Origin of the sequence: Duffyella sp. Ts4, assembly GCF_051851875.1 — a bacterium.
GTDB lineage: Bacteria > Pseudomonadota > Gammaproteobacteria > Enterobacterales > Enterobacteriaceae > Duffyella > Duffyella gerundensis.
Window position 1 is genome coordinate 1 of sequence record NZ_JBLYPN010000020.1, and the last position, 53,354, is coordinate 53,354.

Genomic DNA, 53,354 nt, shown 5'->3' on the forward strand with positions numbered 1-53,354 from the left:
TTGGGTTTTGGGTTTTGGGTTTTGGGTTTTGGGTTTTGGGTTTTATTTAGAATTTCATCTTTATCTTTTGATTTTGACCTGGGTTTTGACCTTTAGAGGCATCACCACCGCCGAGGAAAAAGTGTTTTCCAGGATGAGCCGCAGGGATGCGGCGAGAAGGCGCGTTGAGCCGGACAAAAACGCCGGGAGCGTTTTTGAACAGCGCTTGCGCTGCCCCGAAGGGGTGAGCCTCAGGATGAGGCGAATACTCCGAATCGCGCCTGGTCCGTCAGGAAAACGCTTTTGCCGAGGGCACCCGCGCAGCGGGCGGTTGTGTTTGCCGGATAGCGCGGGTGCAGGGCCGGGGCGACTGCCGGCCCTGCTCGGGCTGCCTTCAGGCAGAACGAAATCGCCTTTGACCTTGACCTGGCCCTTCTCCGGCAGGCTTTAGCCTGTACGAAATGGCCCTTGACCTGGCCCTGATCGGGCAGGCTTTAGCCTGGACGAAATGGCCTTTGACCTCAAGACCTTGACCTTAAAAGGCCGCTGGCCTTAGCCCTGACAGGCTTCCCCCTCCCCTCCGGGCAACAACCCAATAAACTCATTAAGATTGATTGAGCGAGGACCCCGGCGCCAGACCAGCCAGGTATCGAGATAACGGTAATTTTCTGCCAGCGGCCAGGCGCTGACGGTGCCACTGCCGGGCATGCTTTCCAGCATCGAACGCGGCATCAGCGCTATGCCGCTGCCCGCGGTAACACAGGCGAGCATGCCGTGATAACTCTCTACCGGGTAGATTTTTCCGGGCATGGCGTTGCCGTCGCGAAACCAGCTTTCAAAATGGCGTCGATAAGAACAGTTATCGCGGAAGGCAAACAGGTTTTCGCCGTTAACATCTTCTGCGCAGGCGATCGCCGGGTGCTGCTGCGTCGCCACCAGCACCATCTCTTCGCGAAACACCGGCACGCCTTCCAGTACCGGATGCAAAATCGGGCCGTCGACAAATGCCGCTTCCAGGCTGCCCTCCAGCACCCGATCCAGCATATCGCCCGAAGGCCCGGTGCTTAATGCCAGTTCTACCTGCGGATAATGGTGGTGATAACGCGCCAGCAGCGGCGGAATACGTACCGCAGCGGTGCTCTCCAGCGAACCAAGCGCAAACAGCCCGGCGGGCCGATCGCCGCTGACCGCCAGTCTGGCTTCGTCCACCAGGTCCAGAATGCGGTTGTTGTAATCGAGAAAATGACGGCCCGCAGGCGACAGCCGCAACCGCTGATTTTCGCGGATAAACAGCGCAACGCCCAGCTCCGCTTCAAGCTGCTTAATACGCGTGGTGACGTTTGAGGGCACCCGATGTACGGCTTCTGCCGCCGCGCTGATACTGCCGGTGGCGGCAACCGCACGAAACATTTCCAGTTGGGAGAGCTGCATACCTTTCTCGTTATCAGAAAAACTTTCTCATTATTATTCAATTTAACTGAGGAGTGCAATCGCCTATTGTTTACCCAACGCAACGTCACTGAGAGGCACGCATGCACAATTCAATCACTACCCTAAATCCCGCAACCGGCGAGACGCTGGCGGTTTATCCTTTTGCCAGCGCCAGCGAGCTTGAAGCGGCATTGGCGCAAAGCAGCAGCGCGTTTTCGCTGTGGAAAAACGTGCCGATCGCCGATCGTGCCAGCTATCTGGTTCGCTTTGCGCAGGTGCTGCGCCAGTATCGCGATGTGTTAGCCGATGCCATCACGCAAGAGATGGGCAAGCCAGTGACGCAGGCGCGGGCAGAAGTGGAAAAATCAGCGGCGCTCTGTGACTGGTACGCCAGCGAAGGCCCAGCCATGCTGGCTGTGGAACCGACGCAGGTCGACAATGGTCACGCTGAAATAGCTTATCGTCCGCTGGGCACCATTCTGGCAGTGATGCCGTGGAACTTCCCGGTCTGGCAGGTATTGCGTGGCGCGGTGCCAGCCATGTTGGCAGGCAACACCTTTCTGCTGAAACCGGCCCCCAACGTGGCGGGCTCGACTCAACTGCTGTTGCAGGCGGCGGCCGAAGCGGGTTTACCAGCGGGCGTGTTCAGCGTGATCAACGCCACCAATGATGGCGTTTCTGCCGCCATTAAAGACGATCGGATTGCCGCCGTCACTCTGACCGGCAGCGTGCGCGCTGGCGCCGCGATTGCATCTCAGGCCGGTGCCGCACTGAAAAAATCGGTGATGGAGCTGGGCGGCGCAGATGCCTTTATCGTGCTGAAAGATGCCAACCTTGATGAAGCGGTGCGCGCAGCGCTATTGGGCCGCTTTCAGAATGGCGGCCAGGTGTGCGCTGCCGCGAAGCGGCTGATTGTTGAAGAGGCGATTTTGCCCGCCTTCACCGAGAAGTTTGTGGCGATGGCGCGCGAAATGAAAATCGGTGATCCCACTGATGAAGCGACTTACATCGGCCCAATGGCGCGTTACGATCTGCGCGACGAGCTGGATGCGCAGGTGCAGGCCACGCTGTCAGAAGGTGCCACATTGCTGATGGGCGGTGAGAAAATTGCCGGTGCCGGCAACTACTATGCGCCAACCGTGCTGTCCAACGTGACGCCTGAGATGACCGCCTTCCGCGAAGAGCTGTTTGGTCCGGTCGCCAGCATTATCGCCGCACGGGATGCCGATCATGCAGTAACGCTGGCTAACGACAGCGATTTTGGCCTGAGCGCCACGATCTATACCGCCGATACCGCATTGGCCGAAGCGATGACGGTGCAGCTGGAGTGCGGCGGCGTGTTTATTAACGGCATCAGCGCCTCCGATCCACGCGTTGCCTTTGGTGGCGTGAAGAAAAGCGGTTATGGCCGCGAGCTGTCCCACTTCGGCCTGCGTGAATTCTGTAACGCGCAAACCGTGTGGCGTAACCGTAAAGGCTAAGTTAGCGCTTGCTGGCGCTGACAACCGCATCATGCAAGTTCAGGCGCTGCCAGAAACTCTGTTCGGCATCGCCTGACAGCGGATAGCCCGCCACCAACGCACTGCTGACCATCAACTGACGGCGCTGTGCTGCATTTAACTGCGGTAACGGCGCCTCCAGCAGCACTTCTGCCCCCGCGGGGACCTGTACGCTGGACTGCTGCGTCCGCTGACGTGGCAGGCCATACGTCATCGTAAAGCGATAAAACTGCCGCATCTGCGGCGCGGCATAGGGATCGGCATCGCCCGTTGTACGAGCGCACGCCGCCAGTGACATGCCGCACTCTTTCTCCAGCGCCCCGCGTAACTCCTGCTTTGCCTGCTCAAACAACGTCCGATATGCCGCATCATTCATAAAATGTGCCACGTTGCGTTCCGCCGCCATGCGCGAACCGATCACATCCAGGGGATAATGCACGCCGAGCACGATGCGTGAATAGCCGTAGCGCGCGCCGCGATCCAGCAGCGGCACAAAGCGTTCGGGAAGCATCTCCGCCATCAACAGCGCATCGGTGTAACCGGTGTTGGTATGGCCGCTGGGAAACGAGCCGCCATCGGCGCGATAAGGCTGATTATCTTTGACCACCGCGTCATCCGGCACGTTGTGAATGCTATTGCCCGCCACTAAGAAAGGACGCGGATAGTTGAAGTGTTTTTTCGCCGCGCTGGTACTGACCTCGCTGGCTTTAATCAGCGCCGCGGCCTTGCTCAGCTCGCCTTTGTTATAGGCGGTCAGAAACGCCTTACCGAGATCCGGTCCCATTGCATCGGCCAGAAAATAGAGAAAGTTCTGCCCTTCGGCATCTATCAATGCACCGTGCCGCTGGCCGCCGGTAGCATGGAGATTGATGCTTTCTACCGTATCCAGATTGGCCGTCATGACCGCTTTCGGTTGCGCGCTGAATTGGCTGAGCAGCGCAATGCCCGCCTGCTGATTCTCTTTTTTATGGAAGTCATAGCCGCTGGACTGCAGCCAGGCTGTATCGGCCTGCACGCTGCTCTGCCTGGCCGTTTCAAGCTCACTGCGTTGCAGGCTGCTGGCGTTGCCCCGCAGCGCCGCAATCAGCTGCTGCTGGATCACCGCTTCGCGGGCGGCAAAGTTGGGGTTCAAATCGGCGGTGGTATTCACCGCCGTAGCGTGAATCTGCGACCACTGGGGTTCAGCGGCGTCTGCCAGCGTGTTGGCGAACAGACTAAGGGCAATAACCGAAAGCGTCAGGCGCATGGGGATTCTCATAAAAGAACGGAGTGTGCGCATCACGCTAGAAGATGAAGATGACATTTTTGTGGCAAGACATATCAGGATACAGTTTGCGCGCTTTTTTAACCTTTACCGACAGTGCGATACGCCGCGCAGTAATTGCTGTTGGCTTTCGCCAATTAAGACAACTGACAGTATGCTTAGCCTATCGGCCAGGCTGTGGTGAGAGAGGGAGAAGGATCTGATACCGGGAAAATTAGCCTCACCGCAACGGGCGATGCCACTTTTTCTGCTGCTGGTCAGCATCAGCGTGGTGCTGATCAGTGGTGGCGCCTTATGGCAATCCTGGCAGCATGAGCTGCAGGAGAACGAGCGTCTGGTAAAAAATCAGTCGCTGGCACTTTCACGTCAGGCGCAGGACACATTTCTGCAGGTGCAGATTACGCTACAGGAGATCGCCCGCAACGCCGATGATATTTTTTCCTCACCGGGTCATTACGCCGGTACTCAGGGGCTGCTGGCGCGGCAGAAGGCGCTGTTGCCACAGCTGAACGGCCTGTTTGTGTTTGACGCCAATGGCATCTCAGTAGCCAATTCAGCCCCCGGCCCGCTTCCTGCCTACAGCAACGGCGATCGCGACTATTTCAGCTGGCATCGCCGCCATGATAATCAGCAGATTCACATTGGTCATGTCATTCGTAGCCGTTCGAATAACGAGCCGGTGATTCCGGTATCACTGCGGCTGGATGACGCCGAAGGGCATTTTCGTGGCGTGGCGCTCGGCACCTTACGAGTCGATTATTTTCGCCAATATTATGATTACTTTGAAATTGGCAAGCATGATGTGCTGGGATTAACCCATCGCGACGCCACCATGTTGTACGTGCGGCCTTTTGCCGATCGGCTGACTAATCACAGTATGGCGCACACGCCTCTGTATCAAAAACTGCTTAAGGTGAGCCCGACCGGCAGCGGCACCTGGCGCTCGCCGATCGACGGTATTACCCGCATTTTTGGTTACGCCATGGTGCCGCACTATCCGCTGGTTGCGGCGGTAGGCATCGATCGCGATGCGCTGCGCAAAGCCTGGCTGCGCACCAATCTGGGCATTATCTGTCTGAACCTGTTAATGCTGATGCTGGTGATGCTGTTTGGCCTGCTGCTGCTGCGACAGCTGCGGCTGATGCTGGAAAATCAGGCCGAGCTGCTGCGCGCACGCGATGAGCTGACCCATGCCAACCATCGCCTGCAGGATCTCGCCCTGATTGACAGCCTGACCGGGCTGGCCAACCGACGACAGTTCGATATTTACCTTGAGCAGTGCATCGAACGTGCCGCGACAACCGGCGTGCCGATGTCATTGATCATGTGCGATATCGACTACTTTAAGCGCTATAACGATACGCACGGCCATGTCGCAGGTGATGCCTGCCTGCGCCGGGTTGCCGACCTCTTAAAATCGCTGGCGCAGCGCAATGGCGATGTGGTTGCCCGTTACGGCGGCGAAGAGTTCGCTTTTGTACTGCCCGCCACCGATGCGCCCGCCGCACTGGCGCTGGCGCAGCGCATCCTTAACACCGTGCGCGCCGCCGCGCTGCCACACGTCAGCACCACACTGCCGGAGAAGATCGTCACGCTGAGCATTGGCATTACCACCTTTAGCGCTGATAGCAGCGCTGACAGTCTGGTGCATGACGCAGACCATGCGCTTTATACCGCCAAGCGCAACGGGCGCAATCAAATCGTCGCCCATTCACCCGCCGTCATCGCTCAGCGATAAACCGTTACGCTTATTCCTTGATCAATCAGCATTTATTACGTCCGGTGAGTGCCTAAAATATTTTTGTAAAGATATGAGCGGCATCTCAGTTATCGCCTAGATTGTATGCTGCATGCGTTGTGCGTGAAAATCAGAGGAATTGCAGTGTCTGAAATAAATAACAACAATCCAGCTTCTCAACCGACGTCGGCGACGCAGTCTGTCGAGCCGCTGGTGAAAGTGATTGCGGTCGTTGCCACCTTAGGCGGACTGCTGTTTGGGTACGATACCGGCGTCATCGCTGGCGCGCTGCTGTTCATGAAGCATGATTTGCATCTCACGCCAGCCACCACCGGCATGGTTACCAGCTTTCTTATTCTCGGTTCAGCTTTTGGCGCCATCAGTGCCGGACGCATGGCCGATCGTCTGGGACGCCGTAAGATCATTTTGATCATGGCGGTGGTGTTTTTAACCGGCTCGCTTGGCTGCGCACTGGCGCCCAACGTTGAACTGATGATTACCTTTCGCTTTATTCTCGGTCTCGCGGTGGGCGGCGCAGCGGCAATTGTGCCGGTCTATATCGCTGAAATCGTTCCGGCCAACCGCCGCTGGCAGTTTGTTACGCTGCAGGAGATGATGATCGTTTCTGGTCAGCTGATCGCCTACGTCAGCAACGCGACGATCAATGAAATTTGGGGTGGCGAAGAGACCTGGCGCTGGATGCTGGGCGTGGCCTGTGTGCCCGCCGTGGTGCTGTGGGTTGGCATGCTGTTCTTACCCGATACGCCGCGCTGGTATGCGATGCATGGCCGTTTCAAAGAAGCACGCGACGTGCTGAAACGCACCCGCGACTCACGTTATGTCGAGCGTGAATTCAATAATATCCGCAGCGCGGTGAAACCAAAGCAGGAAAAGAGTGCACAGCGTAATCGCACCATTTCCGTGTGGATGAAACGGCTGGTGGCGTTGGGCATCGGCATTGCCATGATCCAGCAGCTCTCTGGCGTTAACACCATTATGTTCTATGCGCCAACCATGCTGCAGGCAGCCGGGATGGGTACCAATGCGTCGCTGATTGCCACTATCGCTAACGGCGTTATTTCCGTGCTGATGACCTTTGTCGGCATTATGCTGCTCAGCCGTTTTGGCCGTCGTCCGCTGCTGCTGGTCGGGCAAATTGGCTGTACCTGTACGCTGGTGGCGATTGGTCTGATAACGCTGCTGATGCCTGAGACGGTAAACGGCGACCCTAATATGATCCGCTGCTGGCTGGTGCTGGCGGGCATGCTGGTGTTCCTGAGCTTCCAGCAGGCGGCGCTGTCGCCGGTCACCTGGCTGCTGCTGTCGGAAATTTTCCCGCTGAGTATTCGTGGTCGTGCAACCGGGCTGTCGGTGTTTGCGATGCAAATTACCAACTTCACTATCGCCCTGCTGTTCCCAACCATGCTGGATCACTTTGGCCTGCCGGCCTGCTTCCTGACCTTTGCCGCTGTGGGCATCGCCGGGGGGATTTTTGTGATTCTCTGTGCGCCGGAAACCAAAGGCAAAAGCCTGGAGCAGTTGGAGAAGCATTTCCGCGAGGAACTGCAACCTTCAGCGCGCGTCTAGCGGTACACCTTTAGTTCGCCTGGTGAATAACCTGACGGCAGAGCTTCGGCTCTGCCGTTATCGTTTTCACCGCAGTTAAACGCCCTGCCACCCGCGTTTGCAATAATGATATTTTTTGTCCCGCTCGCGCCTGCTGGTATTGAGTCATCATGGCGCTTTTCTGGTTCGACAGCCCACCAGCTGCACACCTGAAGAAGAGATGTGAAGCAGAATGCTGAATGCCCAGGAATGTCTGCCCGACCGCAGCCCGGCATTCAGGCAGGCTTCTTCGCTGGCCCTGCGGTTATGGTTACACTTACTAACACTAATCAAATGCTTACCAAAATATTGCTCTCGCTGCATTTCCTGCGCTGGCCTATCCTTTATCCAGCTTATCTGTAACAACCCTGGCAAAAGATTAACTTTATCGTGAGCAAAAATATGGTGGTAAACAGCGTCGTCTATCGCGCCGGAAAACGGGGCGAAGAGATAAAAATCGAGGATATCAGCGAGGCGATCCATGAACCGGACAATTATGTCTGGCTGGGATTGTATGAGCCTGATGAGCCCTTTATGCAGAAAATTCAGCAGGAGTTTGGGCTGCACGATCTGGCGATTGAAGATGCGCTGACCGCCCACCAGCGGCCCAAAATTGAACAATATGGTGACTCGGTTTTTATTGTGCTGAAGACCGCGCAAAAAAACGATCGCGACGAGATTCATTTTGGCGAAACGCATATTTTTGCCGGTAAAAACTTTCTGATTACCGTGCGTCACGGCGCTTCAGAAACCTATGCGCCGGTGCGCAAACGCGCTGAAGAAAATCAGGCGATGATGGCAAAAGGACCGGCTTACGCCATGTACTGCATCATCGATTTTATCGTCGATCACTATCTTGAAGTCACCGCATCACTCAGCGATCGCATCAATGAAATGGAAACCACCATGTTCAGCAGTGAGTTCGATCGCAGTGCGGTGCAGAACGTCTATATGCTGCGTCGTCATTTGCTGGCGCTGCGCAATGCTGCGCAGCCGGTCGACGATATCTGCCAACAGCTGATTCGGCTGCATGAAGAGCTGGTGCCCAAACCGCTGCGTGCCTATCTGCGTGACGTCCAGGACCATGCGCGCCATGCGGTCACCGATGCGGAAGATATGCGTGAAATTCTCACCAGCGCCATGCAGGTGAATCTCGCGCTGGTCTCCGTCCAGCAAAACGAAGTGGTTAAAAAAATCTCCGGCTGGGGCGGTATTTTAGTGGTGCCCACCGTGGTCTTCAGCATGTACGGCATGAACTTTGATCATATGCCGGAGCTGCATCTGCTGTATGGCTATCCGGCGGTGGTCATCTTTACCCTGCTGGCCTGTTTCTGCCTTTACCGCGGCCTGAAACGCTCCGGCTGGCTGTAAAACTCATCCGCTGCCTCTCTCTTCAGCGATGTCATCCTTATCTGGATGACATCGTCATTGTATCGGCGCTGAACGCTGATGCGCACTGCTTGCCGTCCGGTGCTCTCTCTGCTTGCTGCGGATAATACCCGCCGTTTTTTCCGCAACACCCCTTTATCCCCGTTTTCCTGCCGATTCTTTCAACCTTTCGAGACAGGCCTCATTTTCGCGCTGCAACGAATGAATATGCTTATTTTCAGGTGACGCCGGTGCGCTTAACGTATTACCGTGAGCAGCAATGAAAGCGTGAATGCGTTTCGCCGCCCTTTACAATAAGCGCTAACAGGATTGTTTACCGTGTGCCTGCCTGCCGCGTCGTGCAGCCAGCACGCCTTTTGCCGCAGCCTCAGCGTTTGTTACGCAGGCGCGGACGGCCTGCCTTAAATGGAGTTAACCATGCTTTTTTCTGTTCGTTCTGTTCGGTCTCTGGTTATTGCTACGTTGCTGCTGCCTTTTTTCGCGTCAGCGCACAATTTTGTTGTCGGTGAGCGCGTCGCGCCCATGGGCATTGCCGATCGGGGTGAACTGCTGGAGCAGCAGGGCAAGCTGAGTTATCAACGCTGGAATAGCGCTCAACTGACGGGAAAAGTGCGCGTGGTGCTCTATCTGGCTGGCAGAATGTCAGCGAAAGATGAGAACAACGCGGTGATTGAGGCGATTTCTGCGGCGAAGCTGCCACGCGATCGCTATCAAACCACCACCATCATTAACACCGATGATGCCATTCCGGGCAGCGCCATTTTTGTGCGTAACAGCATCGAAAGCAGTAAGAAGACCTCGCCGTGGGCCCAGTTTGTGGTCGACAGCCTTGGTGCAGGTCAGCGCGCGTGGCAATTAAAGCCTGGCGGTTCAACCGTGTTTGTGTTGGATAAAACCGGCGCCGTTCGGTTTGCTCAGGAAGGTGCGTTGAGCCCACAGCAGGTGCAGGAAGTCACGGCGCTGCTGCATCAGCTGGTCTCATAGCTGGTTGCTTAAGCACCGCAACCTGTGCTACCACATGAACCCTGGACCTAAACCGTCCGCGTTGCACCGCGAGTAGAGCTAAATTTCAGCGCGTTTCATCGGGCAGCAAAGGCAAATTTTTGATAATAATCTAACCTTATCAAAGATGAAGTTTGGCTTGCCCGAGTACAACAATCCCTTGTTTCTTCTGCCAAACCTGGCGGTTAAGGCATTACGTCAGCCTGTCGACACGGGCGAGGTTTGGTACCAAATGCAGCTACTGGCTTCGGTGATAGTCAATTAATTACGCCTTAACGGCAAACCCGGGACAGCAACCATGACAGCCTATGCCGAAAAATTGTTAAGCCAGGAAAGCGAACTGCGGGCATTGCGCGAGGCGATACAGGTTCGTCTCGACGAACTGCTGCCCGCCGGCGGCGAACGCGATATGGTGCGCGCCGCGATGCGCGAAGGCGCACTGGCGCCGGGCAAGCGCATTCGCCCTTTGCTGTTGATTCTGGCGGCACGCGATTTAGGCTGCGAAACGCCTCATCAGGGCCTGCTCGATCTCGCCTGCGCCATTGAGATGATTCACGCCGCCTCACTGATACTCGACGATATTCCCTGCATGGATGATGCCCTGCTGCGTCGCGGTCGGCCCACCATTCACCGCCAGTTTGGCGAGAATGTCGCTATCCTCGCCGCCGTTGCGCTGCTCAGCCATGCGTTTGGCGTGGTGGCCGCGGCAGAAGGCTTATCGAGCCAGTGCCGTAATCAGGCGGTGGCTGAACTTTCCGGTGCCGTCGGCCTGCAGGGCCTGGTGCAGGGTCAGTTTCTGGATCTGAACGAAGGCAGCAATGCGCGCAGCCCGGAAGCGATCGCTACCGCTAACGATCTCAAAACCAGCGTGCTGTTTGGCGCGACCTTACAGATGGCCGCCATTGCGGCCGAGGCACCGCTGACGGTACGTCAGACGTTGCGCTGTTTCGCTGAGGATTTAGGCCAGGCGTTTCAGCTGCTCGACGACCTGGCCGATTGCCAAAGCGGAACGGGCAAAGATCTCAACAAAGACCACGGCAAATCAACGCTGGTCGCGATGCTGGGCGCCGAAGCGGTGCATCAACGTCTGCACGAACACCTGCGCAATGCCGATGAACATTTTGCCTATGCCTGCCGTGACGGCGTGGCAACGCGACAATTTATGCATGCCTGGTTTAATCAGCAACTGGCATCATTTCGTTGATTCTTCTCTCATCGACTGACCAAAAAAGCCTTTTGTTCGACAGGGTTTACCTAACGGAGAATGAATGAAGGACCCGGATCTGCTGCAACGCAAAAACGATCACCTCGATATCGTCCTTAACCCCAATCGCGCTGTGAAACAGACCACAACCGGGTTTGAACGCTGGCGTTTCGAGCATTGTGCCCTGCCGGAGCTGAATCTGGATGCCATCGATCTCAGTACGTCGCTGTGCGGACGCGCGATGCAGGCACCGATATTGATTAGCTCAATGACCGGCGGCGCAAACCGGGCGCGTGACATTAACCGTCATCTGGCTGAGGCGGCGCAAATGCTCGGCCTGGCGATGGGCGTCGGCTCGCAGCGTGTAGCCATTGAAGGCGATATGAACTGGGGGCTGGACAGCGAGCTGCGAACAATAGCGCCCGATATTCCGCTGCTGGCCAACCTCGGCGCAGCTCAGCTGCTCGGCCCGCATGGCATAAGCTATGCGCGGCAAGCCGTTGCCATGATCGATGCAGATGCGCTGATTGTGCACCTGAATCCTCTGCAGGAAGCGTTGCAAAACGGTGGCGATCGCGACTGGCGCGGCGTGCTGACGGCGATTGAGCAGGCAGTTATGACGTTGCCGGTGCCGGTGATTATCAAAGAAGTCGGTGCCGGATTATCCGTAGCGGTGGCCGAAAGGCTGGCGGGAGTGGGCGTCACCATGCTTGACGTCGCGGGCGCGGGTGGCACCAGCTGGGCGGCCGTTGAGGGTGAACGAGCCGACAGCGCGCGCCGTCGCGCCGTGGCTATGGCTTTTACCGGCTGGGGCATTCCTACCGCCGACGCCCTGTGCGCCATTCGTGCCCGTCTGCCTGAGATGCCACTGATCGCTTCCGGCGGCATCGCCAACGGCATTGATGCGGCAAAAGCGATCCGGCTGGGCGCCAATCTGGTGGGTCAGGCTGCAGCGGTGCTCGGCAGCGCTACCACCTCCACCGACGCGGTAACCGAGCATTTTCAAGTGGTTATCGATCAGCTGCGCGTGGCCTGCTTCTGTACCGGCAGCGAGAACCTTGCCGCGCTTAAACAGGCGTCGCTGGTGCCGGTCGGATGAGCCATTACGCTGTTATCGCACCACCGCTTTACAGCCATTATCAGGCGATGCAGGCACTGGCGCAGTCGCTGATTGCCCGCGGTCATCGCATTACCTTTGTTCATCAACAGGATGCGCGCGGCCTGCTCAGCGATGCGGCCATCGGCTTTATGCCGGTTGGTCACCTTAGCCATCCGCCTGGCAGCCTGGATAAAACCCTGCGCCTTGCGGCCAACCCTTCTGGCCTGTCAATTTTCCGCCTGATCAGCGACATGTCTCGCACCACCGATATGCTGTGTCGCGATTTGCCTGCTGCTTTGCGCACGCTGGCGGTAGACGGGCTGATTGTGGATCAGATGGAAGCCGCGGGGGGTCTGGTCGCTGAGGCGCTGGGCCTGCCTTTCGTTTCGGTGGCCTGTGCGCTGCCGGTCAATCGCGAGCCGGGCATGCCACTGCCGGTGATGCCTTTTGCCTGGGGCACTAATCCACGGGCGCTGAAGCTGTTTGAATCAAGCAGCCGCGTATATGACTGGATGATGCGCCGTCACGGCAAGGTTATCGCGCAGCATGCGCAGGCCTTCAACTTACCGCCGCGCCATGCGCTGCATGAGTGTCTGTCACCGCTGGCACAGATCAGCCAGACGCCGCCTGAACTCGATTTTCCCCGGCAGGCTTTACCGGATCATTTTCATGCTGTTGGCCCGCTGCGCGCAGAAAAAAGCGGCCAGCCTCTGGCGTTGCCGTGGCCGATCGACAACCAGCGCCCCTTTGTTTTTGCCTCGCTGGGCACCTTGCAGGGTCATCGTTTTCGCCTCTTCTCTACCATCGCGCGCGCCTGCCGTTCGCTGGACGTGCAGCTACTGATTGCCCATTGTGGCGGCCTTGATGCGGCGCAAAGTGAACAACTAAAAAACAGCGGTGCCACCTTCGTGACCGATTTTGCCGATCAGCGCAGCGTATTGCAGCAGGCGCAGGCGGTAATCACGCACGGCGGATTGAATACCGTGGTCGATGCCATTGCCAGCGCTACGCCAATTTTGGCCATTCCCATCGCATTCGATCAGCCGGGCGTTGCCGCGCGCGTTGCCTGGCACGGATTGGGCCGTCGCGTCTCGCGCTTTGCCAGCGCCGATAAGCTGGCGGGCCACCTGCAAAGCCTGCTCAGCGATGCCGTATTTGCACAGCGGCTGTCTGCCCTGCAACCGGCGTTGCAGCAGGCTGGCGGCGCACAGCGAGCAGCGATGATTGTTGAACAGGCATTGGGCCAGCATCCACAACGGGCAGCATCATGAATAAGATATGGGATGTGATTCTGGTTGGCGGCGGCCTGGCCAACGGCCTGATTGCCTGGCGGCTTAAACAGTGCCAGCCGCAGCTCGACGTGCTGTTGCTGGAAGCGGGCTCAGCACCGGGCGGCAACCATACCTGGAGCTTTCATCATCAGGATCTCAGCGAGGCTCAGCATGCCTGGCTTGCGCCTTTTGTTGCACACCGCTGGGATGGCTATGAGGTGCGCTTTCCGGCGCTGAATCGTACGCTGCCCGGCGGCTATCTGAGTATTACCTCCGAGCGCTTTGCCGAGGTCATCAGCACGGCGCTGGGCGATCGGTTGCGTACCCACAGCGAGGCGATTGCCGTCGCACCCGATTGTGTTCAGCTGCGCAGTGGCGAAACGTTACATGCTCGTGCGGTGATTGATGGCCGTGGCTATCAGCCCGGACCGCACCTCGCCGTTGGCTCGCAGGCCTTTGTCGGCCAGGAATGGCAGCTGGCGCAGCCGCACGGTCTGGTGCGTCCAATATTGATGGATGCCACGGTAGATCAGCAGGAGGGTTATCGCTTCGTCTATACCCTGCCGCTGTCGCCAGACAGCCTGCTGATTGAAGATACACACTATATTGATCGCTCCACGCTGGATGCAGCTCGCTCACGACAGAACATCGCCGATTATGCGCTGAGCCAGGGTTGGCAGCTGCGCACCCTGCAGCGTGAAGAACAGGGCAGCCTGCCGATCACCCTGGCGGGTCAGCATGACGCCTTCTGGCAGCAGGCGCAGGGCCAGCCACGCAGCGGTTTGCGTGCCGGACTGTTCCACGCTACCACCGGCTATTCTCTGCCGCTGGCCGCCACGCTGGCCGATACCATTGCCGCACAGTCCGCGGTCGATCACGCCGCGCTGTTTACGCTTATCCGCGGCGTTGCTGGCGATCAATGGCGCCGTCAACGCTTCTTCCGCATGCTTAACCGCATGCTGTTTCTGGCCGGACGGCCCGAGCAGCGTTGGCAGGTGATGCAACGATTTTATGGACTCAACGATCGGCTGATTGCCCGTTTTTACGCGGGTCAGCTAACGTTAACCGATATGGCACGGATTTTGACCGGTAAGCCACCGGTTCCGGTGCGCGAAGCGTTACGCGCCGTGCTTAAGCAAACTCCCCGGCTGCGAGCCTTTTAATGAAAAAAAATATTGTAATTGGTGCCGGTTTCGGTGGCCTCGCCCTGGCTATTCGCCTGCAGGCCGCCGGTATTCCCACGCTGCTGCTCGAGCAGCGCGATAAGCCCGGCGGACGTGCTTACGTCTATGAAGATCAGGGCTTTATTTTTGATGCTGGCCCGACGGTGATTACCGATCCCAGCGCCATCGAGGAGCTGTTTACCCTGGCAGGCAAAAATCTCGCCGACTACGTTGAGCTGATGCCGGTAAAACCTTTTTATCGCCTGTGCTGGGAAGATGGCAAGGTGCTGAATTATGACAACGACCAGCCGCGCCTTGAGGAACAGATTCATCAGTTTAATCCGCGCGACGTCGAAGGCTATCAGCAGTTTCTCGCCTATTCTCAGGCGGTGTTCCGCGAAGGCTACCTGAAGCTTGGCACGGTGCCGTTCCTCTCTTTCCGCGACATGATGCGCGCCGGGCCACAGCTGGCACGCTTGCAGGCGTGGCGCAGCGTCTACAGCATGGTATCTAAATTTATCGAAGATGAGCACCTGCGCCAGGCATTTTCGTTTCATTCGTTGCTGGTGGGCGGCAACCCTTTTGCGACCTCCTCAATCTATACGCTGATCCATGCGCTGGAGCGTGAATGGGGCGTCTGGTTCCCACGCGGCGGCACCGGTGCGCTGGTGCAGGGCATGGTGAAACTGTTTGAGGATCTGGGCGGCGAGCTGATCCTCAATGCGAAGGTAGAGCGGCTGGAAACCGAAGGTGAAAAGATCAGCGCGGTCACGCTGGCGGACGGGCGCCATTTCCCCGCTTCGGCGGTGGCGTCCAATGCGGACGTGGTGCACACCTATGAAAAGTTACTCGGCCATCATCCGGTGGGCGTCAGCCGTGCCACCAGCCTGAAGAAGAAACGCATGAGCAACTCGTTGTTTGTGCTCTATTTTGGCCTGAATCACCACCATTCGCAGCTGGCACACCATACGGTGTGCTTTGGTGCACGCTATCAGGCGCTGATTCATGAAATCTTCAACAGCGACGCGTTAGCCGACGATTTCTCGCTTTATCTGCATGCGCCCTGCGTTACCGACCCGTCGCTGGCACCTGAAGGCTGCGCCAGCTATTACGTGCTGGCACCGGTGCCGCATCTGGGCACCGCCGATCTCGACTGGGACGTTGAAGGCCCACGCCTGCGCGATCGCATTTTTGAATACCTTGAAGAGCGCTATATGCCCGGCCTGCGCGATCAGCTGGTGACGCATCGCATGTTTACGCCGTTTGATTTCCGCGATGAGCTGGGTGCGCATCTGGGTTCCGCATTCTCTGTGGAGCCGATCCTGACACAGAGCGCCTGGTTCCGCCCGCATAACCGTGACAGCCGCATTCCCAACCTCTATCTGGTGGGTGCTGGCACCCATCCCGGCGCCGGTATTCCTGGCGTGATCGGCTCGGCGAAAGCCACCGCAGGCCTGATGGTAGAGGATCAAAAATGAATCAGCCGCTGCTGAATCACGCGACACAAACCATGGCGGCGGGCTCAAAAAGTTTTGCCACCGCTTCGAAGCTGTTTGATGCCAGCACGCGGCGCGGCGCTCTGATGCTTTACGCCTGGTGCCGTCACTGTGATGACGTCATTGACGGTCAGGAATTAGGGTTTGCCGCGCCGGTGGTGAGCATCAGCGACGCTGAACAGCGGCTGGCCAAACTGCAAAGCCAGACGCGTCAGGCTTACGCGGGCGCGCCGATGGATGAACCGGCATTCGCCGCGTTTCAGGAGGTGGTGCTGGCGCATGACATTCCGCAGCAGCAGGCGTTTGATCATCTTGAAGGCTATGCCATGGACGTGCGCGATGAGGCCTATCTCACTTTCGACGACACGCTGCGCTATTGCTATCACGTCGCAGGCGTAGTTGGTCTCATGATGGCCCGGGTGATGGGCGTACGCGATGAAGCGGTGTTGGATCGGGCATGTGATTTGGGCCTGGCGTTTCAGTTGACCAATATTGCCCGCGACATCGTTGAGGATGCCCAGGCTGGCCGCTGTTATTTACCGGCTGACTGGCTGGCCGAAGAGGGATTAACGCCCGCCACCCTGGCAGACGAGGCGAACCGTCCGGCACTGGCGCGGCTGGCAACGCGATTGATTAACGCCGCAGAGCCCTATTACGATTCGGCGCGTGCCGGATTACCGGGCCTGCCGCTGCGCTGCGCCTGGGCCATCGCCACCGCGCGCGGGGTTTATCGTGAAATTGGTATCAAAGTGCAGCGCGCAGGCAGCGATGCCTGGCAACGGCGGCAGGGCACCAGCAAAATGGAGAAGCTGGGCCTGCTGATCAGCGGTGCGGGGATGGCGGTTGCTTCTCGCGTGCGTTCACCGACGCCGCGTCCTGCGGGTCTCTGGCAGCGCCCGCGCTAGCACCGGCTCGTGCACGCCGACGCCCATGGCGCTGGCGCAGCGTCGCCTGCAGTTTCTCAACCGGCGGCGCATAGAGAAAACCAAACGACACGCAATCTTCCTTGCCACGCACCGCATGATGTAAGCGGTGCGCCATATACAGACGCTTAAGGTAGCCACGGCGCGGCACGTAGCGAAACGGCCAGCGCTGATGCACCAGTCCGTCGTGGACGATAAAATAGAGCAGGCCGTACAGCGTCATGCCAGCACCAATCCACTGCAGCGGCCAGTAGCCTGCCGTTCCGGCGGCGATCAGCGCAATGGCCAGCCCGGCAAACAGCACCGCATACATATCGTTGAGTTCAAACCAGCCGGTGCGCGGTTCATGGTGCGAGTGGTGCCAGTTCCAGCCCCAGCCGTGCATGATGTACCTGTGTGAAAAGGCGGCTATCAGTTCCATAGCAGCAACGGTTGAAAGGACGATCAAGGTGTTCCACAGCACAAGCATAGTTAATCCCGGATGCTAATAGGGTAAGGTCAGACCGAGCCAATGAGAAACGTTAACATCGCCAGACTGCCGGGCAAAGTATAAACGCTATTTATTGCGCTGTATAAAGATGGCGAATAATTCGGCACGGATTGCGGCACGCTTTCCACGCCCCAAAAGAAAAACCCGCACGAGGCGGGTTTGATCGGGGTTGAATGAACTCAGCTGCGACGCGCGTGGGCGAAGCGCAGGATCAACATACCGAAAATTGCCGCGGCGATTGATCCCGCCAGCACGCCAATTTTCACCTCATCCACCAGCAGTGGCGCATGCGCAAATGCCAGGTTGCCGATAAACAGGCTCATGGTAAACCCAATACCGCACAGCACGGCCACGCCGTAGAGCTGCAGCCAGCTGCTGTTGTCCGGCTTTTTCGCCAGGCCGGTGACAATAGCCAGTAATGACAGACCAAACACACCGATCTGCTTGCCAAAAAACAGTCCCAGCGCCACGCCAACAGGCACCGGTGCGGTTAAATCATCCAGCGTCATGCCGCCCAGCGCCACGCCCGCGTTGGCAAAACCAAACAGCGGCAGCACGATAAAGGTGACCCACGGCCCCAGCGCATGCTCCAGTTTTTCCAGCGGCGAGGTTTCATCTTCACCACCTTTTAACGGGATAAACAGCGCCAGCAGAATGCCCGCGATGGTAGCGTGCACGCCCGACTGCAACATAAAGAACCACAGCACCACGCCAACTACCAGATAAGGCAGCAGGCGCTTCACGCCCATGCGGTTCATGATCGCCAGCAGCACAACCATCGCAGCGGCACCGGCCAGCATGGTCAGAGCGATATCACTGGTATAAAACAGCGCGATAATAATCACCGCACCCATGTCATCCAGGATGGCCAGCGCGGAGAGAAAGATTTTCAGCGACAGCGGAACGCGATCGCCCAGCAGCGCCAGCACGCCCAGCGCAAAAGCAATATCGGTGGCGGTGGGAATCGCCCAGCCTGAGAGCGTTTCCGGATTGCCGCTGTTAAACGCATAAAAGAACAGCGCCGGTACCGCCATGCCGCCTGCCGCCGCAAAGCCGGGCAGCGCACGCTGGCTCCAGCTCGCCAGCTGGCCCATAAGCAGTTCACGTTTGATATCCAGCCCGACCAGCAGGAAGAATATCGCCATCAGCGCGTCGTTGATCCAGTGCTCAACGGAAAGCCCTGCGGTTTTCCACGCCAGCAACGCCTTATAACTTTCGCCCCAGGCAGAGTTGGCAATGATAATCGCCGCGGCGGAGGCGAGGATCAGCACAATACCGCCGGCCATGGGTGAGGAAAAGAAAGCCGCAAACGCGCGGGTAATCACAATCGGTGCTTTTTTAATGCTGTTTCCAGCCATATCGCCTCCCTGAGGGCTGTTCGGTTCACATCCGTGATGGACGTAAGTGCTTTACGACGCCTGCCACAGCTGCAACTTTAACTGTCAACAGGCGGGCATACCAGTATTGGGACAGAGGGCGTCACAACGCAGGGCGACGCAGCAACAGAAAAGCTTAATTTTGATGCTTATGACGACGACAGCGCTCCGAGCAGTAGCGCACCTCGTCCCAGCATCGTTCCCATTTCTTACGCCAGGTGAACGGCAGCCCACACACAACGCAGGTTTTCACCGGAAGCTCGCTCTTTTTCACCCGTTTCTCCGTCATGGATCGTTTTAACGGCGCCGCGATAAGCCAGCCGTTATGCCACCTTTAGCCTGGCACAACCTCTCAGCGCCTGCGCACAGGCCCAGGCCGAGCTCCATGCCCACTGGAAGTTATAGCCGCCGAGCCAGCCGGTGACATCCACCACTTCGCCAATAAAATAGAGCCCCGGCACCTGCCGCGCCTCCATGGTTTTAGAAGAGAGCTGCGTGGTGTCGATGCCGCCGAGCGTCACTTCAGCGGTACGATAGCCTTCCGTGCCGTTAGGCTGTACGCGCCAGTTATGGAGAGTATGTACTAACTCACTCTGCTGTTTAGCATTCAGCTGCTTTAGTGTTACATCGGGCACGATCGCCAGGGTTTGCAGCACTTCCACCAGCCGTTTCGGCAACACCTTCGCCAGGCTGTTTTTCAGGCTGAGATTGGGATGCGCCTCGCGCTGGACGGTGAGAAACGCGCCCAGTTCGGTGGTCGGTGATAAGTTGATGGCCAGCTGCTCGCCGGGCAGCCAGTAACTGGAAATCTGCAGAATCGCTGGACCGGAAAGGCCGCGATGGGTAAACAGCAGCGCTTCTTTAAACAACGTGCCATCTTCTGCCTCCACGGTGGCAGGCAGCGCCACGCCAGAGAGATTTTGTAGCTGATCGAGCAGCGGCTTATGCAGCGTAAATGGCACCAGCCCGGCGCGCGTTGGGAACACAGAGAGGCCAAACTGCTCGGCAATTTTATAGCCCAGCGGCGACGCGCCAAGGCCCGGCATTGATAAGCCACCGCTCGCCACCACAAGTTTGCGAGCGCTAACTTCTGTACCATTAAGGCTCAGCCTGTAGCCCTGATCATCGCGCGTAATGGCACCCACCTCGGTGCGCAGGCGCAGCGTTACCCGGCCCTGCTCACACTCCTTAACCAGCAGATCCACCATCTGCTGTGCAGAATCGTCGCAAAACAGCTGACCCAGGGTTTTCTCGTGGTAGGCGATGCCGTGTTTTGCGACCAGCTCGATAAAATCCCATTGGGTATAGCGTGCCAGCGCCGATTTACAGAAATGCGGATTGTGCGAGAGATAGGCCGCGGGCTCGATATACATGTTGGTAAAATTGCAGCGGCCACCGCCGGACATCAGAATTTTACGCCCTGGTTTTTTCCCGTTATCCACCAGCAGCACGTTCAGGCCCCGCTGCCCCGCCTGGGCGGCGCAAAACAACCCAGCGGCGCCTGCGCCAATGATAATAACGTCAAACTGTTCCACGATGGCTCCCGGCCCGTTTTTTACGAAAGGCGCTGATTGTAGAGAGATGGCACATGATGTGCCAGCGTCATCAGAATTGCATAAATGTGTCATAATGTAACAGGCTAATAGTATTCACTTTTTTAATGAACAGCTGGCCTTTGTTGCACGGCGATGTCAAAAAAAGTCTATATTTTCCTTTCCCATCACGCGCTTTGTCGCTGATAATGCGCCGCGTTCATGTCCTCCAAAATGGCGTAACATTTATGCTACATCTGTTTGCTGGTCTCGATTACACTACCGGCCTGTTACTGGTTCTTGCTCTGCTGTTTGTATTGTTTTATGAGGCAATCAACGGCTTCCATGATACCGCTAACGCGGTGGCGACTGTGATCTATACGCGAGCAATGCGTGCACAGCTGGCCGTCGTCATGGCGGGTGTCTTCAATTTCTTTGGCGTACTGTTGGGTGGCTTGAGCGTGGCGTATGCCATTGTGCATATGTTGCCCACCGATTTGCTATTGAATGTCGGTTCGGCGCATGGCCTGGCGATGGTGTTCTCCATGCTGTTGGCCGCTATCATCTGGAACCTCGGTACCTGGTATCTCGGTTTGCCTGCATCAAGTTCGCATACGTTAATCGGCGCCATTATCGGCATCGGCCTGACGAATGCGTTGATGACCGGCACCTCCGTGGTAGATGCGCTGAATATCCCTAAAGTTATCAATATCTTTGCTTCGCTGATTCTCTCGCCGATTGTTGGCCTGATCATCGCTGGCGGCCTGATTTTCCTGCTGCGCCGCTACTGGAGCAATACCAAAAAACGTTCGCGTATCCATATGACGCCAGCTGAACGTGAAAAGATCGATGGTAAGAAAAAGCCGCCGTTCTGGACCCGTATCGCGCTGATCGTTTCGGCCATTGGCGTCAGCTATTCGCACGGCGCTAACGATGGTCAGAAAGGTATTGGCCTGATTATGCTGGTGTTGATTGGCGTTGCGCCTGCGGGCTTCGTGGTTAACATGAACGCTTCTGGCTACGACATTACGCGTACCCGCGATGCGGTTAACCACCTGCAGCAATATTATCAGCAGCACGATAAGGCACTGACGCACATCATTGAGATGGCGCCGCCTGCGGTGCCGACGCCGGAAGAAATTCCGTCGGGTCCACAGGAGTTTCATTGTGACAGCGCCCGCGCGCTGGTTGCGGTGCAACGTGCGCAAGGCCTGCTGACCAATCTGCAAAGCTACGATCAGCTGACGGTTGATCAGCGCAGCCAGATGCGTCGTTTGCTGCTGTGCATCTCTGATACGGCGGACAAAGCCGCTAAGCTGCCGGAAACCAGCCCTGACGATCGCCGCTTCCTCAATAAGCTGAAAAGCGATTTGTTGAGCAGCATCGAATATGCGCCGATCTGGATTATCGTGGCGGTTGCGCTGGCATTAGGCACCGGCACCATGATTGGCTGGCGTCGTGTGGCGACCACCATCGGTGAAAAAATCGGTAAGAAAGGCATGACCTATGCACAGGGCATGTCGGCTCAGGTAACTGCCGCGCTGTCGATTGGCGTTGCCAGTTATACCGGTATGCCAGTTTCAACCACGCACATTCTCTCCTCTTCGGTGGCGGGAACCATGCTGGTTGATGGCGGTGGCTTGCAGAGCCGTACTATTAAGAATATCGCGATGGCATGGATCTTCACCCTGCCGGTTTGTATCGTGCTGTCCGGTTCACTTTACTGGATTGCACTCAAACTGATTTAATCGCGCCGGGCGTTTCCCTCACTTATCGGGTGAGGGAAACCCTGTTTCTCCCCGCTTCGCCCTGCCTCTTTCCCAGCATCCGCTTAATGCCAAATCGCCAGACCAATCAGGCTGACAAATACCAGGCCGCATAGCGCGCTGGTTAGCAAGAACTGCCGCCGTACCCGCTCACAGCGACGAATAAACTCTTCATCATGATGATCGCGGTAACGCTGCGCCCAGATATAGCGCACCAGCCGTACCTGCTTACTCGGCTGCCCATGAGAGGTGAAAAATCCGCCGCCATCAACATATTGATACAGCAAAGGATCGCACCCGCGCAGCACGAATAAGAGCGCGCGCAGAGAGGAGAAATAACGTGCCATGTTAATTAAGCAAATTACACATAAAGCCCAGAAAAGCGCGATGGTGCTGATCATCTGTTTCCTCCCAACTCGACTCGCGGGAACGCAAAAGGCGACTGACGCCTTTCCTGTCAGAACAATAAAGTGAATGCTGAGAAAGCAGCTATCCGAGCCGGTAAATCGATCCTGTTACTAGTTTAGGAGATTAAAAGAAAAACTTTCCAGCAATGATTCTGACTGGCCGCAAAAAGTTAGCGAATAGCGGACGATCGATATCGCATTCAGCGCTGCTTCGCTCAGCATCCGTTAACATTTGGCGCTATACTGGAGGTCATAATTAAGGCGCAGGTGAAGGGCGCCGCTGCGCACCAGGCCGATCCCGGCGGCTCAACCTGCTGGTTCGTCATGGAAAACAGATGATGGTGATGGAGCAAACTTACCTGCTAACCTAATCGCGCCTCTAACGGAAGGAGTTGTATCATGGCTTATAAACATATCCTGATTGCGGTCGATCTTTCCCCGGAAAGTAAGCTGCTGGTCGATAAAGCGGTCTCACTGGCACGCCCTTACGATGCCAAAGTGTCACTGATTCATGTGGATGTGAACTATTCCGACCTCTATACCGGGCTGATTGACGTCAACCTCGGTGACATGCAAAAGCGCATCTCTGAAGAGACGCACAATGCGCTAACCGAACTGTCGCAGAGCGCCGGATATCCACTCAGCGAAACGCTGAGCGGCAGCGGCGATCTCGGCCAGGTGCTGGTTGAAGCGATCAAAAAGTACGATATCGATTTGGTGGTCTGCGGCCATCATCAGGATTTCTGGAGCAAGCTGATGTCCTCAGCACGCCAGCTGATCAACACCGTCCATATCGACATGCTGATTGTGCCGCTGAGCGATGAAGACGACGACAACGAGTAAGGCTCGCCGTTTCCGCCAGCAAAAAGGCGCTCAGTGAGCGCCTTTTTTTATGGGTTTTCCACCAGTGGCGGATAGATATCAAAACGGTGGCTTTTGGTCTCCACCGCTGACTGCGTGGCGATGCCCGCCAGCGGCGGCGCATAGTCAGGCCGCTTCACCACGATGCGTTTTTTCGCCAGCCGACGTGCGGGTTCCAGCAGACCATCGGCGTCATCATCAGCGCCAACCAGCGTCTGAAAAACACGCATCTCTTTCTTCACCATCGCGCTTTTCTGCCGGTGTGGATACATCGGATCGAGATAGACTACGTCTGGTTTAGGCTGCAACGTTGCCAGCGCCGCCAGGCTTGAAGCGTGCAGCAGCGTCAGCCGATCGCGCAGCCAGCCACCAATCTCAGCATCGCGATACCCGCGCGACAGCCCGTCGTCCAGCAAAGCGGCCACCACCGGATGCCGCTCCAGCATGCGCACCCGGCAACCCAGCGCCGCCAGCACAAAGGCGTCGCGGCCCAGGCCCGCAGTGGCGTCAACTACGTCGGGCAAATAGTTACCTTTGATGCCGACCGCTTTTGCGACCGCTTCGCCACGTCCGCCGCCAAAGCGCCGCCGGTGCGCCATCGCGCCAGAAACAAAGTCGACATAGATGCCGCCAAGCTTTGGCTCATCGCGTTTGCGCAGTTCCAGCCGCTCAGGCGTCATCACCAGCGCCATCATGGCGTTCTCATCGTGCTCCAGCTGCCAGCGGCTCGCTAAAACAGATAAGGCGCCGTCTCCGGCGCCCGATTCATCTATCAAACAGATTTTCACCCGAAGCGTTATCCTTCGATACCGTAATGATCCAGCATCGCATCGAGCTGCGGCTCGCGACCACGGAAGCGTTTGAACAGCTCCATTGGCTCTTCGGAACCGCCGCGCGTCAGGATGTTATCGAGGAACGACTGACCGGTTTCGCGGTTGAAAATGCCCTCTTCGCGGAAGCGGGAGTAAGCATCTGCCGCCAGCACGTCGGCCCAGAGATAACTGTAGTAACCCGCCGCGTAACCACCGGCAAAGATGTGGCTGAACGCGTGTGGGAAACGGCCCCATTCCGGGCTCGGTACCACGGCCACCAGCTTCTTGATCGCTTTCAGCATCTCCAGAATCTGCGCGCCTTTTGCCGGATCGAACTCGGCATGCAGGCGGAAATCAAACAGGCCGAACTCCAGCTGACGCAGGATAAACAGCGCCGCCTGGTAGTTTTTCGCCGCCAGCATTTTGTCGAGCAGCGCCTGTGGTAATGGCTCGCCGGTTTCGTAATGACCAGAGATAAAGGCCAGCGCTTCTGGCTCCCAGCACCAGTTCTCCATGAACTGGCTTGGCAGCTCAACCGCATCCCACGGCACACCGCTGATGCCAGAGACGCCCGGCGTGTCGATGCCGGTCAGCATATGATGTAGGCCATGACCAAACTCATGGAACAGCGTGGTGACTTCATCGTGGGTGAACAGCGCCGGTTTGCCGTTCAGCGGACGATTGAAGTTACAGGTTAAGTAGGCGACCGGCTTTTGCAGCGAGCCGTCAGCCAGGCGCATCATGCCAACGCAGTCATCCATCCACGCGCCACCGCGTTTGTTTTCACGGGCATAGAGATCGAGATAGAAGCTGCCGCGCAGCTCGCCGCTCTCATCAAACAGGTCGAAGAAACGCACGTCAGGATGATAAACATCGACATCTTTGCGCTCTTTCGCGGTGATGCCATAAATGCGTTTCACCACTTCAAACAGGCCGTTTACCGCGCGCGCTTCCGGGAAGTAAGGTCGCAGCTGCTCATCACTGATGGTGTAGAGATGCTGTTTCTGCTTTTCGCCGTAATAGGTCAGATCCCACGGCTGCAGCTCACTGATGCCGTGCTCTTTTTGCGCAAAGGCCTGCAGCTGAGCCAGCTCTTTCTCCGCCTGTGGACGGGCGCGTTTTGCCAGGTCGGTCAGAAAATCGGTTACCTGCGCCGGATTTTCCGCCATTTTGGTCGCCAGCGATTTGTCGGCATAAGAGTCAAAGCCCAGCAGCTGTGCCAGCTCATGACGCAGCGCCAGCTCTTCCGCCATCACTTCACTGTTATCCCACTTACCGGCATTGGGTCCTTGATCCGAGGCGCGCGTCGCATAAGCGCGGTACATCTCTTCACGCAACGCCTGGTTGTCACAATAGGTCATTACTGGCAGATAGCTGGGAATATCCAGCGTCAGCAGCCAGCCCTGTTGCTCTTTCGCTTCGGCCTGCGCCTTCGCCGCATCCAGCGCGCTTTCCGGCATGCCGGAGAGTTCACTGACGTCGGTAATCAGCTTGCTCCAGCCCATGGTCGCATCCAGCACGTTGTTGCTGTAGGTCGAACCCAGTTCAGAGAGGCGCGCGGCGATTTCGCCATAACGTTTCTGCTTCTCTTTCGACAGGCCGATGCCTGACAGTTCAAAATCGCGCAGGGCATTATCCACCGCTTTTTTCTGCGCCAGGCTCAGCGCCGCGTAATGCTCGCCCTCTTTCAGATTGCGATACGCCTGGTACAGCCCTTCGTGCTGACCCACCCAGGTACCATATTCTGACAGCAGCGGCAGCGTTTGTTCGTAGACTTCGCGCAGTTCCGGGCTGTTTTTTACCGAGTTAAGGTGACTTACCGGCGAGAAAATACGTCCCAGGCGATCGTCGACTTCAGCCAGCGGCTGAACCAGATTATCCCAGGTATAAGGAGCGCCCTGCGCCACCACTTTTTCAACCATCTGGCGACACTCATCCAGCGCAGCGGTGACCGCAGGCACAACGTGTTCAGGCTTGATGGCAGAAAAAGGGGGAAGCGTAAATGATTGGAGTAACGGATTGGTCATAGCGCAGTCCTTGTTAAGAGTGAATGAGCACGTGCAACACGCGCAATCTCTTTAACATGCGGCTAACCAGGGTGAAAATCAATGGCTGACGGGCGAACAACCCTGCTCACTGGTTACTTAATCGACAGGATATAATGAATGATGTCATAAGGCGTGATCCAGGCCGGTAGCGGTTCGCGGTCAGCAATATCTTTTGCCAGCGCCCAGCCTTCAACGCCTCCGCCTTTGCCCGTCAGCGACATCGCTTCATACATTAACGCCGGTAGCTGTGAATTGAAGATGACGTTATCGTCGCTAAAATCGTTAATAATCTTATCATCTCGGGTTTTAACGATTACCTGAACCGCCACCTTCTGTTCAGGCTGTAACCGATGACTCACTGAATAACGTGTAAACCAGCGAATGCCATGAGTATTACTCACCGGCTGCTGACCCGCGGTTTGTTTATCCAGCTGCTGATAAGCCGCTGCTATTTTCTCAGGAAGCGTCTGACTTACGCGTTTTTCCAGCGCCTGAAAGCGCGTTAGCGTTTCATGGCTGCTCAGCACCGATGTCTGCCGCAGGCCTGACAACATACCCTGACCCAGCTGGTCCATATCCAGAACAATGCCAGCATCACCAATCAACTTGAGTTGCCCTTGTGCATTAGCCGCAATCGACTGGCCAAGACTGTAGCTGTCACGCTGAACGTCAGTCTGGGGATCGGCAATACTGCTTTTGGTCGGCGACGTATTGCGCGTGAGATTGGCAATGATCGTCTGTTGGCGCTTGATCAGCTGCTGTTGCTCGGTAATCTGCTTTTTTAACGCTGCGGTTTCACGGGCAGTGGCGTTATTTTTAGCGCTGGCTGGCGTATTACCGGAGGGTTTCTGCGAAGAGAGCTGTTGCGACGTCTGGCCAAACGCATTCAATAACGCCTCATCATCCGCATGTGCCTGCGTAAAAACCAGCAGCATTAGGCTGATAAAAAGCGATCCGCGCACGAAAGCAGATAACGACATTATTTTTCGTCCTGGCGTTAGCGAATAAAAGGATGGCGAAATAAGCCTGTCCTGAGAAACAGGCTTATTTCCGCGCCGTCATTAACCCTGGCGGATAATAAGCTGGGTCAGGCGGGTTTTAATACGGAAACAGAGTTCACGAATCTGGAACTGGTAGCGTGGCATAGCCAGATCGTTGATATCGCTACTAATTCCGCCTTTGATTTGCAGATATTTATTGGTCTGCGCGCCCACTTTCTGGAATTCAGCCAGATAGGCGTCGTAAGACGCTTTGCTGTATGACTGCATGGCATCCAGCTCTTTGCGGCATTCCTGAATACGCGCCGTGTTGCCATCAGCCGCCGGTTCAGCAGGCTGCGCCGGTGCGAAGGTATCTGCAGACTGAGCCGGCACAAATGCCCCGCCGTCAGCAGGCGCCATCGCATTCTGCTGGGTCTGTTCTATCTGTGGCGGTGGCGGAGTAACCAGACTGTGCGCCGGTTGTTTGCTGGCACAGCCCGCCAGTAATAACGCACCGATCGCCAGAAGACCCGATTGTTTCAACATTTTTTCACCCATTCTGTTTTTTATCATGCGCCGTGTCGTTGCCGGTCAGGCAGGCCAGTTGCGCGGCAATGACAGTTATCGCCACTATCAGCCGGCATTCTTAAAGGTAAAACCTAAGACAGGGGGCTAAGTTACTTAAATTTCGGACATAATTCGAGCGGTAAATAATACAGTATGGAATTAAGTCATTCTACTTCGTTCAGAGCGACAGCGAAGCGCGAAACTTAAATGCGCGTTATCTCCCGCGAGTGGGCGATTCTTGCCAGCATTTCCGGGCGCAGATCGTTATACTGGCCGCATGTACGCCGTTCTGGCGTAACCGTATTGCCACCTTGATTATCGGAAGTCTTCTTCATGCTGAGTTATCGCCACAGTTACCACGCCGGCAACCACGCCGACGTGCTCAAGCACACCGTGCAAAGCCTGATTATTACCGCTCTGAAAGAGAAGGATAAGCCTTTCCTTTACCTCGATACCCATGCGGGCGCGGGCCGCTATCTGCTCAACAGCCCGCACGCTGAGCGCACCGGTGAATACCATGAAGGGATTGCGCGCATCTGGCAGCAGCCCGATGCACCGGCGCTGCTGACGCCCTATATCAACAGCGTGAAGGATCTGAATCCCGGTGGCAATCTGCGTTACTACCCGGGTTCGCCGCTGATCGCGCGTTATCTGCTGCGTGAAATGGATAAGCTGCATATGACAGAACTGCACTCCAGCGATTATCCGATGCTGCGCAACGAGTTCCAGAAAGACAGCCGTGCGCGCACCGAACGTGCTGATGGTTATCAGCAGTTGAAATCGAAGCTGCCGCCGCTGTCACGTCGCGGTTTTATTCTGATCGATCCGCCTTATGAGATGAAAAGCGATTATCAGGCGGTAGTGAAAGGCATTCATGAAGGCCACAAGCGTTTTGGTACCGGCGTGTTTGCGCTCTGGTATCCGGTGGTGCTGCGCCAGCAAATTAAACGCATGCTGTCTGAACTGCAGGCCACCGGCATTCGCAATATCCTGCAAATTGAGCTGGCGGTACGTCCTGACAGCGATCAGCGCGGCATGACCGCTTCCGGCATGATTGTGATCAATCCGCCGTGGAAGCTGGAACAGCAGATGCGCGACGTCCTGCCGTGGCTGCACAAAACGCTGGTGCCGGCCGGCACCGGCCACGCGTTGGTCAACGTGATCGTGCCGGAATAACCGGCAGCTAAATATCAAATACCGCAAAATCGCGCGCCAGCTCGGTGTTGGGAAACACCGACTGGCATTCCGCCAGCAGTAACTCCATCTGTTGAAAGCTGTAGCGCGAGCTGAAATGGGTGGCGATCAGCCGTTTCGCCCCCGCCTCTTTTGCCACCGTCGCCGTCTGAATGGTCGTTGAATGGCCACGGCTATTGGCCTTCTCTGCCATCGCGTGCTCCAGCGTGGTTTCATGCACCATCACATCCACATTCGCCGCCAGCGCCAGCGCATCCGGCGTAGGACCGGTATCGCCAAAAATGGCGATCGCCTTGCCCGGCATGGCGGGGCCAAGATAGGCGCTGCCATCCACCACGCGGCCATCCTTCAGCGTCACCGTTTCGCCGCGTTTCAGACGCTGCATCCACCAGCCGCTCGGTATGCCATCGGCTTTTAACCTTTCTGCATCGAGCCAGCCCGGCTTGTCGTGCTGCTGAATGCGATAGCCGTAGCATTCGATCACATGCGCCATCGGATAAGCGGTAACGGTGAATTCCCCATCGTCCAGCACCAGCCCGGCACCAATTTCATGAATGGTCATGGGAAAGGTGACAAACGAGCCGCTGAGCCGCAGTGTGGTTTCCACAAACTCCTGAATGCCCGGCGGACCATAGATCGCCAGCGGTGTCATCGAGCCGCCCATCGAGCGGCTGGTCAGTAAACCCGGCAGGCCAAAAACGTGATCGCCGTGCAGGTGTGTAATAAAGATTTTTTCCAGCTTGCCCGGCTTTAGCGCGCTGCGCATATATTGATGCTGCGTCGCCTCGCCGCAGTCAAACAGCCAGGTATCGCCGCGCTGCGAAAACGTGAGCGCAATGGCGGTAACGTTCCTTTGCAGGCTGGGCGTGCCCGCGCAAGTTCCAAGAAAAGTCAGTTGCATAAGTGTCCTGATAATGATGTTCAATGGCAGACGAGCGCGACGCGTCCCGACCCTATTACAATCATAGATGCAAACTTTGCGGCAATTCACCGACACGCGTTACACTCTACTCCTAATTCTAGAGACTGATGGACAGGCGAAATGACCAGACATTATGACTACCTTGCGATTGGCGGCGGCAGCGGCGGTATTGCTTCAATTAACCGTGCGGCGATGCATGGCCAAAAATGCGCGCTGATTGAAGCCAAAGAGCTTGGCGGCACCTGTGTTAACGTCGGTTGCGTACCGAAAAAAGTGATGTGGCACGCGGCTCAGATCGCCGAAGCGATTCATCAGTACGGCCCCGATTATGGCTTTGATACCACGGTAAATCACTTCAGCTGGGAAACGCTGGTGAAAAACCGTACCGCCTATATCGACCGCATTCACACCTCTTACGATAACGTGCTGGGTAAAAACAACGTTGACGTGATCCGCGGCTTTGCCCGCTTTGTCGATGCCCATACTGTGGAAGTGAACGGCGAGCAGATTACCGCCGATCATATCCTGATTGCCACCGGTGGCCGCCCTTCACGCCCGACCATTCCGGGTGCCGAGCACGGCATCGATTCTGACGGTTTCTTTGAGCTGACGGCGCTGCCAAAACGCACCGCGGTGATCGGCGCAGGCTACATTGCGGTTGAACTGGCGGGCGTGGTCAATGCGCTGGGTTCCGAGACGCATCTGTTCGTCCGTAAACATGCGCCGCTGCGCAGCTTCGATCCGCTGATCGTGGAAACGCTGGTGGAAGTGATGAACGCCGAAGGCCCAACGCTGCACACAAACTCCACGCCAAAAGCGGTGGTGAAAAACAGCGACGGCAGCCTGACGCTGCAGCTGGAAGATGGCCAGAACTTTACCGTTGATTGCCTGGTATGGGCCATTGGCCGCGAGCCAATGACGGACAACCTGAACCTGGAAGCGTCCGGCGTGGCGGTGAATGAGAAAGGCTACATTAGCGTTGATAAGTATCAGAACACCAGCGTGCCGGGCATTTATGCCGTTGGCGATAACACCGGTGCAATTGAGCTAACGCCGGTCGCGGTCGCCGCCGGTCGCCGTCTCTCTGAGCGCCTGTTCAACAACAAGCCCGATGAGCATCTCGACTACAGCAACGTGCCCACCGTGGTCTTCAGCCATCCGCCAATCGGCACGGTGGGTCTGAGCGAACCGCAGGCGCGTGAACAGTATGGCGATGATGAAGTGAAGGTCTATAAATCTGCTTTTACCGCCATGTATACCGCGGTGACGCAGCATCGTCAGCCGTGCCGCATGAAGCTGGTATGCGTCGGCAAAGAAGAGAAGATCGTCGGCATTCACGGCATCGGCTACGGCATGGATGAAATGCTGCAGGGCTTTGCCGTGGCGCTGAAAATGGGTGCGACCAAGCGCGATTTCGATAACACCGTGGCGATCCACCCCACCGGTGCGGAAGAGTTTGTCACCATGCGTTAATCACGCACGGTGTCATGAAAAGGCCAGCGAAAGCTGGCCTTTTTGCGTTTATCTCGCGGTAAACAGCGCGGCGAGCGAGCGATCCTCGATCTGCTGATAGAGCGTAAATTCATCCAGCACCGCGCAGCCCAGCGCCTGCTCAAACGCCTGTTTATTCGGATTGCCCTTGCTGACTTTGCCGCGCTCGCTGCCGAGGTTCGACTGAAAAATACCGGCTGCGCTGACCGGCAAAAAATCCTCATAGATAATCGGCGTCACGCGCACCACATCTGTGTCGATCAGGGATTGAAGCTGCGCGATCGTGGCACCGGCAGGCAAGGTGGCGCCCGGCTGCAGCGTATAGCGGAAATAGCCGAGCTGCTGCTGGCGAATGGCGGCAATGTCGTCCGGGAAGGCGCTGAAATCGGCATCATCCTGCAGCAACCGATCGTAGAGCGCACGCCCGGCGGGCGTCAGCGCCAGCCCGCGCTGCTCAATCTCGCCAAAGCGCGCGGTGTGTTTACCTGCAGCGGCGTCGATAAAGGTGATTGTCTCGCTCAGCGCTTTAAAGCTGGTTTGCCGCAGCAGGATGGGCACCTGACGGCGCGGCGGACCTTCAATCACCTCTTTCGGCGTGATGTGATAATCGGGCATGCACGCCTGCACACGGTCGATATCCAGCGTGCGCGGCGTCAGATGGTTGATGTGCGGCCCTTTGAAGCTCACCACGTCGGCAATCAGCCGGTGATGATTGAGCAACGCCTCGTAGGTTGCCAGATCGACCTGCGCATCGCTGTGCCATTTAAAGGTTTTCAGCGCCTCGGTGACAAATTCTTCTGCCTGCGCAGCGGTTAGCCCGCCGTCGCGCTCTGCCACGGCGATCAACGCGCGGGTACGCGGGCTGAAAATATCGCGCTGCGCCAGAATCTGGCTCGCCTGTTCGCGCAGCGACAGGTCGTCGATCAGATCCAGCCGCAACAGCGAGGTAAACACGCGGAATGGGTTGTACAACAGCGCGGCTTCATCCACAGCGCGAAACGCAGTGGAGTGCACCGGCACGCCCGCCGCGGAGAGGTCATAGTAGCTCACCGGATACATGCCCATAACGGCAAACAACCGCCGCATGGTCGCCAGCTCGGCGGCACTACCCAGGCGGATTGCACCGTGGCGCTCCACCTCCAGCCGGTTAACCGCCAGCGGATTGTCCGGCGTAAAGGTATCGGGATACTGCTGAAGATAGTGCGCGTTCACCTCACTGACGATCTGCAGCAACGTGCCATATTGCGGCACCTCCTGCTGATACATGGCCGACATCGCCTTTGAGAAAGCGTCGCGGATGCTATCGGGAGAAACAGAGTGCGAATTCATGGCTTGGCCTCTTCGTCATGCGTAAACCGGGTTCAGGCGACGGCGGGAAAAGCAGACTCTATTGCATTGCGTGCAGGCGCACTAGCGGGGCGGTCACAATTGTGGGGGAAATCCAGGGCGGAGAAACGGGCAATGCGCCGCCGTGCTGCCGGAGCAGATGACAGCGGCGCATCACAACGGCAACTGATTAAAAATCAGCTTTGAGAACCACGCGGTAATTGGCTTTACCGGCGCGCACGTGCTCAAGCGCCTTGTTGATCTCTGACATCGGGAAAAACTCAACCTGTGGTGCAATGTCAGCACGCGAGGCGAGGCGCAGCAGTGAACGCAACTGGCCTGGCGAGCCGGTAGAAGAGCCGGTGACCGCTTTATCGCCCATGATCAGGTCAAATGCGCCAACCTGGAACGGCTTCATCACCGCACCCACGGTATGGAACTTGCCTTTTGGCGCCAGCGCCGCAAAGTACGGTTTCCAGTCGAGATCGACCGCAACGGTGCTGAGAATCAGGTCAAAACGGCCCGCCTGCTGCTTCAGCGCTTCTGCATCGCGGCTGTTAACCACTTCGTCGGCACCCATATCGAGAATCGACTGCTTTTTATCCGGCGTGGAGCTAAATGCCACCACTTCAGCGCCCATGGCGTGCAGAATTTTGATCGCGATGTGGCCCAGGCCACCAATGCCGATCACGCCTACACGGCTGGTCGCAGTGATGTTGCTCATCAGCAGCGGTTTAAACACGGTAATGCCGCCGCACAGCAGCGGGCCGGCAGAGGCCACGTCCAGTTTTTCCGGCAGCGGAATCACCCACTGCCAGTCGGCGCGCAGCTTCTCGGCAAAACCGCCTTTGTTCATGATGGTCGGCGTGCTGCCCTGCTGGCAGTTCACCTGCTCACCGTTGATACAGGCGTCGCAGTGCTGACAGCTTTTCGCGGTCCAGCCAATGCCCACGCGCTGGCCCACTTTCAGGCCTTTGCTTTTTGCGGCATCGCCCAGTGCAGAAACCCGGCCAATCACTTCGTGTCCGGCGATAACCGGGAACTGAGAAATGCCCCATTCGTTATCGATCATCGACAGGTCGGAGTGGCACACGCCACAGTATTCCACTTCCACTTCGACTTCTTCCGCGGCCAATTCAGCAGCGTCATATTCGTAAAGTTCGAGCGCCTGGCCCGCCTGCATGGCAGCATAGCTTTTAATTTTCATTGTTACCTCAACGTGATTATTCCCAGCCAAGTGTAACAAGCCAGGCTCAAGGCTGCCTGGCCGATCGCTGAACGCCGCATTTTGTTGTTGTTTTGACGCAAAATTAGTCTTTTTCGTGATTGCCTGACAAGGTTTGCAATACTTTCAGCTGTGCCACCGCTTCCTGCATCGCATCCATGCCCAGCGTCAGTTCACGCAGGCTGCCAAGATGTTTGGCAATATCGGCGCGCTCATTGCGCGTTTGATGGCTCATGGCCGCAATGGTATCCGCCGCGCTGATGCTGCGCTCTGCCATATCGGTGGCGGTTTTAACGGTATCACTGGCCACGCCGCGAATGTGCGAGATGGTGCTCACCGCGTCGCTGATGTTGCTGGCGGTAGCTTCTGCCTGCTCTTTTGAGGAATGCGCCAGACGACGCACTTCGCCCGCGACGACGGCAAAACCTCGGCCCGCCTCCCCGGCGCGCGCCGCTTCCACCGCGGCGTTCAGTGCCAAAATATTGGTCTGGAAGGCGATATTGCTGATGCCGTGGGTAATTTCGTTGATGCCGTTGGAGATTTTCTCCAGATCATCCAGCCCTTCGCCCAGCCGACTCTGCGCCTGCTGGCTTTCGGTGGCGATGGCGCTGATAGTGCGAATGCTGTTCTCCGCCATACCCAGCGCGTCGCCCTGACTCTGCGTAGCCGCTTCCAGTACCGGCAGCGCCTGCATCAGCGGCGCCAGCTCCTGTTGATAGTTGATCACCCGATCCAGCACCCGCGTCTGTACGCTGTTCAGCGCTTCCCAACGACGCAGTGCACGCTGCGCATAGTGTGCGGCGTAACCGGCATATTCCACCGGAAACTGCGTCATCGCCTTCACGTCCTGATTAAAGAACACCAGCGCCGACAGCGTCTGGTTGATCGGCACACCAAGAATCTCACCAAAGCTGGAGAAACCGGCTGCGGGCAGGCCTTTAAAAAAATGCGCGTTATGCAGCTGACCTTCGTTGCCGACGCGACGAAGAATACAGTCGTTCATCAGGATCGCCGCGGGCTTGCTACGTCCGGCGATAAATCGTTCCCAGTCACGACGCGTTGCCTGTTTAAAATCAGTCTCCTGCATCAGGAACAGCCGATCGCCAAACTCCAGATCGCAGAAAAACTGCACGCTGTCGCTGCTGATTTTGGCGATAGAACGAATAAAATACTCTTCGCCGACTTTTACGCCGAAGGTTAACCCTTTCAGCCGCTCGCTGAGCTGCTGCTCATTGCAGCCGATCTGCTTCGCCAGTGCCTCGGTGAAACGCTGCTGCTGGCCCTGAGCATCAAACACCGAGGTCACGGTGCGCGCCACCGGATCGGCTTCGGCAATCAGCCAGCTTTTATCCAGCGGCGTAAAGTTCTGGCTTTTAAAGGGTGCGAACGATTTGCCCGGTGCCATCTGACAGAAAACGATCACCGCTTTGCCCTGCAGGACTTGACCGCCAACGCCAATCCAGGTGCCATCAAAGGTCACTTTGCCGCCGGCAGAACCGCCGATCGCCAGGCAGGGGAAACGCCCGCTGTTATACCAGGCCTGCATCATAAAGCCTTCCGACGCCGAAAGGCCGTCACAGTAAATCATCGCAAAGGTGCGATCGGCAGACAGCGGCATGCGCAGCGGCAGCCGCTCCAGCTCCTGCTGAATCGCGCGGATACGCTGTGCGGCGGTCTGCGTGTCGCTGACGTGCAGATCGACAATGTGCGTCTCATGCTGCGCAATAAGACTTTTCGGTAGCCAGAGCCAGCTGCCTTCCTGACCGTTGCCTTCACAATAGGTGGTCTGACGACCACTGCTACTGAGCGCACCGTTAGACGACAGAGAAATAACCGTTAAATCGGCTGATGTAAAACGCTGCCAGGCCTGGCTCACCTGCTGAAAATCAGCTTCCGGCGGCACAAAGTTCAGCAAAATACCGGCGGCATGACCCGGTAACCCGGCATTTTTCAGCGAAGCGGGTAATTGACGACAATCAAAGGTGCCGTTAGCGGGCTGACTTCCACGCCCTGAGCGGATGCCGGGCAAACGTGAGGCGATCGCCTTAATAAGGTTCATATTATTGTTTTCGCTAGTAATTATGATAATAATTGCGGCAAGAATTGCGCATGCTGGTGTTTTAAAGAGGGGCTAAGAGCAGATCCGTACGCGATCAGAACCCGGTATTGCGTTCAGGCTTCATCAATGAACTGAAAATCGCCATACACTCAGGTTATCGCCCACAGCGGATAAATCTTTAGCGATTGCTGAGATTGGTTATATCGATGTAAAACGTAGAATTTGCCAGCAGAATATAAGCCGGGAAAGGCTCCCGGCCAGGTTATCTGTCAGATAGTATTACTCTTTTGCCAGTGCTGCTCACAACGCTCGCGCGCCTCGGCGGGCAGATCGCGCAGGTCGGGCATGCTGTCGCTGTAACCATAATCCATGGTCCCTGTTTCTTCCTGTTCATCCTGTGCCGCGAAGCTCAGCGTTTCATCCAGCTTCTGCCAGCTGTCGCCGTCGCGCCGGGAAATGACCGCATAGGTTGGCGTTTTTTCATCGTCGCCATAAATTTCATACTGCTGTACCGGTGCGTCTTCAGGAAAATGTAGCGTGTCGATCAGGGTTGAATCAGCCATTGCGCTCTCCTTTGTCGTGGAACAATAAAGGTAGCTTATGAAAAGCTGGCTTGCCGGAGCGGTTTTTTTTTGCTGCTGCGTCATATTCTATACTGTAAGCGTGAGGCAATTTTTTGCCTGCTTATTTATTGATGATAAAGGAGTGATGTTGATGTCTGATGACCTTATGCATGATATGAACCGGGTAATTGGCGAAACGGTACTGCAACTGATTCATGAACATCAACAGCCCGGCAAAAATGCGCTGCTGGCCAAGCTGGTCTGGCAGGCTGAGCAGGAAGAAGATGAAGCGCGACTGCTGGCGTTATGGCAGGCGCGGCGCACGCTGCACCCGGCGAAAAGCCGTGGTACCGTGCATCAGTTGCATAACGCTCCCGCTTATTAATCGGCCTCTACGTCTGAAAAGAGGATGCTCGCGCATCCTCTTTTTTATGGCTCATGAGGTATTTTCTTTATATTTCTGCCGGTAGTGCTTATTTAGCGCAGCGGCACAACGCATCATCAATTAATACGTCACGCCTGCAGCACGCTTATTTTCAGCCTGGGTTCAGCGCAATTAACCCAGCAGTGGGTTGACCTTTTCTCATGTTCACTATACTTACCTCTTTCCCTCACAACGCAGGAACCTATTATGTCGGAGAACAACCGCGATCTTATGCCTTATAACCTCTATCTGCTTGATGGCCATATTCTGGCGCAGAACATCGATGGCCATATAGTGGATATTGGTACCTTTGAAAAAGAGGACGCTGGCTTTCACTGGCAGGTAGATGGCAATGACACCAAAGGCGAATTTTATGAATCCGCAGAGGCGGTGCTGGAAGATATTTCCCGCCAGCTCAGCTTTCTGTTCCTGGATGGCCAGTTCACCAGCCTGCCGGATCTCAGCGAAAAATACAGCAGCGAGAGGCTGGCCAGTGCGCCCGCGCGCGAAGTAAAACTGCACGAGCTGCGTGACGATGACGAAGCCACCGTGCGCTAGCCGCCGTGGCGGTTTGCTCCACCCTTAAAAGGCGTACAGATGGATAACTGGACACTGCACTGGCTGGAAGCCAACGGATCGCTGGCTGCCTGGCGTTCTGACGTTGTGCAACAGGCTGAAGCCGCTTACGCCACGGTTGCCGCATTGATGCCGCCACCGCCGCTGGATATTCTGCTCCAGCCCGCGCCCGGCCAGGTTATTCCAGAAATCGGCCTGCTCGGTCGCGCCTGGAGCGCTACCCTGCTCAGCATCAGCCTTGATCCACAGAACCCGGCCCTGCCAGCCGCATTGCAAGACGGCACCCTGCATCGCCAACTGCTGCATGAGGTGCATCATTGCCTGCGCATGGCCGGCCCGGGCTATGGCTGGACGCTGGGCGAGGTGCTGGTCAGCGAAGGCTTAGCCGGACAATTTGTTACCACGCTGCTCGGCAGTGCGCCGGAAAGGTGGGAGTGTGCGTTAAGCGCTTCACAGCTGCGCCAGTTGCCACTTACCGCCGCCATGCTCGCTGAGCGTCATTACGATCATGCCGCCTGGTTTTTTGGCACCGCATCACTGCCGCGCTGGGCCGGTTACAGCCTGGGCTATGCCATGGCGGGCGCATGGCGCGAGCAGATCGGTGCGCCGTCGGCCACGCAATGGGTTGAGGTTTCAGCTAACGAGGTGATCGCCGCGGCGATCGCGCGTGGCGTCATCGCAGGCTAAAGCCCACCCGCTTTGCGGCCGGCGTATACGATAGGTATTGGATTAACATTTTTACCCGCAGCCTGATATGCCTAATGCCTCAGGGCATGCCGCTATTCCATATACTGGCTAAAGCGCAGCAGATAGCCATCCGGATCCTGTACCAGACATTCGCGCTGGCAGACCTCGGCATCGTTAACGCGATAGGTATTGTCACGCAGCGGACGATAGAGCGGGATGCCGTGCGCCTGCAGGCGGGCAACCAGCGGCGCAATATCATCCACTTCGATTTGAAAATTAACGCCGCGGCCGAACGGCCTGATTAATTCCGCCGTATTCCAGCCGTCTTCCTGATAATGCTCCAGCATGAGCTGCGCATCGCCTAACGCAAGATAAGCAAAATCGGGCTGTTCACGCCTGATGATGATCCTGAAGCCCAGCACCTCGACATAAAAATTCAGCGACGCCGCAAAATCAGTGACGGTTAATTCCGGCACCATGCGATTCCAGACTATTTCCTGCTGAGACATGGCATCACGTCCTGTTTATTAAGGTCGTGCAAGCATAGCGGAGGGGGGAATAAGGATGAAACCGGCTTGCGCTAAAAACGTGACGGTTAACGCTGGCATTGCAGCATGCGGCTGATCACCTGACGCCGTATGCAATGGTGAGTTAACGACGAGGTTGCAGGCTAATGCTGATGAACTGATATCGGGCGAAATGGTAAGTTAATGTGATTATCCGGCGTGATGCGGGCCGCGCCAGCGTGTTGCGCAGTCAAAGACAGAAAGGCTACGCCAGCAGGCTGACGCTGGTTATTTTCAGTTAACGGCCTTTAACCAGCGGCGCTGGCTAAAGGCGAGGATCGACGTTCAGCGACTGCGATCGTCAGGATCGTCGGATTACGGCTTCATCAACAGCAGTTCCAGCGTGTCACGCAGTACCGATTGCCTGATCGGATCGGATTCGGTTTCCAGGCGCTCAATCACAATCGCCAGCAGCGCTTTGTTGCTGACCGTGATGCCGCTGGCGATCATCTCGCTCTTCAGGCTTTCAATGGTAGTCTGCGGATTAGCAGTTTGCTCAGATTGCGCCATGTACTGACGCAGCTGTTCGTCGGTGGTGGTTTGCATGGACATGCTTTTCTCCGGTACACAAAAAAGCCCCCGACTAACGGGGGCGAAACAGAAATCATTCATCAGGTTATTGTTAATGTGCTCCTGAGGCGCTCAGTAAAACTAGCTCAACTTTGCCGCTGCGCCAGTTGCTGAGACAAATAAATCAGCGTCCTGCGACACGGCCCGGCTTATGCGCCTTTTCCCAGCGCTTTAGCAGCACAAATCAACGCCAGATGGCTCAGCCCCTGCGGCATATTGCCGCGCCAGCCGCGCGTGCGTGTATCGAACATCTCATCCTTCGCCAATGGCGGCATCGTCGCCGAGCCCGGCAAAACCGGCGTCGCGCGCCGGTGAATGGTCATGCTTGTTATTCACGTTGTTTATTTTCTCCTGGCGGGAGCCGCTGTTTAACCGGCGATTTTGTATCGATAATTAAAGCGTAGACCATCGATAAGCAGGGCCGTGATGGCAGCCGCACACTGAAAACGGCGGCGGAACAGGCGTTTACATTGAAATTAACAATGAGTATGATTCGCATTACCATAAAGCCATGCTACGTACCGTTCGCGGTGCCGGTTATGGTTCCCGCCCTGAAAAGCCGATTCACGATGGAGTAGGTAATGAAACAACTGATTCGCACACGTCTTGCGGGTGCCACGCTGGCCGCACTGACCGCTCTGAGCCTTGCTGCCTGTCAGGCGCCCGCGGCTAAAAAAGTGGCCGAACCGGCATCACCGGTGCAAACCCAGCAAAGCAACGTGCAGCAGCGCGAACTGGGCAACGGCCTTTACGAAATGGCTTCAGCGAAAAACGCCCTGTGGGTGGCCAGCGCCGGAGATTTTAAAGACAACGGCGGCGTGATTTATAAGCTGAATCCCGCCACCTTGCAGACAGAGTTACAGACCCACACCGACCTGAAAAATTTCGCGCTGACCCGCAACAGCGACGGCACTGTGCTTTACACCACCAACTCGCTGGATGGCGGCATCAGCGCCATTGACGCCACCACCGGTAAAATCACCCAGCGCCTGAATTTCAACGAGAAAAACGCCCAGGGGTTCCCGTTCGGCACGCGTGAAGTGATCTACCACAACGGCATGCTCTGGATTGGCGGCGTGGGCGATCCCGGCGTAATTTGGGTAGTGGATGCGAAAACGCTGAAGCTGAAAGCACGCATTAAACATGCCGGCAAATGGGTAACCGGCCTGCTCTGGTCACCGGTTACCGATCGCATTTATGCGGCCAACGGCAGCGGAGAGATTCTGGTGATTAATCCACGTAGCCACAAAATCGAGCAGCGCTGGACACCAGGCGACGGCAAAAGCTATCTGTTCCTCAACATGGCGGAAGATCCGGCCACCGGCCGCCTGTTTGTCACCGATAACTCGAAAGCCAAAGCGACGCTGGTGTTTGATGAGCGCAGCGGCAAGGTGCTCAAGCAGCTCGATACCGGCGACAGCCTCGGCATCAAGTTCAATGCCAAACGCAATGAGATCTACATCAGCCAGCGCGAATCCGGCAAGGTGTTGCAGCTGGACGCCACCAGCTACGCGGTGAAAAACAGCTGGGATTTCACGCCGCATCCAAACAGCCTGCTGCTGTCGGAAGATGGCCAAACGCTGTATGTCACCGTGAAGCAGGACTTCAACAAAGACCATTCCTCAAAAGGCCCGGACCGCGTCGTACGTATCGATCTGCGTTAAGCTTTTTGCGCGCCACGGATGGCGCAATAAAGAACGACTGGCCGTACTTACTGGCGGCCATTATGCCCATTTCTGATAGCCAATCGCTTCCAGCGACGCTTGCGCCAGCGACGCGTTTGAATCGACAATCTCCAGCCCCTGCCATACCGGGCTCCCCTTCAACAGACTCAATTCCGTACACGCCAGTATCAACGTAGTGACGCCGCGCGCCTCCAGCTGGCTGACGCAACCATAAAGCTGCGCCAGCAAGGGTTTTGGCACCCGGCGCGCAACTTTAATGGCGGCAATACAGTCCGAAACGATCTGCTGCTCTGAGCTGCTCAGCACAACGGTCGTGCAGCCGATTGCGGCAAGCGCCTGCTGATACAGGCCGCTGGCGCAGAGCAGTTCCGATCCCAGCAGCGCCACGCTGGCGGCTTTTTTGCGCACGGAGGATGCGGTGGCATCAATAATGCTAACCAGCGGAATGGCGCTGTTCTGGCTCCAGCGCGGCCAGAGAATATGCGCGGTATTGCAGGGCACCACCGCTACCGTGGCACCCATCTCCGCCAGCGTATCAATGGTTTCCTGGATCCAGGGCGAAGGATCGCGCTCGCCGAGCTGCAAATGGCGGCCACGGCTGGGGATCTTACTGTTGTTATCGATGATAAGCCGCGGGTATTCCCACTCTTTTTCCACTTTTGTCAGCGCGTAAAGCTGCTGACAGAAATCAAGCGTTGCCCAGGGCGCGACGCCCACCACACCCAGCACACCCTCATCAGCAGGCCAGCTCACGGCTGGATAAATGGGATCAATCCTGACCATGCTGTTTCCTGAAGCGGTAAAGGCGCAGGCGCGTTTCCGGATATTTATTTAACGGATGACCTTCAGGAAACATGTTGTCCTGTTCGATCAGCGTAAAGCCATGACGATCGAAGAGATCCTGATATTGCTGTGCCGTACGGTAAGTGGCGGAGTAATCCGTATTCAGATGGGCAGAAAAACGATTGTTAATTTCATAACGTTCGCCAACGCCGGTGCCGTCACGCAGTAAGATAATGCTCTCAGGCGTGGTGTGCTGCTTCAGATGCATAACCAGCGTTTCAGCCTGATCGTCATTGAGATAGATCATTAGCCCGGAAATGAACACCACCTCAAAAGGGTGGCTGCTGCGATAGGTTTCCGCAGCGGAGAGCACGAATTCCACGTTGGTTATACCGCGCTGCTGTACCTCCAGTTGGCCAATCTCCACCAGTGAGGCAGAGAACTCCACGGCGGTAATCTGTCGCGCGCCACGCTGTTGAAAACGAAACGTCCACTGACCGACACCGGCTCCTAAATCCAGCACGCTTTTTCCGGCAATATCCGGCAGCCAGCTAAAGACTTTTTGTGTCTCGTCGCGGATTTTGAGATCAAGATTTTGTGGATCCTGCTCAAGATTAGCGATGCTTTCAAAAGGCAACTGGTGATAGTACTGCGAACGACTTTCCCAAAATGCTTTTACTTTCTGCGAGTCTAACAATGATTTTTCCTCGGTTTAGTAGCGGTAGTTCCAGCGCCCGTTCTCCGCCGGAAAACTGACGTCGCTTTTATCGATCTGCATTACCCGGCTGTTGCACAGAAAATCGAAGTTGAATTGGGTCAGTTCGTTCACTTCTTTGCCAGGAATCGGTAGCAGGCGTACGCCCAGTGGTTTAGTCAGTCTGACAGCCAGCGCAGCAGTATCGAGAATGATGGCGGCGATATCTTCCGACAGCGTTGATCCGGGTACCGGCAGCATATCAAGCCCGCAGCCACACACCGTTGACCAGGCATTCAGCGTATCTACGCTCAGGGCGCGGCGATTATTAGCGCTGGCGAGCACATCATCTTCCAGTACTGAAAACATCACGCCGTTGAAGCCAACGGCCAGCGCGCCACTGCGTGCAACCGCCGTTTTAATGGCATTGGTCAAAATGCTGGTAATAAACAGTGAACCCTGGCTACCGCACGGACGGGCACCGAGGTTTTCCAGCAGCCGCCCGACCGAAATATTGCCATCGGGAAAAGGTGCCAGCGACGCATCCAGGCCGGCATAGTCGATGCCTGTAGCAGCCTGCAATTCCAGGCCGAAAGCATTAATTTCGCCGAGTCGGGTGATCAAACGGGCAATAAACTCGTCGGAAAACTCGCCTAAACTGCGCTTTTTCTGTCTGACGAGCTCGCTCAGTTCCAGAGCGATATCGGTGGTTTCCAGTGCAAAACTGAATTTCAGCGTGTCGCCTTCATGACGAGAAAACGGGAAAAACGGTGCGTTAGCCGGGCAACACAGTGAAGCGCCGACGCGGAAATTGTCGAAACCGTTGTTGCTGCGCTGCGCCACGTTAAGCATAAAACGCGCAACATCATGGCTGGCGCGGATATTGATGCCCTGCGCATCGGCCACCATCAGATTGAGAAACATCCGGGGCTGCTTAAACAGCGTGGCAAAAGCAGCATCCAGACGACGCTGATAGTTTTCACCCTGCGTCAAATCCACCGGCAGGCAGAACCAGCGACTGCCCAGCCGTTGTGCCATTTCGCTAAAAGAAGCCAGCCGCGCAGGCAGTGCAAACATCTCCTCTTCGTGCTCTTCGCGCAGCGGCGGCAGGGTCAAACGCAACGTGCGCAGCGGCCAGTTTCTTGCCGCCAGCTGGCGCTCAGCCAGGGCGCGAAAACGCTGAAGCTGCGGCTCAGCGCTGCCGGTATCGACCATATGCGCCGGAACGCCAAGGGTAATGGCGCGGATCATGGCTGATACTCCGTCTGAACCAGCCGCCAGTAATCGGCGATGCTGTTAATTTCACAGAAGGGATGGGTGCCAAGATCGTGAGCATACAGCGGTGAGTCTTCCTGGCAGGGCAGCGTCTGACCGGCAAACAGGTTACCGAAGCGCAGGCACTGCTTATGCCAGCTTTTTAGCAGTTCACGATCGCTGATTTTGAACAGGCCGATCGCTTCCGGATGCTGTGACGCGCGAATGGGCCCGCCGTAAATGTCGTTGACCTTACCCTGCGCATCCAGCTCGCAGTGCAGCGAGGTAAGCATACGGTTTTCCCGTTCTTCCGTAAGGATCAGATTGCCGCTGCGGTTATCCATCTCAGCGATCAGCGCGCCAGAGAAGAAGATATCGCCGGAAACCACATAGGTTGGCTCCCCAACCTGCGATAAGGCCAGGCCGAGGCTCATGGCGTTGTTGGTATTGGCCCAGTTCTCATTAATGACGTAATTAAGCTGTGGATAACGCTCCATAATTTGCAGCGCACCGAACCCCACCACTACGGTGATGTGCTTACCGGCAAAGGCCTCAATGGCCCGATCAAGAATGGTTTTCTGGCTCTGCGGATGGCGAATCAACACCTTGTTTTTGCCATCCAGCTGCAGGCTTTTGCCGGCAGCCAGAATAATGGCGTGATCAGCTTTCATAACCCAGCGCCTCCAGCGTTAACGCGCAGGCAGGAAGTGGCGCGATAAAATTATGCTTCACCGTTTTATAGGGATAGATGTCGCCGCTCAGCGCCCGGCGCGTCACATCGAGCCAGTCGAACTGGTGTTTTTCGCGCAGCGAGTGCAGCGGCACCGCCGGATAATCAAAACGCACCACCGGGACTCTTTTCAGTCCCAGACTTAACGCCACTTCCATCCGATGCTGGCCATCCAGCACCAGGTTATGATGTAAATCCAGCGCCAGCGGCTTGATCCATACACCTTCGCGTAAAATTTTCGTGCGCAGCCAGACGACGCGACGCGCGCTGAATTTTTCGATATGGCGCAAGGATGTCGGTTCAACAAACTCGATTTGCATGTGCTAATTCCTCAGTGCAAGACAGTAATTTTTTATAATCATCAACGGCATGCTGATAGTCAGCGGGCGTATTAAAGGCGCGGGCAAACCGGCGGGAGATATCAAGCGCCACGCAGGGCAACGCCTGGCGATGCGCCATCCACGGTGCCATGTAATATTGGTTGCAACCCTGCTTCAGGGCTTGCCTGCGCAGCCGCCGGTCGGCAGCGACCTCGTCAGGCGCCACGCTGAGCATGCCAACCATCTTGAACCAACCGTCAAAGGCTTCATCGTAAAGCGGCTGGTAGCTAATGCGATCGATAGTCAGGGCATCATCCACGACCTCAACGATGCCGCCGGTGAGCCCGGCGCTGTAGCGTCCGTGAGTGAGCCAGAAACTCCTTGAGCTGCCCTCAGCCTGATGAATCTGCGGCCAGGCGCGTGGATCGATTAAAATGTCGGTCTCAATAATGCTGTAGCCTCTTTCGGGAAAACGCAGGGCATTAACACCCTTTTCCACCGAGAGAATATTGACGTCTTGCGCATAATCACCATTGTGAACCAGCGTAATACCGGCGTCGGGATAAAAGCGATTAAGCCAGGCCTGCACCGCTTCCGCCTGATAGCCCGTTACCAGTACGATTTCTCGCTCACCCATTTTCAACGCCTGGGGCAGCAGCGTATCGAGCACGGCCAGCTCGCCAACCGGCAATAAGCATTTGGGGTAGTGCGCGGTTAGAGCCCCCATGCGGCTGCCCTGCCCGGCAACCAGAAAAATAGCAGCGCGTGACGCAATCACCCTTCTTCTCCTCTGAACGCTTGCTGAATAATCTCAGCAATTTCATGGCCAGCGCCACGTGGCGAAATATAAAGTTCATCACGCAGCACCTGTAGCCGTTTTTCACGGCAGGGATCGCGGTCATGGATGACGTTATCCACAAACTGCATGATTCCGGCGGCATCCGTCGCAATATCGTAAGCGTCGTAAATAAAAGCAGCGCTGCTATTGATACCCAGACAATTGGGATGAGTAAGATAGAGAATAGGTTTATGCGACGGTAAATACTCCAGCAGAAAAGAGCCGGGATTGGTCATTATCGCGTCGGATTGCGCAAAGGCATGGCTATAATCAGCAGAAAAATCCCAGCTGACGTGCGGATTATTCTCAGAGAAATCGATAAGCCGCTGAAAATTTTGCTGCGTTTCATCGCCACTGCCCGCCTGAAGGTCAACGTTTAAAAACTGTTTAAACATTGGGTGCGGACGAATAATCATATCGACGTCGTTGCGCGCCAGAATATCCAACATCGCCTGGGTGTGATAGTTAAAGGTTGACCACATTTTCTCATTGCCCGGAATAACAAAATGTGGGGTCCACAACAGCGTCTTGCGTTTGCCGGTGCTATTACGCGTTGCATCACTACCATAGCGCTCAACATAGCGATCAAATTTCGGATGGCCAGTCACATAGACATGCTGATTACCCGCTTCACAGTAGTGGCCATATTCTGCTTTGTGTCGTTCAGAACGTACGAATACCCAGCGGGCAAGATTGTGGCAGGGCAGATTATATTGATAGACACGATTCATATCGCCATCGCCCATATCCAGCCCATAGGGAATGTAGGCGATATTTACGCCATGCTGTTGGAGGTATTCACTGGTAAAACGGCTAAGGCGTGCCTCATCGTAAGGATTCTGCAGAAAAACGACGTGTGGGCGACGTTCGGTAAGCGAATAGTCTTGATAATCAACAAAATCGATGTTTTTGCCAGCCAGCAACTCGCGCTGTGCCGCGCAGTCATGGCCGGTATGACCTAATGCCAGGTGTGGTATAACCACCACCTGACAATCGAAATGCGCATTATTCTGCATCGCTTGCAGCACGCTTTCAAAATTCGTCCAGTTTGACGCCCACTGAAAATAGAAGTCGACTTTTATTTTTTCTTCACAGCGGCGCAGGGCTGAGGAGGTAATAACGGACAGCGGTTTATCAAACAGCGCGCGATAGTCAACATAACTGTTTTCAATATCACTTTTATTCGCAACCTGATATCCGGCATTGGGGAAAATACCTAACCAACGGTCACGGCGCATTAATTGATGCCAGCTCACGTCAATTGAAAAATAGCATGGTTTCCAGCCTTCCAGCAACTTCTGCGTGGCCTGCTGGAAATTATCCATCAAGATAGAATAATAGTGTTCATTCACCAGATAGGCGCAGGCACACCACGCTTTGTTCGCCTTAATGAGATAATCAACGCTGTTAAATGCGGTAACACTGTGGTAGTTAGCAGCCAGAAAGCCGACATCCCAGCTAATATTCTGTAGGGCTGTAAAATATTTATTCAGGCGATTTACCGTCGCTTCATCCTGATGAAACTCAATGTCATCTTCGAGGATCAGCACATTTTTCCAGTTATTCGCCTGCGCCATCTCCAGCGCACGAATATGTGACTTTGCACAGCCAATATAACCAGGAGTGTACTCTGTTGCTTCCAGACGAATAATTTTTTCGGCTGGAATACCGAGCTTTTTAAGCTGGCGGGCCATACGTACACGACGATCTTTGCGTTTATTCAGGTTGATATAAATCACCCGCTCGATCGTGTCCCAGTTAATTGGTGTCATGGTAGTCACAGGTCTGGTGAGGAAATTGAGTTACTTTTTTAATACGACACAATGAGCCATTTCTTAAATACACAGGCAAATAAAATAAAATTTAATCGATAAATCAGAAGAAGTGTTTGTCAATCAAGAGGATAGTTTGAGCAGAAAGAAATTAACGACGTAAGACGAAGGATAAACCGCTGGCGTGCATGTGCGCCAGGCGGTTAAACGCTATCAACGGTGGGCGCTGAGCCAGCTGGCGTAGACCTCATCCCATAGGGCGGCAGGCGTCCCGGCGCGACCCAGACCGAAGCCGTGGCCGCCACGCGAAATCTGTACCAGCTCCACCGGCACGCCCGCACGACGGCAGGTATCGCGCATCAGCAGCGTGTTATAGGGATTTGAGGTGTGATCGTCTTCCGCCTGCGCCAGAAAAGTGGGCGGGAACTGTTTGGTCACGTAATTTTGCACCGACCACTTTGCCTCTTCGCCGGGTTCGATATCCCGGCCAACCATCATCAAATGCGTATTGGTATGAGCATAAGGCGGCTCGAGGGTAATCACCGGATAGATCAGGCCGACGGTATCGACCCGCGGTACCACCATATCAAGATCGTCCTGCGGCGCGTAGGTAACAAAATCGGGCCGCGCGGCCGCCATGCCCAGCAGATGCCCGCCCGCTGAAAAGCCCAGCGCATGCACCCGGCGCTCCATCGAGCGTACCAGCCGGATTGCGCGCTGCGCATCCTGCAGCGGCGCCATATTACCAGCACGCCACTTCTCATGCGGCAGACGATAGCTCAGCACATAGGCGGTATAGCCGCGTGCGTTCAGCCAGTGTGCCACTGGCCAGGCTTCACCGCCCATGCCGATCCAGCGATAACCGCCGCCAGCAGCGATTAATACCGCTTCACCGTTGGGGTTCTCCGGCTGAAAGCGTTGAATCGTGGGGCTGACGATGTTCGACCAGGAGCCGTTCGTAGAAACGTGGAGCGCACCCGACGGGCCGCCGCCGCCGGGCGGATCGTCCGGCCAGAGGGGGATAATATTATTGCGGGCAAACAGCTTACCCGTGGTCATCGAAAGCATGGCGGCTCCGGTGCCCAAAATAAATTGACGGCGCGTAATCATCTTTTTCGGTTAACAAGTCGCTACAGGTTACGCCATACAACTGGCGCGCTCAGACACCCGATGCAAGGCCGGTGCCAGAAGCGAATTATCATATGGAAAGTCATCTGGCCAGCGGCCAGCGCGGATAAGACGTTATCCGGCTGCAAGGATAAACGAAACAGGATGGGCTTGTATATCAGCATGCGCGTTAGCAACGGTAACTCGCCCTGCTGGTCTGCTCTTCTGTGGTGCAGAAGAGCAGATGTTGCAGCTTAATCTGACGGCTGTGCCTGCTCCATGATCATCTGCTGGCACTGCTGATTATTGCTGCGCGCCAGTTTTTTATCATCATCGCTCAGCGACACCCAGCCTTGTGCCACTTCACCAGCCTGCTCTTTATCGAACGGCACGCTGTTCATAGCGTGTGGCGGCTGGCTTTGCGCGGTCATGCTTTCTAATTTCTGCACGTAGTTATCTACGCTGTCATCGCTCTTTTCACTGGCCACCAGCGTGCAAAGCTGGCTGGCATACGTGCTGGTTTGATCTTCATCATCAGCCACAGCATAACCGGATGCACCGAGCACCGCGGCGGCAATAAGCAGTTTTGTAAACTTCATCTGTCTCTCCTTCTCTGTTCAGAAAGCTCAAGGTTACCCGTTTTATTTGTCTTGCTGACGCGCACTGAGACGCGCAGTACGCCAGTTTAATAACGGCGTCACCGTAATACCATGCACAACGATGCTGGTCACTACTAAGGTGAGCGCCATATCGACCATCGTGCGCGCTTCTTCACCGCCCATGCCGTGTACCCAGGCGAAGGCGATGTAGTTGATACTGCCGATACCACGGATGCCCAACCAGCCAATCAACAGGCGACGAATCCTGGGCATACCGGTGCCGATGGTCGCCAGCCAGACCGCCAGCGGGCGCACAATGAAAAACAGGATCAGCGCCAGCAGCAGACCATAACTGTTCCAGTGATCTGCCAGCGTGATGCCCAGTACAATCACCATGCCCGCAGCCAGCAGGCGTTCGATGGTGTCGCCAAAAAACAGCGCGTCGCTGACCACCAGCCCAACGGATTTTACCAGCCCGCCATCGCCGATGATACGTACGTTCGGGTTGACCAGCTCTTCCGCCGGTGCGCAACGATCGTCTTCCGGCAGATGCTCAGCAGGCGCATTACGAATAAAGCCCAGCTCGGCACGTCGCAGCCCAACGCCAGCGGCAAAGGCGGCCAGGAAGCCGGAGGCGTCCATATATTGCGCGGCAGCGTAACTCAAGGCCATCAGCGCCAGCGCCAGAAAATCGTTGGGCGCGACATCCTTATTAGCATTGCGCAGATAGGTGGCGAGCACGCCAATCATGCGGCCAAGCAGGAAGCCCACCGCAAGCCCCATACCAATCGCCCAGATCACGTCGACAATCGCCCAGTGGGTGAAAAACTGCGCATCCGGCTGTTGACCGGTAAACAGCAACACCGCCAACAGCAGCAGCGGCAGTGCAGAACCGTCATTCATGCCCGCTTCGCTGGAGAGCGCAACGCGCAGTGAATCATCATCGCGCGCATCATTGACCGAAATCAGGCTGGCCAGCACCGGATCGGTTGGGGCGATAATGGCGGCAAAAGCCAGCGACAGCGGCCAGTTGAACGACGTCAGCGCATGAATAATCAGCGTCATGGCGCCTACGGTCAGCAACATTGCCGGAAAGGCGAGGCGAAAACCGACTCGCCAACTGTTATCCCGAAACGGCAAACGCAGCTTCAGGCCGGTAATAAACAGCGAGGCGGCCATGGTGATTTCGGTAATGTGTGCAGCCAGTTCAGGCTGCCCGATGATATCGACACGGGTTAAATCAAGCACCCAGGGACCAATAATAATCCCGGCGATAAGATACAAACCAAAGGAAGTCACTGGTCCTCGATGGATCCAGCTTGAAGACAACGACATTAACAATAACAGACCGCCGGTCAGGGCGGTCCACGCCAAAAATCCCATAACATTTCGCTTTTCAGAATAAAAATTAACTGCATTAAGCCTGGCACATTACCGGTTTGATGCAGAATTTCTGCTGACTTAAGATGGAAACAGGGCCAAAGCGTTATTTATTAGCGTTTCGTTTTTCAGCGGCTTAATCGTGCAAATGGCGGCTGAAAAGGCGCACCAGCAAACTCGCTGCCGCCGCCAGCGTCGCCAGCGTCACAACGCCGGTCCAGTGCCCGTGCTCCAGCGCAGCCGATCCCAGTGCGGCACCGGCGGCCATGCCGATAAACACCACGGTGAACAGCAGCGCGTTTAGCCGACTACGTGCCTCGGGCACCAGGCTGTAAATCAAGGTCTGATGCGCCACCAGCGTGGCCTGCACACCTAAATCGAAGCCGATGGCGCTGATCACAATCAGCGTCAGCTGACCGGCAGGCGACAGCAGCGGCAGCAGGAACATCAGCGCAAAGGCGATCATCACCAGCGACGCGCCATATTGCGTGACCCGCGCCGGGCCGACCCGATCGGCAAACATACCGGCCAGCGGCGCCGCCAGCGCACCGGCCGCCCCTGCCAGACCAAAAGCGCCCGCCACCGCGCTGTCGAGATGAAAATCGGCGTTAAGCATCAGCGCCAGCGTTGACCAGAAGGCGCTGAACGCCACCGAAAGCAGGCCCTGCGCCAACGCCGCACGTCGCAACGTCTGGTGCTCACGCCACAGGTGCCACATTGACGCCAGCAGTGACGGATAACTGACAGTGGTCGCCGGACGAATATGCGGCAGGATACGCCACAGCGCGACGCTGATCAGCAGCACGGTGGCTGCCGCCAAAAAGTACATGCTGCGCCAGCCAAAATATTCACCAACCGCCCCGCTGACCACCCGCGACAGCAAAATGCCCACTAGTAGGCCGGTCATTACGGTACCGACAATCTTGCCGCGCTGCGCTTCAGGCGCCAGCGTCGCGGCGGTGGGTACAATATCCTGCGCCACCGTTGCGGTCATACCGATCACGAAGCTGGCAATTAACAGCGCGTTCAGGCTGCCGGAAAAACCGCACAGCAGCAGCGCCGCCATCAGCATGACGCCCTTGATCAAAATAATGTTGCGACGATCGTGACGATCGCCCAGCGGGGCCAGCAGCATAATACCCAGCGCATAGCCCGCCTGCGTTAACATCGGTACGCTGCCCAGTGCGCTAATACTGGCGTGAAAATCGTCGCCCATAATGCCCAGCATCGGCTGACTGTAGTAAATCGACGCGACGCTCAGCCCGGCACCGGCGGCAAGCGTAAACACCACGCCAGCGGAAAGGGGATGTGGTGTAGCAGGCGTAGCGGACTCGGTAATATTGGCGCTCATGGTGATACTCCTCGTTGCGGTATGGCGCTATTAAACGGCATATTATTAATACGCGGTAGACCCGTGACAGACAGAACTGTTATACGAGAGGCGTATGAATACCCACTATGGCGGCGGTCCGGACCGCATTGAACTGATGCAGACCTTTATTCGCATTGTCGAAAGCGGCAGCTTATCCGCGGCGGCGATGCGGCTTAACACTACGCAGCCGACCATCAGCCGACGCCTGCAGGCGCTTGAGAAGCTGCTTGGGCTGAAGCTGATTCAGCGCACCACGCACGCATTCAAACTCACCGACGATGGCGAACGCTGTTACGCCCATGCCCGCCAGCTGCTGGAGACCTGGCATGCGCTGGCAGATGAGTTAACCGGTGCCAGTGACGATCCGGCGGGCACATTGCGCGTTCGTGCCCCGCACGCCTTTGGGCAGGATCAGTTGATTGCGCCGCTGGCGGAGTATCTGCGGCGCTATCCACAGGTTAACGTCGAGTGGATGCTGAATGACCATTCGCCCGACTTTATCGCCGACGGCGTTGACTGCGCGATTCAGGTCGGTACCCAGCTCGATCCGGCGCTGGTTGCCATCCTGCTGGCGGAGGTGCCACGCATTATCGTTGCTTCGCCCGAGTTGCTGGCGGCCCACCCATCGATTACCGAGCCAGAGCAATTAACCACTGTGCCGTGGCTGGCGTTAAGTACTTTTTATCGCAACGAAATTGTTCTCAGTCGCGGTGAGCAGGAGAAAGTGAACCTGGCGATTGCGCCGCGTCTGAGCAGCGACAGCCTGTATGCTATTCAACGCGCTGCCCGCTCCGGCCTTGGCATCGCCATCGTTTCCGCCTGGATCGTGCAGGACGATCTGGCCAGCGGCAAGCTGGTGCATCTGCTGCCCGAGTGGCAAGCCTCACCCCTGCCGGTCTACCTGATCTATCCGTGGGCAAGTTATTATCCGGCGCGCCTGCGCACGTTTCTGGCGATGATGAAAGCGGTGATGCCCGGCCTGACCGGCACCCAGGCAATTAGGTTGGGGAGCCAGGAGGGCCGCCTGGCAGACGGCTTGTTTAACAGCAGGGCGTGAGTTTGGTTCTGCCTTGCAGGCTGGCCTTTAAGGTCAACGTCTTTAAGGTCAACGTCTTAAGGTCAACGTCTTAAGGTCAACGTCTTTAAGGTCAACGGCCATTTCGTTCTGCCCTTCGGGCCGCCCGAGCAGGGGCGGCATGCGCCCCGCCCCTGCACCCCGGCTATCCGGCAAACACAACCGCCCGCCACAGGCGGGTACCCTCGTCGGTTCACATTTCTTCACGGACCGCTCGCGATTCGCTCCTGCTCAGCGCTC

General features: G+C 56.4%; 51 protein-coding genes. 21 read left to right on the forward strand and 30 right to left on the reverse strand.

Going from position 1 to position 53,354, the window contains the following annotated elements; genetic code table 11:
* Nucleotides 1-430, forward strand: a 430-nt coding sequence (locus ACJY2L_RS18600) for a hypothetical protein (protein ID WP_439351303.1), incomplete at its 5' end; no start/stop codon positions are given.
* A 101-nt stretch (nt 431-531) separates the two neighbouring features.
* On the opposite strand, the gene ptrR is transcribed toward ACJY2L_RS18600, so the two are convergent.
* Nucleotides 532-1,410, reverse strand: coding sequence for a putrescine utilization regulator PtrR (gene ptrR, locus ACJY2L_RS18605; RefSeq protein WP_187487069.1), 879 nt, complete (start codon nt 1,408-1,410; stop codon nt 532-534).
* Nucleotides 1,411-1,511: 101 nt separating this feature from the next.
* Between ptrR and ACJY2L_RS18610 the strand changes: the two genes are divergently transcribed.
* Nucleotides 1,512-2,891 (forward strand): aldehyde dehydrogenase family protein, encoded by a 1,380-nt coding sequence (locus ACJY2L_RS18610; RefSeq protein ID WP_439214312.1) that lies wholly within the window; start codon nt 1,512-1,514, stop codon nt 2,889-2,891.
* A gap of 1 nt (nt 2,892) precedes the next feature.
* Here the strand turns inward: ACJY2L_RS18610 and ACJY2L_RS18615 are convergent, their stop codons facing one another.
* Complete coding sequence (locus tag ACJY2L_RS18615; protein WP_439214313.1) at nt 2,893-4,155, reverse strand: acid phosphatase; 1,263 nt, start codon at nt 4,153-4,155, stop codon at nt 2,893-2,895.
* A 253-nt stretch (nt 4,156-4,408) separates the two neighbouring features.
* Here ACJY2L_RS18615 and ACJY2L_RS18620 point away from each other — a divergent pair, with 253 nt between their 5' ends.
* The 10 genes from ACJY2L_RS18620 (at nt 4,409) to crtB (ending at nt 17,045) form a co-directional block, all read left to right on the forward strand.
* Nucleotides 4,409-5,911: a sensor domain-containing diguanylate cyclase gene (locus tag ACJY2L_RS18620; RefSeq protein WP_439214314.1), complete on the forward strand. Its 1,503-nt coding sequence runs from the start codon at nt 4,409-4,411 to the stop codon at nt 5,909-5,911.
* Nucleotides 5,912-6,055: 144 nt separating this feature from the next.
* Nucleotides 6,056-7,498, forward strand: coding sequence for a sugar porter family MFS transporter (locus ACJY2L_RS18625; protein WP_439214315.1), 1,443 nt, complete (start codon nt 6,056-6,058; stop codon nt 7,496-7,498).
* Between the two features lie 420 nt (nt 7,499-7,918).
* Nucleotides 7,919-8,887: a magnesium/cobalt transporter CorA gene (gene corA / locus ACJY2L_RS18630; RefSeq protein WP_067426999.1), complete on the forward strand. Its 969-nt coding sequence runs from the start codon at nt 7,919-7,921 to the stop codon at nt 8,885-8,887.
* A 435-nt stretch (nt 8,888-9,322) separates the two neighbouring features.
* Nucleotides 9,323-9,889 carry a YtfJ family protein gene (locus tag ACJY2L_RS18635; protein ID WP_439214316.1) on the forward strand — a complete coding sequence of 189 codons (567 nt, stop codon included), beginning with the start codon at nt 9,323-9,325 and terminating at the stop codon, nt 9,887-9,889.
* A 316-nt stretch (nt 9,890-10,205) separates the two neighbouring features.
* Nucleotides 10,206-11,111 carry a polyprenyl synthetase family protein gene (locus ACJY2L_RS18640; protein WP_439214317.1) on the forward strand — a complete coding sequence of 302 codons (906 nt, stop codon included), beginning with the start codon at nt 10,206-10,208 and terminating at the stop codon, nt 11,109-11,111.
* 64 nt (nt 11,112-11,175) lie between these two features.
* Nucleotides 11,176-12,210 carry a type 2 isopentenyl-diphosphate Delta-isomerase gene (fni, locus tag ACJY2L_RS18645; RefSeq protein ID WP_439214318.1) on the forward strand — a complete coding sequence of 345 codons (1,035 nt, stop codon included), beginning with the start codon at nt 11,176-11,178 and terminating at the stop codon, nt 12,208-12,210.
* On the forward strand, nt 12,207-13,481 hold the full coding sequence (locus ACJY2L_RS18650; protein ID WP_439214319.1) for a glycosyltransferase: 1,275 nt from the start codon (nt 12,207-12,209) through the stop codon (nt 13,479-13,481). The genes fni and ACJY2L_RS18650 overlap by 4 nt, the downstream gene beginning before the upstream one ends.
* Nucleotides 13,478-14,644, forward strand: a complete 1,167-nt coding sequence (gene crtY / locus ACJY2L_RS18655; protein WP_439214320.1) for a lycopene beta-cyclase CrtY — start codon at nt 13,478-13,480, stop codon at nt 14,642-14,644. Before ACJY2L_RS18650 ends, crtY begins: the two co-directional genes overlap by 4 nt.
* On the forward strand, nt 14,644-16,122 hold the full coding sequence (locus ACJY2L_RS18660) for a phytoene desaturase (RefSeq protein ID WP_187488790.1): 1,479 nt from the start codon (nt 14,644-14,646) through the stop codon (nt 16,120-16,122). Before crtY ends, ACJY2L_RS18660 begins: the two co-directional genes overlap by 1 nt.
* A complete protein-coding gene (crtB, locus tag ACJY2L_RS18665) occupies nt 16,119-17,045 on the forward strand; it encodes a 15-cis-phytoene synthase CrtB (RefSeq protein ID WP_439214321.1) in 927 nt (308 codons plus the stop codon). Before ACJY2L_RS18660 ends, crtB begins: the two co-directional genes overlap by 4 nt.
* On the opposite strand, the gene ACJY2L_RS18670 is transcribed toward crtB, so the two are convergent.
* The 4 genes from ACJY2L_RS18670 to ACJY2L_RS18685 form a co-directional block, all read right to left on the reverse strand.
* Nucleotides 16,963-17,532, reverse strand: a complete 570-nt coding sequence (locus ACJY2L_RS18670; protein ID WP_439214322.1) for a sterol desaturase family protein — start codon at nt 17,530-17,532, stop codon at nt 16,963-16,965. The genes crtB and ACJY2L_RS18670 overlap by 83 nt on opposite strands.
* A gap of 200 nt (nt 17,533-17,732) precedes the next feature.
* Nucleotides 17,733-18,911: a Na+/H+ antiporter NhaA gene (gene nhaA, locus ACJY2L_RS18675; protein WP_439214323.1), complete on the reverse strand. Its 1,179-nt coding sequence runs from the start codon at nt 18,909-18,911 to the stop codon at nt 17,733-17,735.
* A 154-nt stretch (nt 18,912-19,065) separates the two neighbouring features.
* Nucleotides 19,066-19,218, reverse strand: coding sequence for a DUF2256 domain-containing protein (locus ACJY2L_RS18680; RefSeq protein WP_439214324.1), 153 nt, complete (start codon nt 19,216-19,218; stop codon nt 19,066-19,068).
* 34 nt (nt 19,219-19,252) lie between these two features.
* Complete coding sequence (locus tag ACJY2L_RS18685) at nt 19,253-20,464, reverse strand: NAD(P)/FAD-dependent oxidoreductase (RefSeq protein ID WP_439214325.1); 1,212 nt, start codon at nt 20,462-20,464, stop codon at nt 19,253-19,255.
* Nucleotides 20,465-20,709: 245 nt separating this feature from the next.
* On the opposite strand from ACJY2L_RS18685, the gene pitA reads away from it, so the two are divergent.
* Complete coding sequence (pitA, locus tag ACJY2L_RS18690) at nt 20,710-22,209, forward strand: inorganic phosphate transporter PitA (RefSeq protein WP_439214326.1); 1,500 nt, start codon at nt 20,710-20,712, stop codon at nt 22,207-22,209.
* Between the two features lie 83 nt (nt 22,210-22,292).
* On the opposite strand, the gene uspB is transcribed toward pitA, so the two are convergent.
* Nucleotides 22,293-22,628 (reverse strand): universal stress protein UspB, encoded by a 336-nt coding sequence (uspB, locus tag ACJY2L_RS18695; RefSeq protein WP_439214327.1) that lies wholly within the window; start codon nt 22,626-22,628, stop codon nt 22,293-22,295.
* 405 nt (nt 22,629-23,033) lie between these two features.
* Between uspB and uspA the strand changes: the two genes are divergently transcribed.
* Nucleotides 23,034-23,477: a universal stress protein UspA gene (gene uspA / locus ACJY2L_RS18700; RefSeq protein ID WP_067426968.1), complete on the forward strand. Its 444-nt coding sequence runs from the start codon at nt 23,034-23,036 to the stop codon at nt 23,475-23,477.
* A 47-nt stretch (nt 23,478-23,524) separates the two neighbouring features.
* Here the strand turns inward: uspA and rsmJ are convergent, their stop codons facing one another.
* The 4 genes from rsmJ to ACJY2L_RS18720 all read right to left on the reverse strand — a co-directional run bounded on the left by rsmJ (nt 23,525) and on the right by ACJY2L_RS18720 (nt 27,881).
* A complete protein-coding gene (gene rsmJ, locus ACJY2L_RS18705) occupies nt 23,525-24,283 on the reverse strand; it encodes a 16S rRNA (guanine(1516)-N(2))-methyltransferase RsmJ (protein WP_067426966.1) in 759 nt (252 codons plus the stop codon).
* Between the two features lie 8 nt (nt 24,284-24,291).
* Nucleotides 24,292-26,334, reverse strand: a complete 2,043-nt coding sequence (gene prlC / locus ACJY2L_RS18710; protein ID WP_439214328.1) for an oligopeptidase A — start codon at nt 26,332-26,334, stop codon at nt 24,292-24,294.
* 113 nt (nt 26,335-26,447) lie between these two features.
* Nucleotides 26,448-27,335 carry a hypothetical protein gene (locus tag ACJY2L_RS18715; protein WP_439214329.1) on the reverse strand — a complete coding sequence of 296 codons (888 nt, stop codon included), beginning with the start codon at nt 27,333-27,335 and terminating at the stop codon, nt 26,448-26,450.
* 81 nt (nt 27,336-27,416) lie between these two features.
* On the reverse strand, nt 27,417-27,881 hold the full coding sequence (locus ACJY2L_RS18720; protein WP_439214330.1) for a hypothetical protein: 465 nt from the start codon (nt 27,879-27,881) through the stop codon (nt 27,417-27,419).
* A 354-nt stretch (nt 27,882-28,235) separates the two neighbouring features.
* Here ACJY2L_RS18720 and ACJY2L_RS18725 point away from each other — a divergent pair, with 354 nt between their 5' ends.
* Nucleotides 28,236-29,078, forward strand: coding sequence for a 23S rRNA (adenine(2030)-N(6))-methyltransferase RlmJ (locus tag ACJY2L_RS18725; protein ID WP_439214331.1), 843 nt, complete (start codon nt 28,236-28,238; stop codon nt 29,076-29,078).
* Nucleotides 29,079-29,085: 7 nt separating this feature from the next.
* On the opposite strand, the gene rnz is transcribed toward ACJY2L_RS18725, so the two are convergent.
* On the reverse strand, nt 29,086-29,997 hold the full coding sequence (rnz, locus tag ACJY2L_RS18730) for a ribonuclease Z (RefSeq protein ID WP_439214332.1): 912 nt from the start codon (nt 29,995-29,997) through the stop codon (nt 29,086-29,088).
* 141 nt (nt 29,998-30,138) lie between these two features.
* Between rnz and gorA the strand changes: the two genes are divergently transcribed.
* A complete protein-coding gene (gene gorA, locus ACJY2L_RS18735; RefSeq protein WP_187487084.1) occupies nt 30,139-31,491 on the forward strand; it encodes a glutathione-disulfide reductase in 1,353 nt (450 codons plus the stop codon).
* 48 nt (nt 31,492-31,539) lie between these two features.
* Here gorA and ACJY2L_RS18740 read toward each other — a convergent pair whose 3' ends face one another.
* The 4 genes from ACJY2L_RS18740 to ACJY2L_RS18755 all read right to left on the reverse strand — a co-directional run bounded on the left by ACJY2L_RS18740 (nt 31,540) and on the right by ACJY2L_RS18755 (nt 36,682).
* Nucleotides 31,540-32,838 carry a VOC family protein gene (locus tag ACJY2L_RS18740; RefSeq protein WP_439214333.1) on the reverse strand — a complete coding sequence of 433 codons (1,299 nt, stop codon included), beginning with the start codon at nt 32,836-32,838 and terminating at the stop codon, nt 31,540-31,542.
* Between the two features lie 187 nt (nt 32,839-33,025).
* Complete coding sequence (ahr, locus tag ACJY2L_RS18745; RefSeq protein ID WP_067426947.1) at nt 33,026-34,042, reverse strand: NADPH-dependent aldehyde reductase Ahr; 1,017 nt, start codon at nt 34,040-34,042, stop codon at nt 33,026-33,028.
* Between the two features lie 103 nt (nt 34,043-34,145).
* Complete coding sequence (locus ACJY2L_RS18750) at nt 34,146-36,119, reverse strand: methyl-accepting chemotaxis protein (protein WP_439214334.1); 1,974 nt, start codon at nt 36,117-36,119, stop codon at nt 34,146-34,148.
* A gap of 269 nt (nt 36,120-36,388) precedes the next feature.
* Nucleotides 36,389-36,682, reverse strand: a complete 294-nt coding sequence (locus ACJY2L_RS18755; RefSeq protein WP_067426941.1) for a hypothetical protein — start codon at nt 36,680-36,682, stop codon at nt 36,389-36,391.
* Between the two features lie 151 nt (nt 36,683-36,833).
* On the opposite strand from ACJY2L_RS18755, the gene ACJY2L_RS18760 reads away from it, so the two are divergent.
* The 3 genes from ACJY2L_RS18760 (at nt 36,834) to ACJY2L_RS18770 (ending at nt 38,369) form a co-directional block, all read left to right on the forward strand.
* Nucleotides 36,834-37,067, forward strand: coding sequence for a hypothetical protein (locus tag ACJY2L_RS18760; protein ID WP_157883832.1), 234 nt, complete (start codon nt 36,834-36,836; stop codon nt 37,065-37,067).
* Between the two features lie 246 nt (nt 37,068-37,313).
* Entirely contained in the window at nt 37,314-37,664 is a 351-nt protein-coding gene (locus ACJY2L_RS18765; RefSeq protein ID WP_439214335.1) for a hypothetical protein, read from the forward strand.
* Between the two features lie 39 nt (nt 37,665-37,703).
* The gene (locus tag ACJY2L_RS18770) at nt 37,704-38,369 is read left to right on the forward strand and encodes a DUF2268 domain-containing putative Zn-dependent protease (RefSeq protein ID WP_439214336.1); all 666 of its coding nucleotides are present in this window, start codon (nt 37,704-37,706) and stop codon (nt 38,367-38,369) included.
* 92 nt (nt 38,370-38,461) lie between these two features.
* Here the strand turns inward: ACJY2L_RS18770 and ACJY2L_RS18775 are convergent, their stop codons facing one another.
* The 3 genes from ACJY2L_RS18775 to ACJY2L_RS18785 all read right to left on the reverse strand — a co-directional run bounded on the left by ACJY2L_RS18775 (nt 38,462) and on the right by ACJY2L_RS18785 (nt 39,828).
* Nucleotides 38,462-38,878, reverse strand: coding sequence for a bleomycin resistance protein (locus tag ACJY2L_RS18775; protein WP_439214337.1), 417 nt, complete (start codon nt 38,876-38,878; stop codon nt 38,462-38,464).
* 372 nt (nt 38,879-39,250) lie between these two features.
* Nucleotides 39,251-39,487: a biofilm development regulator YmgB/AriR family protein gene (locus ACJY2L_RS18780; protein ID WP_439214338.1), complete on the reverse strand. Its 237-nt coding sequence runs from the start codon at nt 39,485-39,487 to the stop codon at nt 39,251-39,253.
* Between the two features lie 167 nt (nt 39,488-39,654).
* Complete coding sequence (locus tag ACJY2L_RS18785; RefSeq protein ID WP_439214379.1) at nt 39,655-39,828, reverse strand: hypothetical protein; 174 nt, start codon at nt 39,826-39,828, stop codon at nt 39,655-39,657.
* Between the two features lie 258 nt (nt 39,829-40,086).
* On the opposite strand from ACJY2L_RS18785, the gene ACJY2L_RS18790 reads away from it, so the two are divergent.
* Complete coding sequence (locus ACJY2L_RS18790) at nt 40,087-41,169, forward strand: YncE family protein (protein WP_439214339.1); 1,083 nt, start codon at nt 40,087-40,089, stop codon at nt 41,167-41,169.
* 60 nt (nt 41,170-41,229) lie between these two features.
* Here ACJY2L_RS18790 and ACJY2L_RS18795 read toward each other — a convergent pair whose 3' ends face one another.
* The 11 genes from ACJY2L_RS18795 to ACJY2L_RS18845 form a co-directional block, all read right to left on the reverse strand.
* Complete coding sequence (locus tag ACJY2L_RS18795) at nt 41,230-41,973, reverse strand: aspartate/glutamate racemase family protein (protein WP_439214340.1); 744 nt, start codon at nt 41,971-41,973, stop codon at nt 41,230-41,232.
* Nucleotides 41,960-42,670: a class I SAM-dependent methyltransferase gene (locus ACJY2L_RS18800; protein ID WP_439214341.1), complete on the reverse strand. Its 711-nt coding sequence runs from the start codon at nt 42,668-42,670 to the stop codon at nt 41,960-41,962. The genes ACJY2L_RS18795 and ACJY2L_RS18800 overlap by 14 nt, the downstream gene beginning before the upstream one ends.
* Nucleotides 42,671-42,685: 15 nt before the next feature.
* Entirely contained in the window at nt 42,686-43,918 is a 1,233-nt protein-coding gene (locus tag ACJY2L_RS18805) for a DUF711 family protein (RefSeq protein ID WP_439214342.1), read from the reverse strand.
* Nucleotides 43,915-44,592 (reverse strand): NTP transferase domain-containing protein, encoded by a 678-nt coding sequence (locus tag ACJY2L_RS18810; protein ID WP_439214343.1) that lies wholly within the window; start codon nt 44,590-44,592, stop codon nt 43,915-43,917. Before ACJY2L_RS18810 ends, ACJY2L_RS18805 begins: the two co-directional genes overlap by 4 nt.
* Nucleotides 44,582-44,971 (reverse strand): hypothetical protein, encoded by a 390-nt coding sequence (locus ACJY2L_RS18815; protein ID WP_439214344.1) that lies wholly within the window; start codon nt 44,969-44,971, stop codon nt 44,582-44,584. The genes ACJY2L_RS18810 and ACJY2L_RS18815 overlap by 11 nt, the downstream gene beginning before the upstream one ends.
* Nucleotides 44,952-45,749: an NTP transferase domain-containing protein gene (locus ACJY2L_RS18820; RefSeq protein WP_439214345.1), complete on the reverse strand. Its 798-nt coding sequence runs from the start codon at nt 45,747-45,749 to the stop codon at nt 44,952-44,954. Before ACJY2L_RS18820 ends, ACJY2L_RS18815 begins: the two co-directional genes overlap by 20 nt.
* Nucleotides 45,746-47,581: a glycosyltransferase family 25 protein gene (locus tag ACJY2L_RS18825; protein WP_439214346.1), complete on the reverse strand. Its 1,836-nt coding sequence runs from the start codon at nt 47,579-47,581 to the stop codon at nt 45,746-45,748. Before ACJY2L_RS18825 ends, ACJY2L_RS18820 begins: the two co-directional genes overlap by 4 nt.
* Before the next feature lie 213 nt (nt 47,582-47,794).
* Entirely contained in the window at nt 47,795-48,691 is an 897-nt protein-coding gene (locus ACJY2L_RS18830; protein ID WP_439214347.1) for an alpha/beta hydrolase, read from the reverse strand.
* 251 nt (nt 48,692-48,942) lie between these two features.
* Nucleotides 48,943-49,287: a hypothetical protein gene (locus tag ACJY2L_RS18835; protein WP_439214348.1), complete on the reverse strand. Its 345-nt coding sequence runs from the start codon at nt 49,285-49,287 to the stop codon at nt 48,943-48,945.
* A 42-nt stretch (nt 49,288-49,329) separates the two neighbouring features.
* The gene (locus ACJY2L_RS18840) at nt 49,330-50,670 is read right to left on the reverse strand and encodes a cation:proton antiporter (RefSeq protein WP_439214349.1); all 1,341 of its coding nucleotides are present in this window, start codon (nt 50,668-50,670) and stop codon (nt 49,330-49,332) included.
* 133 nt (nt 50,671-50,803) lie between these two features.
* The gene (locus ACJY2L_RS18845) at nt 50,804-52,018 is read right to left on the reverse strand and encodes an MFS transporter (RefSeq protein WP_439214350.1); all 1,215 of its coding nucleotides are present in this window, start codon (nt 52,016-52,018) and stop codon (nt 50,804-50,806) included.
* A 94-nt stretch (nt 52,019-52,112) separates the two neighbouring features.
* Between ACJY2L_RS18845 and ACJY2L_RS18850 the strand changes: the two genes are divergently transcribed.
* On the forward strand, nt 52,113-53,096 hold the full coding sequence (locus ACJY2L_RS18850) for a LysR family transcriptional regulator (protein WP_439214351.1): 984 nt from the start codon (nt 52,113-52,115) through the stop codon (nt 53,094-53,096).
* Nucleotides 53,097-53,354 lie beyond the last annotated feature (258 nt).

What these genes read in the sequence shown, in the direction of transcription:
- ptrR (WP_187487069.1), bottom strand. Translation starts at nt 1,410, where the DNA reads ATGCAGCTCTCCCAACTGGAAATGTTTCGTGCGGTTGCCGCCACCGGC.
- ACJY2L_RS18610 (WP_439214312.1), top strand. Translation starts at nt 1,512, where the DNA reads ATGCACAATTCAATCACTACCCTAAATCCCGCAACCGGCGAGACGCTG.
- ACJY2L_RS18615 (WP_439214313.1), bottom strand. Translation starts at nt 4,155, where the DNA reads ATGCGCCTGACGCTTTCGGTTATTGCCCTTAGTCTGTTCGCCAACACG.
- ACJY2L_RS18620 (WP_439214314.1), top strand. Translation starts at nt 4,409, where the DNA reads ATGCCACTTTTTCTGCTGCTGGTCAGCATCAGCGTGGTGCTGATCAGT.
- corA (WP_067426999.1), top strand. Translation starts at nt 7,919, where the DNA reads ATGGTGGTAAACAGCGTCGTCTATCGCGCCGGAAAACGGGGCGAAGAG.
- ACJY2L_RS18635 (WP_439214316.1), top strand. Translation starts at nt 9,323, where the DNA reads ATGCTTTTTTCTGTTCGTTCTGTTCGGTCTCTGGTTATTGCTACGTTG.
- ACJY2L_RS18640 (WP_439214317.1), top strand. Translation starts at nt 10,206, where the DNA reads ATGACAGCCTATGCCGAAAAATTGTTAAGCCAGGAAAGCGAACTGCGG.
- fni (WP_439214318.1), top strand. Translation starts at nt 11,176, where the DNA reads ATGAAGGACCCGGATCTGCTGCAACGCAAAAACGATCACCTCGATATC.
- ACJY2L_RS18650 (WP_439214319.1), top strand. Translation starts at nt 12,207, where the DNA reads ATGAGCCATTACGCTGTTATCGCACCACCGCTTTACAGCCATTATCAG.
- crtY (WP_439214320.1), top strand. Translation starts at nt 13,478, where the DNA reads ATGAATAAGATATGGGATGTGATTCTGGTTGGCGGCGGCCTGGCCAAC.
- ACJY2L_RS18660 (WP_187488790.1), top strand. Translation starts at nt 14,644, where the DNA reads ATGAAAAAAAATATTGTAATTGGTGCCGGTTTCGGTGGCCTCGCCCTG.
- crtB (WP_439214321.1), top strand. Translation starts at nt 16,119, where the DNA reads ATGAATCAGCCGCTGCTGAATCACGCGACACAAACCATGGCGGCGGGC.
- ACJY2L_RS18670 (WP_439214322.1), bottom strand. Translation starts at nt 17,532, where the DNA reads ATGCTTGTGCTGTGGAACACCTTGATCGTCCTTTCAACCGTTGCTGCT.
- nhaA (WP_439214323.1), bottom strand. Translation starts at nt 18,911, where the DNA reads ATGGCTGGAAACAGCATTAAAAAAGCACCGATTGTGATTACCCGCGCG.
- ACJY2L_RS18680 (WP_439214324.1), bottom strand. Translation starts at nt 19,218, where the DNA reads ATGACGGAGAAACGGGTGAAAAAGAGCGAGCTTCCGGTGAAAACCTGC.
- pitA (WP_439214326.1), top strand. Translation starts at nt 20,710, where the DNA reads ATGCTACATCTGTTTGCTGGTCTCGATTACACTACCGGCCTGTTACTG.
- uspB (WP_439214327.1), bottom strand. Translation starts at nt 22,628, where the DNA reads ATGATCAGCACCATCGCGCTTTTCTGGGCTTTATGTGTAATTTGCTTA.
- uspA (WP_067426968.1), top strand. Translation starts at nt 23,034, where the DNA reads ATGGCTTATAAACATATCCTGATTGCGGTCGATCTTTCCCCGGAAAGT.
- prlC (WP_439214328.1), bottom strand. Translation starts at nt 26,334, where the DNA reads ATGACCAATCCGTTACTCCAATCATTTACGCTTCCCCCTTTTTCTGCC.
- ACJY2L_RS18715 (WP_439214329.1), bottom strand. Translation starts at nt 27,335, where the DNA reads ATGTCGTTATCTGCTTTCGTGCGCGGATCGCTTTTTATCAGCCTAATG.
- ACJY2L_RS18720 (WP_439214330.1), bottom strand. Translation starts at nt 27,881, where the DNA reads ATGTTGAAACAATCGGGTCTTCTGGCGATCGGTGCGTTATTACTGGCG.
- ACJY2L_RS18725 (WP_439214331.1), top strand. Translation starts at nt 28,236, where the DNA reads ATGCTGAGTTATCGCCACAGTTACCACGCCGGCAACCACGCCGACGTG.
- rnz (WP_439214332.1), bottom strand. Translation starts at nt 29,997, where the DNA reads ATGCAACTGACTTTTCTTGGAACTTGCGCGGGCACGCCCAGCCTGCAA.
- gorA (WP_187487084.1), top strand. Translation starts at nt 30,139, where the DNA reads ATGACCAGACATTATGACTACCTTGCGATTGGCGGCGGCAGCGGCGGT.
- ACJY2L_RS18740 (WP_439214333.1), bottom strand. Translation starts at nt 32,838, where the DNA reads ATGAATTCGCACTCTGTTTCTCCCGATAGCATCCGCGACGCTTTCTCA.
- ahr (WP_067426947.1), bottom strand. Translation starts at nt 34,042, where the DNA reads ATGAAAATTAAAAGCTATGCTGCCATGCAGGCGGGCCAGGCGCTCGAA.
- ACJY2L_RS18750 (WP_439214334.1), bottom strand. Translation starts at nt 36,119, where the DNA reads ATGAACCTTATTAAGGCGATCGCCTCACGTTTGCCCGGCATCCGCTCA.
- ACJY2L_RS18755 (WP_067426941.1), bottom strand. Translation starts at nt 36,682, where the DNA reads ATGGCTGATTCAACCCTGATCGACACGCTACATTTTCCTGAAGACGCA.
- ACJY2L_RS18760 (WP_157883832.1), top strand. Translation starts at nt 36,834, where the DNA reads ATGTCTGATGACCTTATGCATGATATGAACCGGGTAATTGGCGAAACG.
- ACJY2L_RS18765 (WP_439214335.1), top strand. Translation starts at nt 37,314, where the DNA reads ATGTCGGAGAACAACCGCGATCTTATGCCTTATAACCTCTATCTGCTT.
- ACJY2L_RS18770 (WP_439214336.1), top strand. Translation starts at nt 37,704, where the DNA reads ATGGATAACTGGACACTGCACTGGCTGGAAGCCAACGGATCGCTGGCT.
- ACJY2L_RS18775 (WP_439214337.1), bottom strand. Translation starts at nt 38,878, where the DNA reads ATGTCTCAGCAGGAAATAGTCTGGAATCGCATGGTGCCGGAATTAACC.
- ACJY2L_RS18780 (WP_439214338.1), bottom strand. Translation starts at nt 39,487, where the DNA reads ATGTCCATGCAAACCACCACCGACGAACAGCTGCGTCAGTACATGGCG.
- ACJY2L_RS18785 (WP_439214379.1), bottom strand. Translation starts at nt 39,828, where the DNA reads ATGACCATTCACCGGCGCGCGACGCCGGTTTTGCCGGGCTCGGCGACG.
- ACJY2L_RS18790 (WP_439214339.1), top strand. Translation starts at nt 40,087, where the DNA reads ATGAAACAACTGATTCGCACACGTCTTGCGGGTGCCACGCTGGCCGCA.
- ACJY2L_RS18795 (WP_439214340.1), bottom strand. Translation starts at nt 41,973, where the DNA reads ATGGTCAGGATTGATCCCATTTATCCAGCCGTGAGCTGGCCTGCTGAT.
- ACJY2L_RS18805 (WP_439214342.1), bottom strand. Translation starts at nt 43,918, where the DNA reads ATGATCCGCGCCATTACCCTTGGCGTTCCGGCGCATATGGTCGATACC.
- ACJY2L_RS18810 (WP_439214343.1), bottom strand. Translation starts at nt 44,592, where the DNA reads ATGAAAGCTGATCACGCCATTATTCTGGCTGCCGGCAAAAGCCTGCAG.
- ACJY2L_RS18815 (WP_439214344.1), bottom strand. Translation starts at nt 44,971, where the DNA reads ATGCAAATCGAGTTTGTTGAACCGACATCCTTGCGCCATATCGAAAAA.
- ACJY2L_RS18825 (WP_439214346.1), bottom strand. Translation starts at nt 47,581, where the DNA reads ATGACACCAATTAACTGGGACACGATCGAGCGGGTGATTTATATCAAC.
- ACJY2L_RS18830 (WP_439214347.1), bottom strand. Translation starts at nt 48,691, where the DNA reads ATGATTACGCGCCGTCAATTTATTTTGGGCACCGGAGCCGCCATGCTT.
- ACJY2L_RS18835 (WP_439214348.1), bottom strand. Translation starts at nt 49,287, where the DNA reads ATGAAGTTTACAAAACTGCTTATTGCCGCCGCGGTGCTCGGTGCATCC.
- ACJY2L_RS18840 (WP_439214349.1), bottom strand. Translation starts at nt 50,670, where the DNA reads ATGGGATTTTTGGCGTGGACCGCCCTGACCGGCGGTCTGTTATTGTTA.
- ACJY2L_RS18845 (WP_439214350.1), bottom strand. Translation starts at nt 52,018, where the DNA reads ATGAGCGCCAATATTACCGAGTCCGCTACGCCTGCTACACCACATCCC.
- ACJY2L_RS18850 (WP_439214351.1), top strand. Translation starts at nt 52,113, where the DNA reads ATGAATACCCACTATGGCGGCGGTCCGGACCGCATTGAACTGATGCAG.